This window comes from Pseudomonas sp. ANT_H12B (assembly GCF_008369325.1).
GTDB lineage: Bacteria > Pseudomonadota > Gammaproteobacteria > Pseudomonadales > Pseudomonadaceae > Aquipseudomonas.
This window is the reverse complement of sequence record NZ_VOBI01000018.1, coordinates 1-57,671: the sequence shown is the minus strand read 5'-3', so window position 1 is coordinate 57,671 and position 57,671 is coordinate 1. Positions and strand designations below refer to the sequence as shown.

Here is a 57,671-nt window from a genome sequence, read left to right as displayed (position 1 = left end):
GTCTGACAGGCGTCGAATCACTTGTCCGCGATTGACCACTGTCAGTTGCAGGTTCACTTCCGGGTGCTGGCGCTTGAACGCGGCAAACAGGTGCGGCACGAAATATTTGGCGCTGGATTCCACCGCCAGTTTCAGCTGGCCCTGCAACGATCCCTGCATGTCCGAGAGCTGCATGTCGAGGTTTTCCAGACGCCCGAATATGTCCCGGCTGGCGCGCTGGAGCGCTTCGGCCGCTTCAGTCAAATAGAGTTTTTTGCCGACGTAATCGAACAAAGGCTGACCAATCAGCTCCTCAAGTTGACGGATCTGTAGGCTGACGGCAGGTTGTGTGAGCGACATTTCTTCGGCCGCGCGGCTGTAGGACCTCAAATCACAGACTTCGTTGAAGATCTGCAATTGACGCAATGTCAAACGCATCAAGGACTTACGCATGTTCTAGGTGATCTCGCTGCAGGCTGAAGCGTCAACTATAAGTCTTTACTTATGCCTGACCCAATAATTAATCATTTTTGTTAATCCCTTGTGGAGGCTAGTGTGGAGCTGCGACCAAATTGAAACATTTGGTCACGCGTCGACCTGGTCTAGCAGGTCGTGGGTACCACCGGCTCAAGGGAACCTCCAAGTGATAAAAAAGATCCTGATCGCCAACCGTGGTGAGATTGCCGTACGAATCGTACGTGCCTGCGCCGAGATGGGCATTCGCTCGGTTGCGATCTATTCCGACGCCGATCGCCATGCGTTGCATGTGAAACGCGCGGACGAGGCTCACAGCATCGGTGCCGAGCCACTGGCCGGTTACCTGAACGCGCGCAAACTGGTGAATCTGGCGGTGGAAACCGGTTGTGATGCATTGCACCCCGGCTACGGCTTCCTCTCGGAAAACGCTGAACTGGCGGACATCTGCGTCGAGCGCGGCATCAAGTTCATCGGTCCATCGGCTGAAGTGATTCGCCGCATGGGCGACAAGACTGAAGCCCGTCGCAGCATGATCAAGGCAGGCGTGCCAGTCACCCCGGGGACCGAAGGCAACGTCGCGGACATCGCCGAAGCCTTGGTTGAAGGCGACCGCATCGGTTATCCGGTCATGCTCAAGGCAACTTCCGGTGGTGGCGGCCGTGGTATCCGTCGCTGCGACAGCCGAGAAGAGCTTGAACAAGCATTCCCTCGGGTCATTTCCGAAGCCACCAAGGCCTTTGGTTCGGCGGAAGTGTTCCTCGAAAAATGCATCGTCAATCCAAAACACATCGAAGCGCAGATCCTTGGCGACAGCTTTGGCAATGTGGTGCACCTGTTCGAGCGTGATTGCTCGATCCAGCGCCGTAACCAGAAGCTCATCGAGATCGCCCCGAGCCCGCAACTGACCCCTGAACAGCGCGCCTACATCGGCGACCTGTCGGTGCGCGCAGCCAAGGCCGTGGGTTACGAGAACGCTGGCACCGTGGAGTTCCTGCTCGCCGAGGGCGAGGTGTACTTCATGGAAATGAACACCCGGGTGCAGGTGGAACACACCATCACCGAAGAAATCACCGGCATCGACATCGTGCGTGAGCAGATTCGCATCGCCTCCGGACTGCCGCTTTCGGTGAAACAGGAAGACATCCAGCACCGCGGTTTCGCGCTGCAATTCCGGATCAACGCCGAAGACCCGAAAAACAACTTCCTGCCGAGCTTTGGCAAGATCACCCGTTATTACGCACCCGGCGGTCCCGGCGTGCGTACAGACACGGCGATCTACACCGGCTACACCATTCCGCCGTTCTACGACTCCATGTGCCTGAAACTGGTGGTGTGGGCGCTGACCTGGGAAGAGGCAATGGACCGTGGCTTGCGCGCCTTGGACGACATGCGTCTGCAAGGGGTCAAGACCACCGCCGCGTACTACCAGGAAATCCTGCGTAACCCGGAATTCCGTAGTGGCCAGTTCAACACCAGCTTCGTTGAAAGCCACCCTGAACTGACCAACTACTCGATCAAGCGCAAACCCGAAGAGCTGGCCCTGGCCATCGCCGCCGCCATCGCCGCCCACGCAGGCCTGTGAGGAATAGAACAATGAGCAAGCCCCCTGTTTCTAAAAAGATAAACGTTACCGACACAATCCTGCGCGACGCCCACCAATCGCTGCTCGCCACCCGCATGCGCACCGAAGACATGCTGCCGATCTGCGACAAGCTCGACAAAGTCGGCTACTGGTCGCTGGAATGCTGGGGCGGCGCGACCTTCGACGCCTGCGTACGCTTCCTCAAGGAAGACCCGTGGGAGCGCCTGCGCCAACTGCGCGCCGCGTTGCCTAACACGCGTCTGCAAATGCTTCTGCGTGGCCAAAACCTGCTGGGCTACCGCCACTACAGCGACGATGTGGTCAAAGCCTTCGTTGCCAAAGCCGCGGTCAACGGCATTGACGTGTTCCGCATCTTCGACGCGATGAACGACGTGCGTAACCTGCGCGTGGCCATCGAAGCGGTCAAAGCGGCCGGCAAACACGCCCAGGGCACCATCGCCTACACCACCAGCCCGGTGCACACCATCGACGCGTTCGTGGCGCAAGCCAGGCAAATGGAAGCGATGGGTTGCGACTCGGTGGCGATCAAGGACATGGCTGGCCTTCTGACTCCGTACGCCACCGGCGAACTGGTCAAGGCTTTGAAATCCGAGCAGTCCTTGCCCGTGTTCATTCACTCGCACGACACCGCTGGCATGGCCACCATGTGCCAACTCAAGGCCATCGAAAACGGCGCCGACCACATCGACACTGCGATCTCCAGCTTCGCTTCGGGTACCAGTCACCCAGGCACTGAGTCGATGGTCGCAGCCCTTAAAGGCAGCGAATTCGACACGGGTTTGAATCTGGAATTGTTGCAAGAGATCGGTCTGTACTTCTACGCCGTGCGCAAGAAGTACCACCAGTTCGAAAGCGAGTTCACCGCCGTCGACACCCGCGTTCAAGTCAACCAGGTACCGGGCGGGATGATTTCCAACCTGGCCAACCAGTTGAAAGAGCAGGGCGCGCTGAACCGCATGGGCGAAGTGCTGGCCGAAATCCCGCGCGTTCGTGAAGACCTTGGCTTCCCGCCGCTGGTGACCCCGACCTCGCAAATCGTCGGCACCCAGGCGTTCTTCAACGTGCTGGCCGGCGAGCGCTACAAGACCATCACCAACGAAGTGAAACTCTACCTGCAAGGCGGCTACGGCAAGGCGCCAGGCACCGTGAACGAAAAACTGCGTCGCCAGGCAATCGGTAGCGAAGAAGTGATCGACGTGCGTCCGGCTGATCTGCTCAAGCCGGAAATGACCAAGCTGCGTGCCGAAATCGGCGCCTTGGCCAAGTCTGAAGAAGATGTGCTGACCTACGCCATGTTCCCGGACATCGGCCGCAAGTTCCTCGAAGAACGCGCCGCCGGCACCCTGACTCCAGAAGTGCTGCTGCCGATTCCTGAAGCAGGCGGCGTGGCCTCGGCCGGTGGCGAAGGCGTGCCGACCGAGTTCGTCATCGACGTCCACGGCGAAACCTACCGCGTCGACATCACCGGTGTCGGCGTCAAGGCTGAAGGCAAGCGTCACTTCTACCTGTCCATCGACGGCATGCCGGAAGAAGTGGTGTTCGAACCGCTCAACGAATTCGTCAGCGGCGGCACCAGCAAGCGCAAGCAAGCCACTGCGCCGGGTCACGTCAGCACCACCATGCCGGGCAACATCGTGGACGTGCTGGTCAAGGAAGGCGACACCGTCAAAGCCGGTCAGGCCGTGCTGATCACCGAAGCGATGAAGATGGAAACCGAAGTGCAGTCAGCCATCGCCGGCAAAGTCACCGCCATTCACGTGGCCAAGGGCGACCGGGTGAACCCGGGCGAAATCCTGATCGAGATCGAAGGCTGAGTTAACAGCCTCGATATACCGCTTTAAACCTCGGGGGGGCATGTGCTCCCCTTTTTTTGCCCGGTGTTTGGGTGAATCGCTTTCCCGCAGACACCTTTACTCAACTGTGGGAATGGGCTTGCTCGCGAAGGTCGTGTGTCATGCAACATCGATGGCGACTGACACTGCGCATTCGCGAGCAAGTCGAATCGTCGCATCGCCGCTCCCACAGGTACTGTGTTGAGTCCGTGAGGGCAGCGAGGGTTCATCAGAACGCCATCCGCCACTGCCCCGTTACGCCATGGTTTCGGCTGTCAGTGCCGATCTCTGTTAAGGCTGACGGCAAGTGTATGTCTAGCTGACAAACCAAGATCCAGCCCTGCATCCAGCTTCAGGCTGTCGCGATCCAGTGACGCACCGGAAACGGTGTAGTTTTTTCCGCCCGTTGCCAGTCGTTGGCGGGTATCGCTATAGACGTCCCCGTAAGTGTGTTTCCAGGCGGCGCTCAATCGCGGCGTCAGTTGCATGCCATTATCCAGCGTGTTGAGCCTGGCCAGGCGCAGGCCAAATGTGCTGTTCATGTTGTTCTGGTTTTGGCCGTGGACTTTCAGCGCCGCGGCGCCACCTTTTTCCGTGTAGCCGTCGCGCTGATAGCGTTGGTAGCCAAGGCTGGCGAACGGTTCGATGCTGACGTTGGCGCGGCCCAGGTTGTAGCCAACTTCGGCGAAGGCTTGCTGGGTGCTGGCATCGTAACGACCTTCGGGGCGATCGCTGAAACCTTTGAAGGCAACTCGTCGTTTGGTGCTGCCGTCGTGATTGCTGTAGGTCGCGCCCAGGCGCAGCGACATGGGGCCACTTTGGCGCAGGGCATAGGCTCCCAGGTGCCAGCTGTCGAGATCTCCGTCGAGCCCGTGGCTGTCCAGTCGAGTTTCGGACTTGCCGCCCATCACACCGATGCGCCATTCGTCATCGATGCCCCAATCCGCGCCCAGGACTAGACCTTGGGTTGAGTATTTCAGAGCGTCATAGTCGCGATCCAGCGTCCCGCCATGACCCAGTGCTTGCAGCCAGACTCTGCCGTGGTCATCGCTGCCGGTGGCCAGGCGTGGTGCGCTGGTTCGGTTGCCCGGCCTGTTATAGCCGCTGGCGCTGTCCATCTGGCGCATGGCCGAGAGCATCGTTGCGCTGATTGGGCTGTCACTGTTCAGAGTCGCCTTCGCAAGGTTGGCGTTGCCGCCGCCGGCCAGTTGTTCGATAGCCCGGGAGGCGGTTTCCACGCTGGAACCGAGCAGGGTCGTGACGGCGGCATTTGCAGTAGTGGATGGAGCCTGCGCCGTTTGGCTGGCTTTGGGCTCTACGATACTGCGGGCGAGTTCCTTAGCATTTTTTTTGGTCGCAAGATTTTCGATAGGCACATCGTTACGAGCATAGGTCAGGCCGACTCTCGTTTCGTCACTGTAATCCAGGCTAGGGGTCATGAAGGCTAAATCATTGAGGACCTCTCCGAACTGGCCCTCGATCTTGCTGGCTTCGATGACGGTGTACTGACTGGTCTGCGGATAATCACCCTGAACCGCGACGATTTTCAGGGTCGCACCACCGAGATTGGCAGTGCCGCCGACTTTGATCGTTTCGCCTCGGCCATCGGTAGTGACCTCGTAAGCCAGTACGCCAGTTTTGGAAAAGCTCAAGTCGCCTTTGACTTTTGGGGCGCCGTGCAATCGATCAACGTTGACCTGGCCGGAAACCTCCAGCCCGCCGACTGTCCCTGAACCTGCAAATGTACCGCCGTCCGCGACTGCCACATCCCCCTTTATGTCGCCATTGTTGAAGAGCTTTCCAATCGTAATCGCCCCACCTTCGATTTTTCCGTCATTGGTCAGGATGCCGTCATTGAGCACCACCACACCCTCGCTGAAATCTCCGGTACTGGTTAGCGTCCACGATCCCTGCGAAACGTACAGGCCATTGAAGTTGCGAGTGTTCCCCAATTGGCCCCCGTCTGTGCCATCAAGCTGTATGACGTTAGTTCCTTTACCTCCATCAACCCGACCTTCGAAACTTCCACCATTCTTGACGATGATGAGGTCATTTGTGGCGTCCAGCTTCAGTGAAATACCTCGTTTGGCGGGTTGCAGCGAATCAATCTTCTTCGTAACAGTGCTGTCCGACTCGATAAACGCTATACGCCGGGTCAGCGGGTGCGGCTCGGCATCAGGCTGCCCGGTTTCTTCTGCGAGGTTTGTCGGGTCGGCTTGTGTTGATAGCTGCTGCGCGTTTGCAAATTCAGCGCAACCCAACGCAAGCGCAATGGCCAACGCCAAGTGTTGTGGGCGATATTTGTGTTGAACGGGCATCGAGTCTGACCTCTTTTGATGAGAGGCCAAACTCTAAAGAGAAGGCTATAGCGACCGATGTCGGTCGGTTCCGGCAGGCTTGCAGGCGGTGTCAGATAGTGATGTAGAAAATGGCCACTCGCTTGTGGGCGACGGTTTTTGGCCCTTCGAGCTGACGACCTTTCTTACAACCAATCGAGACGCAGCCGGCTATCGCAAACTCAAAAACTCATCTGCCACTGCCCAATCAACCCGTGATTGCGGCTGTTGCTACCGATCTCGCCACTGTAACCAACGCCCACCGAATGCCGTGCCGAGATGCCCAGATCCAGCCCGGCCTCCAGTACCAGACTGTCACGATCCAGTGAACTGCCGTCGACACTGAACGCAGTACCGCCGACCACAAACGCCTGACGAGTCGAGTTGCTGACATCACCATACGTGTGCTTCCAGCCAGCCGTCATACGCGGCGTCAGGCTCATGCCGTTCTCCAGAGAACTCAGGTGCGCCAGGCGCAGACCGAAAGTGCTGCTGAAGTTGTCTTGTGTTTGCTGGTCGACCTGAAGCGCTGCAGAACCTCCTTTCTCCTGGTAACTGTCGCGGTGATAGCGCTGGTAGCCAAGGCTGGCGAAGGGTTCGGCGCTGAGGCGGCCGCTGCCCATTGCGTAGCTCAGTTCGGCGAAGGCTTGTTGGCTGTCGGCGTCGTAATCGCCTGTTGGTCGATCATTGAAACCATTAAAGGCAACGGTGCGTTTGTTTTCACCTCGATGGCCGCTGTAGGCCGCGCCGAGACGCAAGGCGAAAGCACCGCTTTGACGCAGGGCATAGACGCCAGCGTGCCAGCTCTCGACGTTGCCATCGACCCCCTTGGCATCCAGATCGGTTTTCGAATAGCCACCGAGTACGCCCAGGCGCCATTGCGGATCGAGCGCCCAGTCGGCACCGAGTACGCTACCTTTGGTGCGTTGCTCCAGGCCGCTGCTGCCGTGTTCGCCGTCGAGTTTGCCGTAGCCGCCGATGGCCTGCAGCCAGAGCCGGCCTTGCGCATTCGGGTCGTTGAGATTGCGTGCTTCGGAAGGTACGCCCGTGGAGGCCAGAACCGGGGTGTCTCGCTGATTCAGTCCGACCAGCAAGCCTGAGCCGCCGCCCACTTGTTGCATCGCCGACAGCATGCTGCCACCGATCTGGCTGCTGGCGCCGAGGGTGGCGCTGGTCAGGTTGGCGTTGCTGGCGCCGGCCAGTTGTTCGATAGCCGCGCCAGCGGTGGCGTTGGTGGTGTTGAGCAACGCATTGTAGAGCGCGTTGTTTTTGCCGAGAGAGGCGAGGCTGTTGGCGGCGCTGCTGCCGTTGCCGGTGAGCGCGAATTCGTTGAAGGCGACATCGTTGCGGGTATAGGTCAGGTCAACCTGGGTCGGGGTGTAAGCGAGTGTCGGCGTGAGGAATGCGTAGTCGCTGGTGACCTTGCCGAAGGTGCCATTGATGCTCGCAGCTTGCAAAACGGTGTAATGACTCTGCCAGGGATAGGTGCCGCTGCCGGGGTTTACCGCCAGGGTTGCGTCATTCAGGTTGGCGCTGCCGCCGACTATCACAGGGGCGCTACTGCCGTCGGCGTTGACGCCATATGCCAGGGTCGAGCCGCTGCCCATCGTCAGGTCGTGGGTGATGGTCGCGGTGCCGAGTTGAGTGTTGGTCTGCAAGGTACCGTTGACCCACAAATTGCCCACTGAACCGCCGCCGGCATACACACCGCCCTGGTCGACTGTGAGGGTGCCGGCGATGCCACCCTGGTTGATCAATGTCGCGCCATTGCGCACCGCGCCGCCGTCGCTGAAATCACCGTTGCCGGTCAGTGTCCACGCACCTTGCCTGACCTCAAGCCATTCAACGTTGCGACTCGCGCCGAAGCTGCCGCCCGCCGCGTCGTCCATCACCACGCGGTCGTAACCGCTGCCGCCGTCGACCACGCCGACGAAGCGGCTGGCGTTGCGCAAGGTCAGGCGGTCATTGCCGCCTCCCAAGTCCAGTGCCAGGCCGTTGCTGCCGCTGATCGTGCCGCCGTTGATGACGCTGTCGGCGAACTCACCGACGAACTTCACGCCAAAACCATCGAGGCCCTCAATGGTGCCGAAGTTTTCCAGTGTGGTCGCTGCCACGCCCGAACCGCCGCTGCCATCGTCGACCAGAATTGCGCTGTTGGCGCCGCTGATCAGCGCGCCTTTGGCGTTCAGTACATAGCCGCCGCCCAGCGCGATGCCTTCGCTGCCGTTAGCGAAACCGCCCTTGTCCACGCCGCCCGCGCCGACACCCTGAACGGTGCCGAAGTTTTCGATGTGGGCGAGCTTGTCGATGTCCACGCCATCGCCGTCGCCATTAGGTTGCAGCCCGGAGTAAGCACCGGTGATGGTGCCATGGTTGATGACCGTGCCGTCGCCATCGGAACCGAAACCCGAACCGTTGCGACCGGTGATCTCCCCGTAGTTGACGAGCGTGGCACCGAGGTCGGTGGTGATGCCGTGACGGCCACCGGAAATGCTGCCGAAGTTGGTCACTGACACACCGGTCGCGCTGTCGATGTCGATACCGTCGAACTTGTCGTCAGCGATGCGAGAGTCGCCAGTAGAAATTTCGCCGTAGTTGGTGATCGTCGCGTTGGCGCCGGTCTTCATGCCGTCGCTGGCGTCCCCACGAATCAACCCACCCAGACGGTTGATGATCGTCGTTTTGACGCCTGCGCTACGCAATGCATCCAGGTCCAGACCTTGGCCGGTGGTTGAGCGGATGATGCCGCTGTTGTCGATCAGCAGGCTGCCGCTGGCGAAGTTACTGTCGATACGCAGGGCGTCGTTGAAACCAAGAATCTGCCCGCCAGCGCGGTTATAGAGGCTGTAGTTGCGCGCCTGGGTCAGGTCACCGCTGCTGTCGATGGCCCGGCCGCCAGTGGAAATAATCTTGCCCGAGTTATCGATCACCACTCCGGCGCCACTGGTGCTGTCCTTCAAACTGACGGTCTTGCTGGCGTTGGTGATGCTGCCCGGCGCCGAGATTGTCAGCGTGTCGCTACCGCCGAGGGTTTGCGCTGCTGCGGTGGTTGTGTCGATCTGCACGGTTTTGGCGTGGGCGGCAGTGGCGCTGATCAAGAGCGCGATGATGAGCGACGGACGCTGGGGCGAGAAGGGCATGACCGGACAGCCTTTTTGTTATAAGCGGGCCGTCTTGTATAGCGGAGGGTTTTTACAGAATGATGTAGGCGTTTCACTCGGATCTGCATTATTTTGCGCACTGGCTCAAGGCACTCTTGAAATAGGCGAAGCGGTCCGTCGATTACGGGTAGAGGTCACAGGTTTACACCAGACCCAGTTTGCGGAAATGTGCAAAATCTCGGTGCGCACGCTGGCCCATATCGAGCATGGAGAAGGGAGCCAGACGCTGAAATCGCTGAATGCAGTGTTCAGACCGTTTGGATTGAAGATGGGTGTGGTGCGGGTCGGCGCGACTTGGGCTGAGATAGCGTCCTTCGACAATCATCAAAAGCTTCGCGGGCAAGCCTCGCTTCTAGGGATCTGAATCGATGCACGCAAAGTGACCGACGATTAACCGTAGGAGGCGAGCTTAACCGCGAAGGCGTCCACCCAGTCGCCAATGAATTACCCGCGGCACTGCGCCAACGTTTTCACCTGCCCCGAATCCGTCTGGTTTTCATCGCTCAACCACCGCTCAAACCCCGCGCCAATCACCGGCCATTCCGAGTCCAGAATCGAATACCAGGCCGTATCCCGGTTCTGCCCCTTGACTACCATGTGCTGGCGAAACACCCCCTCAAAACTGAACCCCAACCGCTCGGCTGCATATTTGGAGCGGGCGTTGCCGTTGTTGCACTTCCACTCCAGGCGCCGGTAACCCAAGGCGAACGACTCCTTGGCCAGCAAATAAACCGCCTCGGTACTTTTCGGTGAGCGTTGCATAGATGCGCCGAAGGTCACGTGGCCGATCTCAATACGACCTTGTGCCGCAACGATCGACATCAGGCTGAGGATGCCTTGCACATCGCCGTTCGCACGATCAATCACGGTGAAGAAATACGGATCGCTGTTGGCCGCGTGGTTGTTCAGCCAATCGTTGAATGCACTGCGTTCCGGGAACGGCCCGTAAGGCAGATAATCCCAGAGTTTCGGATCGGCGCCCGGTCCTTGCAGAGCGTTCCACAACCCGTCGGCATGACGTGCCGGGTCGAGTTTTTCCAGGCGGATGAAACGCCCTTCGATGGTTTGGACCGAGGGAGCTGGTGCGCCTTTCCAGTCCGCAAGTGAAGTCGACATGCTGTTCTCCTTGAACCTTAAATGGCTTTGCGAAACTGAATGAAACCGGGGCGTTCGGCGACGCGCTCGTAGAGCTGGATCGCGGTGGCGTTGGTTTCGTGGGTCAGCCAGTGGACCTTGCAGCAACCGTCCTCTTTGGCAGTGGCGTAGACGAATTCGATCAGCTGCCGACCGACGCCCGTGCCGCGGGTTTCGGGCGTCACCAGCAAGTCTTGCAGGTAGCAGGCGTTTTCGATGCTCCAGTTCGAACGATGGTAGATGAAATGCACCATGCCCACCGCTTTGCCGTCGGCCCAGGCAAGGGCTGCGTGGGTCGGTTCGCTCGGGTCGAGCATGCGCTGCCAGGTGCTTTGGGTGACCGCCTCGGGCAGTTCGGTGTTGTAAAAGCGCAGGTAGGCTTGCCACAGCGGCAGCCACGCGGCGTGGTCGTCGGCGCTGACCTGGCGAATCTCGATCTGACTCATGTTCATTCCTTAACGCATCAAGTGGGCGAGGGCCTGGTCGTGGGCATCAGGGCTGGCGGCGAGCCCCTCGCGCACACCGGCGATGTCTGTTGAACTGCGGTTCTGGCTGAGCTTGCGTTTGCCCTCCAGACGCTGGATCGGCAACGCGAAACCGACGATGGCCTTGAGCATTCCATCAATGTAGTCGGCGGGGGCATCGGCGACTTTCCATGGACTGGCGCGACCCGCTTCATGACGATCAGTCAGGGCGCTGACCAGATTGCGCAGGCGATCGGCGTCAGTGAAAACCTCGGCCGTGCCATACGCGTGCACGGCGACGTAGTTCCAGGTCGGCACGACTTTGCCGTGCTCGGCTTTGCCCGGGTAGAACCCGGGGCTGACGTAAGCATCGGCCCCGACAAAAATCACCAGTGCTTCGGCGCCGTTCTGCAGCTCTTTCCACTGCGGATTGGCCTTGGCGAAGTGGCCGTAGAGGGTGCCATTCGGGCCTTGGTCGGTACTCAACAGCAACGGCAGATGACTGGCTTGCAGGCCTTGTTCGCCATGGGTGACCACCATGGCGAGGCGAGTGCCGAGCATCTGTTGCTGCAGCTCGTGCAAATCTTTGATGGCGAAGTTGCTTGGCGTGTACATGGAAATATTCCTTGGCGAATGCCTGCATCCTAGGCAGGCTATTGGTCTGTTGTAAGAGCCATTACCGGCCAATTTCATAGGTCCAATGTCATGAGCAGCGAGCCACTGTCCTTGTCGTTCAACCCTGCAGGTATCGAACTCGACCGCCGTCAGGGCTTGAGTCGTCAGCTGTATCAGGCATTACGTGTGCGCGTGTTGGACGGACGACTCGCCAGCGGTACGCGTTTGCCAGCCAGTCGGGATCTGGCGGCGGCATTGGCGATTTCACGCAACAGTGTGGTGCGTGCCTACGACCAGCTCTATGCCGAAGGCTTCATCGAGGGGCGAGTCGGCGACGGGACCTACGTTGCGCAACTGCCTCAAAGCGTATTACCGGTAAAAAAACTATCCACAAAAGTATCCACAGGGTTGTCAACAGGGTTACCCACAACCTTATCCACAAATTGGCTCGATTTACCTGTGGATTCATCCAGCAAAGTTATCCACAGCGGCGCTCTGGGGCGCGTTGAAAAGAACCATTTACCCACGCCGCCGAGTGGTCCGCCGCGCGCTTTTCGGGTCGGTGTTCCAGCGTTTGATTTGTTCCCCTTTGAGGTCTGGGCCAAGCTGAATGCGGCTTTCTGGCGCAAACCGGATTTGCAGCAACTGTGCTACGGCGACCCGGCAGGCGATGCGCGCTTGCGTGGGCTGATTGCGGCCTATTTACGCAGTTCGCGCGGCATGCAGTGCACGGCTGAACAAATTGTGATCACCAGTGGCGCGCAGCAAGGCATCAGCCTTTGTGCACAGCTGCTGGTGGAGCCGGGCGACGGGGTGGCGATTGAAAATCCGGGCTATCGTGCGGCGGGTCATGCGTTCGCCGTCGCCGGGGCAAAATTGCACGGGGTGGCGGTGGATAGCGAGGGCATTGATTGCAGCGAATTGGCGCAACTCAGTGATTGCCGTCTGACGTATGTCACGCCATCGCATCAATACCCCACCGGCGTGGTCATGAGCCTCGCTCGTCGTCTGGAGTTGCTGGCCTGGGCCGAGCGCACGCAAGGCTGGATCGTCGAGGACGATTACGATGGTGAGTACCGCTACAGCGGCGCGCCACTGGCGCCGTTGGCGGCACTCGATCGCCAGGGTCGCGTGTTGTACGTCGGCACGTTTGGCAAGGTCGCTTTTCCGGCGCTGCGTCTGGGCTATCTGGTACTGCCGCCGGGGCTGGTCGACGCGTTTTCGCAGCGGCGTGCTGTGGACGTGCGGCATTCGGAAGTCAGCACTCAGGCGGTGATGGCCGAGTTCATGGCTGCCGGACATTTTCAGCGGCACATCCGTCGCATGCGTCGCGCCGCGCTGAGTCGGCGCAATTGTTTGTTGGCGCAGTGGCCGAGCAACATTGCTGGCGTCGGCAACCTGCCCAACGTGATGGCTGGCTTGCACCTTGCCGTCCCGGTGAGCAGCGTGGCCCGCGAATGCGAGTTGATCGAAAAAGCTCAAAGCGTTGGTGTCGAGGTCAACGGTTTGAGCAGTTACTGGTTGCCCGATTCGCAGACCCCACTGGACCGGCGCGCCGGTCTGGTGCTGGGGTTTGCCGCCGTGCCAGAGCCGGCGATCAAAGCGGCTCTGACCCGGTTGCGCGAAGTCTGGGGCGACTGATCAATCTTGCGGTTCAGGTTTCACAAACAGGTCCCGCACCATCGGATTCAGGATTCGCCGCAACGCGTTGTCCACCGCATCGAAGTTATCCAGTTCCTGACGCGTCTTGACCGGCAGCTCTTGCAGAAAGCCGTCGGCGAACTTGAGGTGCGCGGCCGTGAATCGATCATCCGGATCGGTCAGGTTGTCGTAGTGGAAGTGCGCGACCCACAACGTTTTTTTCTGGTGTGTCTTGTCCAGGATTCTGTATTCCTGAAAGAAGTCTTTGCGTTGTTTGGTCTTGATGCGGCTGCGCGGGTCTTTGACGATCTCGACCTGGCCGTTGTCATGCAACCATTTCAGATAGGCCTCCCGGGGTTTGCGCGCCATAAGCATGGCGCCGTAGACGCTGATGCCTTCGCGGCGGGTTCTCGCGGCACCTTCACGCAAATCGGTGCCCAGGGTCCCCACGGGAAAGTCGGCGCTTCTGCGAGCCATTACCGCATTAACGTGAGTGGCGGCTTGATCAAGTTGTGTCGCCTGTTGATCGAACAGGTCTTTCATGTCCGCCGGAATGCGCCAGGGGCGCTGGGCGTCCTTGCGCAGACGCTTGATGAAGGCATCGAGATCAATGATCAGCAACTGCCCGTTAGCGATGACGCCTTCATCGTTCAGTGCCACCGACTGCACCGGCCGCGTGGTCGCTGTCTTGAGGATGGGGACGTCTTCGACAGCCTCCGGTTTTTCCGTAGATGGGGTCTTCTGCGTCTCAACGATTCGTGGTCGGGACTTGCTCACCTTGCCGATGGCGCGTGAGGTGGAGGGCACCGGTTCGAGTCTGGCCATCGCGGCTACCGGTACTTCTTCAGGTTCCGGTAGCAACTTGAGCAGGCGGTTGCGCGCCAGTTGATGAAATTCGCCAACCAAGGTCTGAACACGCTGGAATCGAACTGGCTCCAGCTGATCGGACGAGCTGGCAAACAGCTCCTGAAGGCGCCGTTCGGCATCGGCGAGGCGGTCAACTATGGCAGTGAGTTGGTCGACAGTCAGTGGCGAGGTCTGCGCAGCCCGAACGGTACTGCGTCGCTCAACCAGGGAGTGACCTGCGTCAGCGGCATTGTCAAAAATCTGGATGACGAGTTGACGCACCTCGGACAAATCGCTACCGGGCACTTCAATCAAGCTGAGCTCGGTCGACATGCCGATTTCATTGGCGTCAAGGTCGTAGCGAGAGAATGAAGGCAGTAACCTTTTCAGATCATCGGCGACCTTGCGGGTGGTGCCGGTATGGCTCATCAACCGGTTCAGCGATTTGTGCAGTTGACCGAGACGGTCGCTCATTTCATCGCTGACGGCGATGGCTTTTTGTGCAGCCTCCATTTGCGCGGCACGGGATCTCGTTTCCCCGGATTCCGACAGGTTGAGCTGGGGTGCAACGATTCTCGCGTATTCGCGCAACTTCATTCGCATCCAACCGCTGAGGAAGCGATGCTGTTCAACGGTGAGGCGCATCAGCTGAGACTGGTAAAACGGACCTGCGCCGCCCGCTTCGCGCCACTTTTCGAGGTCTTCGAGCGCCTGGCCATACCCGGTGGCCAACTCATCGGCCTTGGTGATGTAAGCGGTGATCTCTTCCTCGGACAGCGTGACGGATACGTCGTTGGAATCCAGGGATTTCAAGGTGTCGTCCAGGCTGGCTTTGCGAGTGGCTTCCTGCTCAATGAACTGGTGCAGTGCTGCCCACGCTTCATCCTGTCTTTTGGTTCTTTCACGCCGCAGGGCTGCGATCCGGCCGGTGGGCCCACCGCCGCGTAACCGCAGTTTCAGATCCCAGTGCCAGTAACCGGCCATTTCGTCGAACTTCAAGCCGAAGCTGGGGTAGGTGGGATCCTTCGGGTCGAGGACGAACGCCGGTTCGTCTGCTTCGGCACTGACCTCAAACCATCGCGCACCGACCTTGGCGTACTGCTTTCCCTCAAATTCGTAGACATGTTGGGCATTGGGCTGCGCACCGTCGGGCAGAGACGGTGCCGGTACCTTGAGTCGCTCGATGTTATTTAAAAACTGTGTTCCTGCACTGATTCGGGTCGGCCTGGCGGGCGCCAGGGCAGAGAGATGAGCCTCAGGCAGTCTGGCGTTCAGCGAAGTCGAGTCATGCGTGACGGTGGGAGCCTCTGCGGAGACGGGCACAATGAGTTGTGCCTCGTCCATGAGCACGTCTTTTGACCCAGCGCCTTCGCCGAAGGGACGGGAAAGCCGAATTCGCCGTGCCGCGAATCGTTGTGTGAGCAAAATGCCCAACGTCAGCAACACATCGCCGATCGAAGACCATTCCACAACCGTATCGCCGCGCTCATGGGCATCCAGAGCCTGTTGGATCTGGGTGATGCTTTGCCAGACCCAGACAGCGGTGCCCGCCGGACCGCTGAGGAAGTTGGCTGCCACACCGAAAAGCGCCCAGCCGCTGTCCGCCAGCAGTGCCCAGCGACGTTCGGCGTTCGAGGTCGATTGGCGGTCGGCCAGCTCGGCCATGGCCTGGCTATTTCGGGTGAACAAGGTGGAGAAAATATCGCCACTCAGAGGCGTATCTGCCAGATCGACGGATGCGGTCAGGTCGAGGCGGGCAAACGGTTCGAAGGCCAGTTCGGTAATCGTCCAGAGTGAAGGTATTCCGCTGGAAAACACGTATTGGGCGTAATCGAAACTCAGTGCACGGGTGGGCAGCCAGGCGAGTATCGAGTCGCGCAGTTCACCCGGCTGGTAAAACGCGTACAGCATGTTTTGCTCGGATGGAAACTGGCGCAGTGGTTGATCCAGCAAGGGCCGATACAGCAGGCAGGGCCCGTTGGAGCCCTTGCGCGGGCCAATGATGTACATGTTCGCGACGGTGTCCGGCGTGTTGCCGAGACGGTAGCGGGGCATGAACGCCAAGGGGCGAATCCGTATGGGCCATTCGGTGGATGGCGAGTTTTTTTCGATCGACTCCATCAGTTGGCAGACCTGACGATAACCCCGCTCATCGACGTCACCCTGACGCTTGAGTTTGCACTCCATCGCCAACATTCGCAGGAGAAACGGCAGCTGACGGCTGTAGCGGAGTTTGTGGCGCCGAGCCTGCTCTGAATCATCGATGAGCGTGCGCTTGATCAGTTGTGGATAGGTTTCGCCGATGTTGATCTCGTTGGCGATGCGCAGCAGGAACGTGACCGTTATCCAGTCTGGTGCAACTGCACCATCGGCATAGGCCACCGTCGCGCTGTAAGGGTTGGTGTTTTGCAGGGCGAATTCGCCGAGGGTTTCGACGCTGATGTTGCGTGGGTCGGGCAGGGTGAAACCGCCCGCTTCGAAGCTGTGGGTGACGGTGATTTGGAGGTCATCCAGACGCAATTCCACCGCGGTTTTGTCGGTTGTGTTGGCTGTGTCGGCGACGATGGCCTCTCGCATTTTTTGCTGGGCATAGGGTTGAATGAGCGGGATATCCTTGACGTCGAATGCGTCGCTGTCAGATGCACCTCTGAGGCTTCCCAGGTCGATCAGGCAGCTGCTATAGGCCTGGATATCGTCAAGTGAACCCGCCCATAGCCATTCGGGGATCGCATTTTCCAGTTGTTCAACACGCGCGTTGTCCCTGGCGCTGATCGTGCTGCTTTCGTCCCGCGGGGGAGCAAATCCGGCAATGGGCGAGCGACTGCCCGGATCGAGTGCATCGATGGACTCAATCTGGCACCCCACCAGTGCCCAGACCATGGCATCGAAAGCATTTTCCTCGGGTTCATAAAGTCGCCATTTAAGGCTCTGGCCCTTCAGTTCGATGCCGATTCGTACCGGAAGGATGGCGCCCAGTTGCGTCATCGAATTGAACGATTCATAACCATCGGCGATGGTGTACATCACGATCAATTCACGGCTGCCCAGCGTCGCGGTCAGCACCAGTGCGCCGGCCAGCATCAGGTGCTGGGTCTTGCTGCTCTCTGCCAGTTCAAAGACGAGATCGATATCAAGCAGGCAAGCGCGGACGTTCGACAGTTTGCTGCCGGAGGTTTGGCGTGATGCCTTGTCGGGGGACTGTGAAACGAGCCGCGCCAGAGCGCATTCATCCGCATCCCAGCCCGTGACTGACTGGACGTTCAGGGCTTCCTTCAGTGTGTCGGAGATCACCTGCCAGCGAGGTAGCTGTTCCGTGATTTGATTCCAGTAGTCCAGTTGGCTTCGTTGAAAGCCGATGAACAGCACCGGTGCGCATTCGTTCAGCAGGGTGGTGATCGCGTCCATGCTCACCGGTAGATGGATTGGCTCGACGGCACGGGGTGTGAGGGTCAGGAAGTGTTCGCCTTCGATATAGTTGGCCGAGGTTTGGTCGAAGGCCTGGCGTACCAGTGCGTCGGTCAACCTTTCGAAATGGCTGCTATCGGTCACGAGCTCCTCGCCCTGCTGGCGCCAGATCGGCGACATCAGCATGGCTTTGTCGGGGTCGATGTGTTGCTCGGGGAAGCTTTTTTTCAACGCCTTGCGCAATAGATGCGTAGCGGCGTCATGCAGGGTCGGACCGCCGCTGGTCTGTTCCACCAGACGGCTTTTGTTCAGCAGTAAGGACGCTGCGTTCGTTCGGGTTGTTTCGCTCATGGGATCGGAACCGGTTGGGATGGGTAGGGCGGCAATTGCCGTCTGCAACCGAAAGTACCCAGGCACCCACCGGGTCAGGTGGTAGATATGTATTGTGTGCAAAAGAAGCCCGCACTCGGCGGGCCTCCATGTCACAAGTGGGTCAAGAGAAGAACATCGCCGCGGCTTGCGCGCGGCTGATGGCGCTGCGGTGGATGGCGATCAACTCTTGATTACTGCTGCTTTCCCGCCAGTCATAGGCACCACCCAATCGTCGCTGTTCGACGGTTTTCAAGTGGGCGGCAGTGAATGATTCCAAGGCATCAGTGGGGCTGGCGTAGTGAAAGTGCGCGTACCACAGAACCTTCCTGGTCTGCTTGTCGAGGACTTCATACTCCGTCAGATAGTCTTTGCGTGGGCCTTTGAGCCGGCGGCGCTCGGTGGCTTTGCCGATCGTCACTTCACCTTTGCTGTTCAGCCATTCGACCCGCGCCGCAGTCGGGGCCTGCTGTTTGGTCATGTCGATACGGGTGGCGCGGCCCTTGGCGTACAACGCGGTGGCTTCGCTATCGAGTTGCTGACGCAGGGCCGTGGCCGAAGTGCCTTTACTTTCGGTGTGATTGCCAGCGGTCAGGGCCTGATCGATTTTGTCCATGGCCTCGCGCAGTCGCGCGGCATGGAGGTAGTAAATCTCCTCTATTTCCGTTGGATTGCGTTGCGCCCGTCCAATGTGTGACTGGGTGCGCTGCTTGAATGCCGGCAGTTCATCGAGCAACTTCTGGCCAGCCAGGAGACTTTTCGGCAGATCGGGTTTTGCTTTCGGTGGAGCAGGCGGTTTGGCCGGAACTCTTTCCACCCAGACGCCCGGCGATTTTTCGTGAAAGGTCGCGATCACCTTGCCCGTCAGCGGCGTCACCACATCGACCAGATCGCTTTCCTGCCCGCCTTCACTGCGACGCGGCTGACCAACGAGAGTGCCCTGATAGCGTGTCTTGATGATTTTCCTGGTCGGTGTGGCAGGTGTTTTTGACGGGCCGGCAACCGGTTCCACGAGGCGTTGTTCGCGCAGCAGAGTCGAGAGCTGTTGCACCGCGTCCTGATGGAATTGCGCGACGCGTTTTTTTATATGATCGAGGCGGTCGGTGATCAGGTGTTGCGGATACTCAGCAACCATGTCGACGAACCGCTGATCGATCACGTCGAACTGCTCCACCAGATTGTTCAGCGCCTCAACGCGTTCACCAAGCTGGTTGAAGCTGTCATCCGCGCTCAGATCCACCGCACTCTGAATGTTCAGTGCGGCATCTTCGATCAGGCTTTCCAGCGCCACTCGGGCTTCTTCCTGGGATTCTCCAGGCTCAGTCTTGAGGCAGAGTTCCTGGCCCAGCGTGATTTGCAGCATCTTCAGGTCGTGCAGCGAGAAAGGTGGGAGTTTGGCTTTGTACTCACGGGTGACCTCGGCGGCTTCTTTGCCCAGCAGGCTGAGTTCAGCGAAGCGGTTTTGCGCGAACTCGACTTTGTCGATGATGCCCTGAGCCAGGTCGGTCATATGTTCAAAGGGTTCGGAACGGTCGGTCGCGGCATCGCTCTGGGGCTCGTCGAGCAACTCCAGGGTGACACGCAGACTCTCGCGAAATGCGGGGTAACGTTCGTCGAGCCAGGCATGGTTGAGGAACAGTTGCAGGGAAATCCGGTCGAGCATCGCGATACGGTAGTTGGGTATCGCTTCAAGCAGATTCAGCGCCTTCAGGTTTTCGATGTGGGCGCTGTAGTCGGTCACTTGTGAATCGAGGGTGTCGAGAAATTCCTGGCGTGCACTCTCGGCAGTCTCTGGCGTGGCATCCAGCATCGCCCGACGGACATTGACCAGTTGCAGCCGCTTGCCCGCCAGACCGGCTTCGAATGCGGCGATGCTTTCTTTCTTCTGACGCAACTTTTCCTGGTTCTGCTTTTGCAATTGCTGGCGTCGACTTTTCAGGCCGCCACCGCGCAGGCGCAAACCAGGATTTACAAACCATTTGCCACGGGCAGTGCTGATCAGTAGCGGCCCAATGCGCGGCGGTTGCTGGCGCGAGTCGATGATCAGCACATCGTTTTCGGCATTGAGCTCCACCTCAAACCAGCGCGTATCAACCTGGGCGTACCAGGTTTTGCCGTCGCCGCTCAGGTGCTTGTGCAAGCCCTCGGTCTGCGCGGCGGCAAGTGCTTGCGGTGGGTTGATCTTGAAGCTTTCAAGTACGGTGAAAAGATCCGCCGGGGCTTGATTCAGTGCGCCGAAAGTATGCAGTGACAGCTCATGACCGGGCGGCAGTTCATGGCTGGCAATGTCGGGTAGACGGGTTGCGCGGATAATGCCCGGCGCGATTTTTTCCGCCTCTGGCAGCAGCGGTTTTTCGCTATGGGTAGCAGACGACTTCCGTTGCGGTTTTTGGCGCATGGCGGCTTTATGGGCGAGCACCATGCCGAGCGACAGCAAGATATCGGCCAGGGCCGTCCAGGCCAGTGGTGTTTGCTGTTGCTCCTGAGCATCGGCAACGTCTTGCAGGTCATCCATGATCTGCCAGATCCACGCTGCAGTACCGACACCGCGCCCCAGAAACGGCAGCGCCGCATTGAACAGCGCCCAGCCGCCACGCTTGAAAGTGGCCCAACGCGCCTCGGCGTTGGACACCGATTGGCGATCTGCCTGGGTGATCAGCGCCTGGGCGTTGGCGGTGTACAAGGTTTTCAGAACGTCGTCTTCGATCACTCGATTGCCCAGTGATACCGGCCCGGTCATGTCCGGAGACAGCGTGGGATCGACCAGTAATTGCGGCACGGTCCACACCGACGGCAGCGCGCCCGGAAACACATATTGCGAGTAATTGAAGCGCACGCTGTCGGGCAACCAGGCGAGCACCGACTGGCGCAATGTTCTCGAATGTTTGATCGCGTACAACAGATTGGCCGGCGACGGGTATTGCAACAGTGGCGGGTCGAGCAGTGGACGGTAGAGCAGGCACGGTCCCTTATCCTGATTTCCCGGGCCGATCACGAACATGTTGACCACCTCGTCGGCGGTGGTGTCTGTCTTGTTTCCTGTGATGAACGCGAGTGGGCGGATCACGATGTCCTGGCCGTCGACCTTCCGATCGACCTTTTCCACTGCCAGCGCTGCAACGACGTAGCGATAGCCCTGCTCATCAATCCCGGTTTCACCGCGGATTTTGTGTTGCAGCGCCAGCAAGGGCAGTTCGAGAGGCAACTGACGGTTGTAAAGCTGTTGCAGCTGCGAGGCTTTTGCGGTGTCGTCGATCAGTCGGCTTTTGAGCAGGGCCGGATAGGTTTCACCGATGTTGACAGAGGTGACCAGGTTTTCCAGGTAATCGAAGGTCATCCATTGCGGCACGGCAGCTCCGTTGCCGTAGCGCACTAATTTATTTCCCAGCGGTAGAGCCGCCAGATTTTGCAGCGCCAACTCCACGAGCGACAGGGTCAGCGTTTCTTCATGCTCCGGCGGGACAAACGTGCCCCAGACCACCACGCTGGTCACGGTGATTTCGACGTCTTGCAAATTGAAGTCACGGGTTGGCACCTGGCTGATCTTTTTCTGCAACTCGTCCAGGGTGAATGTCTTGATGCCTGGAATTTCGCTTTGAAAGGTTTTCCCGGCGTTTTGATACTGCACGGTGACCAGATCAAGCAGATGTCGGCTGTATCGAGTCTGGTCGGCGGGCGATGCGTGTTCCAGCCACTGCGGAAGCGAATGTTCCATGTGTGTGAACCGGGGCGCTCGTTGCTCGTCCTGCGGCTCCTGGCTATCGGCCGCAACCAGTCGTGACAGAAAAACCGAGTCGCCCGGATGCTGAAAATTATCGATCTGTCCGATCGCCTGGGCTTCCAGCGCGATCAGGGTGCAGGCCTGGTGATCGAAAAAGTTGCCTTCCGGTTCGAACAGGCGCCAGTGAACCTGAATGCCGGTGGCGTCATTTTCAACCGGCCATTGCATCGACTGACTCAGCGCATCGAACGAATCAAAGCGTTGAAAACCCTTGGTGATCGAGTGGGTGAGGATCAGTGTGCGTTCGCCCAGAGTGCCTACCAGCACCGCGGTTTCGAGGATGTTGAGATGTTTGCGAGCGGCATCGTCAACAATGTCGAGGTCGAGGTCGAGGTCGATCAGGCAGGCGCGGGTCTGGTATTTGTCGCCGGGTAATCGCGTGGTCTTGTCCGGGTTGTCGAACACCGCGTGCGCCATTGCCCGCTGGTCATCATCCCAGCCGTTGCTGACGCTGACGTTCCACAGTTGCTGCAAGGTTTTGGAGAGTTGGTGCCAGCGCGGCTGAGTGGAGTTGGTGGGTTCGCTCCAGTAGTCGAGCTGCTGTTGCTGATAGGCGGTGAACAATAACGGGGCGAGCTCATTGAGCAGGGCGCCGATCACCTCGATCGACACCGGGAGCTGGGTAGGGGGCTCGACACCGGGTTGTGCGGTGAGGAAATTTTCATCATCGATGCAGGTTATGGCCGTGCCGGACAAGGCGAGCCGAACCAGCACATCGGTTAGAGACTCGTAGCGACAAGGACCGGCCTCGATGCGTTCGCGTTCGATCAGCCAGGCCGGTGTCGCGACCATGGCCAGGCCCGGGTCGATATCCAGTTGTGGGTACAGCTGCGCGAGTGCAGCAAGCAAGGCATTCGAGGCGACTTCGGTGAGCGATGGGCCGCTCACGAGTTGGGTGAGTACATCGACAGCGCTGGGCGCGGAGGTTTCGGGCATGACCATATCCTTGTCTGATGGTTGAGGTCGCTGTGAGGTACAGCGCTGGATCAGGGCAAGGTAGTGGTCGGGCCAGGGCATTTGGCGGTAGATAAATATCGCAGGCAAAAAAAGACCCGCATCACGCGGGTCTTTGGTTCAGCGGTTTGATCACGTCCCTGATTTGATTTTGGTCCAGGCCCGGGTCCGCGCACGCTCGGCATCACGCGGCAGCGGTTGCAGGGTGTAGAGCGTGCTCATCGCGGTTTCGGTCGGGTACAGGTTCGGGTTGTTGCGGATCGCCGGGTCGACCAAATCCGTGGCGTCCTTGTTCGGGTTTGGGTAGCCGACGAAGTCGCTGACCGGCGCGATCACCTGCGGTTGCAGCAGGTAGTTGATGAAGGTGTAGGCGTCTTCCGGGTTTTTTGCGCCCTTGGGAATCGAGAGCATGTCGAACCAGATTGGCGCACCTTCTTTCGGCAGGCGCATGTCGACGATCACACCGTTCTTGGCTTCCTTGGCGCGGTTGGCCGCCTGGGAGAAGCTGCCGGAATAACCGACCGCCACGCAGATGTCACCGTTGGCAATGTCGGCCATGTACTTCGAGGAGTGAAAGTAGGTGACGTACGGGCGGATCTTCATCAGCAGCGCTTCAGCCTTGGCATAGTCCGCCGGCTTCTTGCTGTTGGGGTCCAGGCCCAGGTGTTGCAGGGCCAGCGGGAGGATCTCTGACGGTGAGTCGAGCAGGGCCACGCCGCACTGCTTGAGCTTGCTAATGTTCTCTTCCTTGAAGATCAGGTCCCAGCTGTCCACCGGTGCGTTGTCGCCCAAAGCCGCCTTGATCTTGTCCGGGTTGAAACCGATCAGAATGGTCCCGTACATGTAGGGCACGGCGAATTTATTGCCCGGGTCGTTGGCTTCGATCAGCTTCATCAGCTTGGGGTCGAGGTGGTTCCAGTTCGGCAGCTTGCTGCGGTCCAGCGGCTGGAACACGCCGGCTTCGATCTGCTTGGCGAGGAATACGTTGGACGGCACGACTACGTCATAGCCGGAGTTGCCGGTCAGCAGCTTGGCTTCCAGTGTTTCGTTAGTGTCGAAGATGTCGTAGACCAGTTTGGTCTGGGTGTTCTGCGCCTTGAAGTCTTCCAGGGCTTTGGGGGTGATGTAGTCGAACCAGTTGTAGACGCGCAACGTTCGTTCTTCAGCGTGTGCAGCGGCACTGAGCACCATGGCGCTCAGGGCTGGAACGATAAGACGCTTGAGCCTTTTCATTGTTCTATTTCCTCATTGAGCGCTTTCAAAACCTTCAAGAACGTTCACGGCATTGATGCCGATTTCTTCTACCGCGTAACCGCCTTCCATCACGAACAGCGTGGGTTTGCCGAGGGCCTCGATGCGCTTGCCCATGGCCAGGTAGTCCGGGCTGTCGAGTTTGAACTGGGAGATCGGATCGTCCTTGAACGTGTCGACACCCAGGGAGACGACGATGATCTCGGCGCCGTAGTGTTCGATCTCTTTACAGGCTTGTTCCAGCGCTGCGCTCCAAGTGTCCCAACCGCTGCCGGCGGGCAAAGGGTAGTTGAAGTTGAAGCCTTCGCCAGCACCTTCGCCCGGCTCGTCTTCATAGCCAAGGAAGAACGGGAACTCGGCTTCCGGATGGCCGTGAATCGAGGTGAACAGTACGTCGCTGCGCTCGTAGAAAATCGACTGGGTGCCGTTGCCATGGTGGTAATCGACGTCGAGGATCGCGACCTTTTTATGGCCCTGATCGAGGAACGCCTGAGCGGCGATTGCGGCGTTGTTGAGGTAGCAATAACCGCCCATCAAATCGCTGGCAGCATGGTGTCCCGGTGGGCGGCACAGGGCGAAGGCACTGCGGGCGCCGCGCTGGATTTCGGCCTGGGCAGTGAGGGCAACTTGCGCCGCGCTGTATGCCGCTTGCCAGGTGCCGGCGGTGATCGGTGCGCCACCGTCGAAGCTGTAATAGCCGAGCTCGCCGTGCAGGCTGGTGGGCTTGATGCGGCGCAGGGTGCGGGCCGGCCAGGTGTAGGGCAGCAAGTCGCCGTCGGTGTTGAACTCGGTCCACCGGGCCCAGGCGCCTTTGAAAAAGTCGAGGTAGGCGCGGCTGTGGATGCGCTCGATCGGACCGAGGCCGAAATTCTGTGGTGCTTCGACGGGGCCGAGGTTCTGGTGTTGCACCCGGGCCAGCACGTGGTCGGCGCGCGACGGCATTTCGAAGCAGGGCTTGAGTTGCCCGTCTATCAATTCACAACGGCCGTGGTGCAGGTGGTGATCGTCCGAGTAGATCGTCAGCATTTTGTTGTTCTCCGCAGGCTGATTCGGTTGCACACAGTCTTGCGGCGCGGATGATTTTGGAGAACGGCAGGAAAGGCCAAAAGGGGATCGATATGGCCAAAAGAACTGACCGAAATTCGCCCCTTCTTAGCGCGAGCATGCCCGATTGTGAGCATGGAATGCCGAAACTGTGGGAGCGGGCTTGCCCGCGAAGGCGGTGTTTCGGCCGCTGGAGATGTGTCGGATGTACCGGCCTCTTCGCGGGCAAGGCCGCTCCTACACGTGTTATCCATGTGGCCGGAACTGGCTGGGTGCCACACCGCTCCAGCGCACAAACGCATGGCGGAAACTTGCGGTCTCGCTGAAACCCAGCGCCTCGGCGATCCGATAGATCGGCAGTTGATCCTCGCAAAGCATTTGCTTGGCCTGTTCGAAGCGCAGTTCATCAAGCAATTCCTGATAACCGCACCCCAGGTCCTTGAGGTGTCGCCGCAACGTGCGCGCCGAACAGTTCATCTGCTCGGCCAGGCCTTCCAGCCCAGGTGCGGCGTTCAACTGCGCGCCGAGCAATTGCCGAATCCGCCCCAGCCACGCCTGACGCCCGGTGAACTCGGTGTTCTGCTTGCGGCAGCGTTCGGCCATAGCCTGATGGGTGATGACATCGGCCAGCGGCAGCGGCTGGTCGAGCCAGCGCCGGTCGAAAGCAAACGCGTTGTCCCGCCTCCCAAAGTGCAACGGGCAGTTGAAGTGTTGGGCGTAAGTCGCTTCATAGTCGGGTGCGGCGTGTTCGAAGCGTGTGGCCCGCAACGGCAGCGGATGCCCGAGCAGGTCGTTGCAGATGACTTTCAGCGACACCAGACAGAACTCGGCGTTGAACACCGCGAGCGCCGGGTTCTCCCGATAATCGGCGGCGACGAACCAGACACGCTCACCGTCGTCTTCCAGGCTCAATTCGAAAAGTGTTCCCAGCAGCGCCGGATATCGCATCGCCAGACGTAACGCGTCACCGAAGGTGGCACTGGTGAGCAACGCATAACCGAGCATGCCGTAGGACGAAACGTGCATGCGCCCGCCCAATTCCAGACCGATATCGCGTTTGAGCGCGACAGCGTTAGCGCAGACCTGCATTTCCTGGTTGGTGGTGATACGCGTGTCGGCCCGGTTCAGATCCGCCGCGTTGATACCACTGCCAGCCAACAGCGTTTCGCTGGACAAGCCTTCGGCCTTGAAGGTGTCGAGCACCAGGGAGACGGCGTTGAGGGTGGTGAGGTGGGAGTGGAGCATGGGGATGTTCCAGCCTTGGGATGGCTGAAACGCAGCAAGTTACATGCCTGATGAGATCCTGTGGGAGCGAGCCTGCTCGCGATGGCGGTGTGTCAGTCAGCATCAATGTTGGATGGACGGCCGCTATCGCGAGCAGGCTCGCTCCCACAGGGTTTTGCAGGGTGTCAGCTCAGTTCGCCGCAGAGGTCGAATTCTACTAGCTGTCGTACTTCAGAAGTTTCCAGCCCTGCACCCAACAGCGCGTGCAACTTGCCGAATGCCGCCTCGCGCGTCATGCCACCACCGGACAACACGCCGACACCACGCAGACGACTACCGGCCTCGTAAACGTCCAGCTCGACGCCACCTTCATGGCATTGGGTGACGGCTACCACCACAACACTCTTGTCCCGCGCCCGCTCCAGGCTGGCGAGAAACTCCGGGTTATCGCTCGGCCCGGTGCCGCTGCCGTAGCACTCCAGCACCAGGCCTTGAATGCCGCTGTCGAGCAGGCCGTCGAGTATCGCGGCGCCGATGCCGGGGAACAGCGGCAGCACAGCGACTGTCGTCAATTGTTTGATCTTGCGGTAATGCAACTCCACTGGCAGCGCTGGCGCCTTCACGCCTGCGCCCTGACGCTCCAGGCGTTTGAACGGATGACGCCCGAAACTGCGCACCTTCGCGCAACGGGTCGGGTCCAGCAGTTCTCCGTGGAAATACAGATGAACGCCCGGTGCCAGACCTTGGCCCAAGGCAACCAGCGCGCCGCTGAGGTTTTCCCAGGCATCGCTGTCAGTTACGCCGGCCGGCAGCATGGAACCGGTGAACACCACGCGGGCCTGCAGGCCGAGCAATTGAAAGCTCATGGCTGCGGCGCTGTAGGCCAAGGTGTCGGTGCCGTGCAGGATCAGCACGCTGTCGCAGCCCTGCACATCAACAGCATCGACCACCGCTTCACGCAGTTGCTGCCAGTAAACCGGGGTCATGTTGGCGCTGTCGATCAGCGGCGACATCTCGCGAAAGCGCCATTGCGGCACCACGAGTTCAGGTTGGCTGTGCAGATACTCGCGCATCCGCGCTTCAAAACCGGACGCCGGAGCCAGGCCATTGGCGCTGGCTTGCATACCGATGGTGCCGCCGGTGTAGAGCACCATGACGTGCTGTGCGGCAGGGTAGGTCGAGGAATTCATGGAGACTCTCCGAGAACAATGAGTTCCATTGTGGGAGCGAGCCTGCTCGCGAAAGGGTCGGAACATTCAACATCAATGTTGACTGTCAAACCGCCTTCGCGAGCAGGCTCGCTCCCACATGGGATTGCGCACTTTAACCGATCAGCGTTGCGCTGCGGGTACGCCTTGTGGCTCAGCTTCAGCCTTTGGGGCCGCGGCTGGAGGATTGGCTGGCCAGGCGTTCAAGTCCAGGTCCAGATCCGGGAATTTGCTCGAATCGAACACCGGCGTCTTGATCCCGGCCGCACGCTGGTCGTCGTAGTCACGCAGGATGCGCATGCCGACCTTGAACAGCAGGAACAACGCGATCAGGTTCACGAACGCGAGCATGGTCATGGTGATGTCGGCGAAGGCGAATACGGTGCCGAGGTTTTCGATCGCACCCCAGAAGATCAGCACCAATACCAGCGCGCGGTAGCCGATCAGCGCCTTGCGGTTTTCACCGATCAAAAAGCGCAGGTTGCTCTCGCCCAGGTAGTAGTTGTAGAGGATCGAGGTGAACACGAACAACGACAGGGCTACGGAGATGAAACTCCGGCCCCAGTTACCGACCACGGCAGCCAGCGAGTTTTGGGTCAGGGCAATGCCGTCGCCTTCGAAGCCCGGGGTGTAGAAACCCGACAGCAGGATCAGCAATGCGGTGCAGGTGCAGATCACGAAGGTGTCGAGGAACACGCTGAATGCCTGGACCACACCTTGTGCCACCGGGTGCTCGACCGACGCGACGGCGGCCACGTTAGGTGCACTGCCCAGGCCCGCTTCGTTGGCGAATACGCCACGTTTCACGCCCATGACGATGGCACTGCCAATCAGGCCGCCGAACGCCTGGTCGAGACCGAAGGCACTTTTGACGATGGTCATCAGCATGGCTGGAACGTGGTCGAACTGAAGCACGATCACGTAGAGGGTCACGCCGATGTACACCAGGGTTTTCACCGGCACCAGCAGGTCGGCGACCTTGGCGATCCGCTTGATCCCGCCGATGAACACCAGCCCCAGCAATACCGCCAGGGCCAAGCCTGTGTAGGTGGTGTCGAGGCCGAACGCGTTGTTCAGGGAGTGGGTCACGGCGTGGGATTGCAGGCCGTTGAAGGCAAACCCGAAGGTCACCAGCAACAGGAACGCCATGATCATGCCCAGCCAGCGTTTTTGCAGGCCGTGCTGGATGTAATAGGACGGGCCGCCACGGTACGTGCCGTCGGAGTCGCAGCGCTTGTAGAGCTGGCCGAGGGAGCATTCGAAGAAGCTGCTGGACATGCCGACCAGCGCGGTCACCCACATCCAGAACACCGCACCCGGGCCACCCAGGGTGACGGCGATACCGACACCGGCGATGTTGCCCGCACCGACGCGGCCGGCGAGGCTGAGCATCAGGGCCTGGAACGAACTGAGTTGACCGGCGCTGCTTTTGAGGCTGTCGCGGAACACCGCAAACATATGGAAGAAGTGACGCAATTGAACGAAACGCGAGCGGATCGTGAAGTAGCTACCGAGCCCGACAATGAGCACGATCAGTACTTTCCCTGAGAGGAAGTCGTTAATGACTTCGAGCATGGAGTATTCCTCGCTGTTTTTGTGTAGGCAAATGCTGGGCGAGCCGAAACATCGCGTTACACCGAGTTGCGCATGGCAAAACAGGTGAGGCGAAAGTTCGTCCCGATTTCATATTGCGGGTTTGTTATTAGTTCGGGTTTCGCATGGGTTTGGGCCTCGTTACCGACGACCGCTCACGCGAAGAGGGGCGGCACTATACCTATGAGTGTGCCGTCCGTCTGCACGGTTGTGGTGCAAGCGATGTAACGAGGCTTTGAAACACCTGACCCTTTGGAGGTCCGGTTCTTGTGGGAGCGGGCTTGCCCGCGATGCTGGCGCCGCGGTTTTTCAGGTACACCGCGTTATCGTTCATCGCGGGCAAGCCCGCTCCCACAGGTTCTGTTTTGCTGCCAAAGAGTTAAAAAAAAGGGCCTGGGGAATAAATCCCCAAGCCCTCAAAAGGTGAGAGGTGTCTAGTCCCTCGACCTGGTGAGCGTGGCTCTTGGTGCGCTTGGTTAAAAGAGCAAGAGCCGGCGTTGCGTTCGGTTAAGCCTTCAGAGGCACCAGACGCGGAGCAATCATGTTTTCCGGGCGCAGTATGTCGGCGAGCATTTCGTCGTCGAGCAGGCCTTCTTCGCGCACCAGTTCCAGCACACCGCGGCCGCTTTCGAGGGCGATACGGGCGATGCGGGTGGCGTTTTCATAGCCGATGTACGGGTTCAGCGCGGTGACCAGACCGATCGAGTGTTCGACCAGTTCGCGGCAGCGCTCTTCGTTGGCGGTGATGCCGACGATGCAATGCTCGCGCAGCATGTCCATGGCGCGTTGCAGCAGGCGGATCGAGTCGAAGATCTTGAACGCGATCAGCGGCTCCATCACGTTCAGTTGCAGTTGGCCGCCTTCGGCCGCGATGGTCAGGGCCAGGTCGTTGCCGATGATCTGGAAAGCCACCTGATTGACGGCTTCCGGGATAACCGGGTTGACCTTGCCGGGCATGATTGAGCTGCCTGGCTGACGCGCTGGCAGGTTGATTTCGTTGATGCCGGTGCGTGGGCCGCTGGACAGCAGGCGCAGGTCGTTGCAGATCTTCGAGAGCTTGACCGCGGTGCGCTTGAGCATGCCGGAGAACAGCACGAAGGCGCCCATGTCGGAGGTGGCTTCGATCAGGTCAGCGGCTGGAACCAGCGGTTGACCGCTGATCAGTGCCAGGCGCTGAACGGCCAGGTGCTGGTAACGCGGGTCGGCGTTGATGCCGGTGCCGATCGCGGTGCCGCCCAGGTTCACTTCGGTCAGCAGTTCCGGTGCCAGCGTTTTGAGACGCGCCAAGTCTTCGCCCAGCGTAGTAGCGAAAGCGCGGAATTCTTGACCCAGGGTCATCGGCACGGCGTCTTGCAGTTGTGTACGGCCCATTTTCAATACGTGGCTGAATTCCTGGCCCTTGGCAGCGAATGCCTGGATCAGGCTGTCGAGGCTGGCCAGCAACGCATCGTGACCCAACAGCAAGCCTAGACGGATCGCGGTCGGGTAGGCGTCGTTGGTAGACTGCGCCATGTTCACGTCGTTGTTCGGGTGCAGGTATTGGTATTCGCCCTTCTGGTGACCCATGGCCTCCAGCGCGATGTTGGCGATGACTTCGTTGGCATTCATGTTGGTTGAAGTGCCCGCGCCGCCTTGAATCATGTCTACCACGAACTCTTCGTGGAAATCGCCGCGGATCAAACGTGCACAGGCTTCGCTGATGGCAGCGTGCTTGGCTTCGCTCAGGTGGCCCAGCTCGCGGTTGGCGTCAGCGGCGGCCTGTTTGACCATGGCCAGGCCGACAACCAGCTTCGGGTAATGCGAAATCGGAACGCCGGAGAGACGGAAGTTGTTCACCGCTCGCAGGGTCTGGATGCCGTAATACGCTTGAGCAGGTACTTCGAGTACGCCAAGCAGGTCTTTTTCTGTGCGGAAAGATGCAGCGGAGGACATGATAGAAATCATCTCGATAGGGACCCGGTCGGTGCCGGAACACTGCAAATGCTAGGCTTGTGGAGAATTTTGGGCCAATGCTGTTAAACACTAGCCTATGCACATTCGGCATAATGCCCATGTGACGCCGTATCTGCGGCGAGCGTGTGACCTAAATTGGTGCGTGTCCGGGAGGCCGTGATGAACCTTGAAAGTAAATGGCTTGAGGACTTTAGCGCCTTGGCCGCCACCCGCAGCTTCTCTCAGGCAGCGGAACGACGCTTCGTGACTCAGCCGGCGTTCAGTCGGCGGATCCGCAGCCTCGAAGCCGCGCTGGGGCTGACGTTGGTCAATCGCTCGCGCACGCCAGTCGAGCTGACGGCAGCGGGGCAATTGTTCCTCGTCACCGCGCGGACCGTGGTGGAGCAACTCGGCGAAGTGCTCCGCCATCTCCATCATTTGGAGGGTGGGCAGGGGGAGGTGATGCAGGTTGCCGCCGCTCACTCGCTGGCCTTGGGATTCTTTCCGCGCTGGATCGCCCAGCTACGCAACGAAGGTTTGAACATCGCCACACGGTTGGTGGCGACCAACGTTGGCGATGCGGTGCATGCGTTGCGCGAAGGCGGTTGCGATTTGATGCTGGCTTTCTATGACCCGGACGCAGCGATGCAGATGGACCCGGAAATTTTCCCGTCGCTGCACCTTGGGCAGACCGAGATGCTCCCGGTCTGCGCCGCGGACGCCGACGGCAAGCCATTGTTCGATCTGGAAGGCGAGGCCAGCGTGCCGCTGTTGGCCTACAGCGCCGGTGCGTTTCTCGGGCGTTCGGTGAACATGTTGCTGCGCCAACGGGCGCTGCGCTTCACCACCATTTATGAGACCGCCATGGCCGACAGCCTTAAAAGTATGGCGCTGGAAGGTTTGGGCATTGCCTGGGTTCCCCAGCTGAGCGTGCGCGCCGAACTGGCTCGTGGCGAACTGGTGGTCTGCGGCGGCCCGCAATGGCATGTGCCGTTGGAGATTCGTCTGTACCGCTGCGCGCTGGTGCGCAAGGCTAATGTGCGGTTGTTGTGGCGCAAACTGGAGGGTGGTGCGGCTGGTGGTGGTTCGTAATGGTGCGCCGTTTGGAGCCGATACTGACGACTCCAGACGTTGTTTATTTATGGAACATTCTTCAAAAAGGCATTGATTCTTTCCCGGTTTGCATCGGTGTAAATATTGCAGTTGCTGGTCAAGATATTTGGACTCGGAACCATGTAACTGTCACACCACCAAGCACTCCGAAAGAGCACTTCACCGTTCTCGTGCGAGGCATCCAGCATGTGCCCAACTTCATGACCTACAATGATTGTGCTCTTGAGTGAGGCAATACCTACTTGCTCACCAACGCCCGCTATGCCGCCTACGCGACTGTTTAATGAATTACGGGTCAGCAGTAGAAATTTTGTAGTTTGCTGATAAGGCAGGTTTTGTTTGTTTCTATATTGGATTGCCAGTTTACTCCAGCTTTGGTAAGTAGCCTGTTCGTCAGAATTTTCATAAGCGAAATCAGTATAGGTGGGCTGGTGTCGAATAAATTGAACCGACACGCGCCGTCCAGTGGTCCCTTCAATCTCTTTAACCATGGGCAGGAAGTGTTTCGCATAAATTTCTGATTGTGACTCTGCTATGTCGTCGTGAATGAACGTATGGATGAAAATCGGCATTTTATCCACGGGTAGTGCTTTGAACGATCGTATTTGAATCTGAGGCTTTACAGGTGCCCAGGAAGTATCATCAATGGCGATGGTTGCCTGGGCAGTAAAGGCAATGAATACACTGCCAAATAATGCAAGTGTCAACTTTAATAATGCTGGCATAAAAAACTCTTTGTAAGGGATGGTTGTTGGTCATTAAGTTATATGTGGCCTGTCATGGAGAAAGTCACATACATCGTGGTTCTTGATTATTAATGGATTCGCACTTGGTTTCGTAGTCTGGTTGTGTATCAGAGAGTGTTAGGGGGCATTCTCTTTGTTGTTTTTCAATAAAAGAGTTTGATTGTGGAGAACTTCGTCTAGGGCTGATGTGAGTATCATCATTAAAGCGAAGTGCTCGCTGACTTTAGAGTCAATAAATTCTGATGGGCGGGTAAAGAGACCCGTCATGACAGATGGTCGTAGAAGGGGCTGTTTATCTGCCTCATTACGGTATACTGCGCGGCCTTCGGCCGGTTCGCCCGGCCTTAATTCGTACACTCAAGCCACGCCGGATATCCCGCGTGGCTTGTTGTTTTTTGACGCGCCTGCGGGCGCCCAGAGAGAAGAGGCACGACGATGAGCGCACTGGTTGGCGTGATCATGGGCTCCAAGTCCGATTGGTCCACCCTTAGCCACACCGCCGATATGCTGGAAAAGCTCGGCATCCCTTACGAGGTGAAAGTGGTCTCCGCCCACCGCACCCCGGACCTGCTGTTCCAGTACGCTGAAGAAGCCGAGGCGCGTGGCATCGAGGTGATCATCGCCGGTGCCGGTGGCGCGGCCCACTTGCCAGGCATGTGTGCGGCCAAGACTCACCTGCCGGTGCTGGGTGTGCCGGTGCAGTCGTCGATGCTCTCGGGCGTCGATTCGCTGCTTTCCATAGTGCAGATGCCTGCGGGCATTCCGGTCGCCACCCTGGCCATCGGCAAGGCCGGCGCGATCAACGCAGCGCTGCTCTCGGCGAGCATCCTGGGCGCCAAGCACCCGCAGTTCCACGCGGTGCTGAAAAAATTCCGCACTGAGCAGACAGACAGCGTCCTGGAAAATCCAGACCCACGCATCGCCTGAGGTTGTTGACGATGAAGATCGGTGTAATCGGTGGCGGCCAGTTGGGCCGCATGTTGGCGTTGGCGGGTACTCCGCTGGGCATGAACTTCGCTTTCCTGGACCCGGCGCCGGATGCTTGCGCAGCTGCGTTGGGCGAACACCTGCGGGCCGATTACGGCGATCAGGACCACCTGCGCCAGTTGGCCGATGAAGTCGATCTGGTGACTTTCGAGTTTGAAAGCGTCCCGGCCGAAACCGTGGCGTTCCTCTCGCAATTCGTCCCGGTGTACCCGAGTGCCGAAGCCCTGCGCATCGCCCGTGATCGCTGGTTCGAGAAGAGCATGTTCAAGGACCTGGGGATTCCCACCCCGGCGTTCGCCGACATCCAGTCGCAAGCGGATCTGGACGCCGCCGTGGCTTCCATCGGTCTGCCGGCCGTGTTGAAAACCCGCACCCTGGGTTATGACGGCAAGGGCCAGAAGGTTCTGCGCAAACCTGAAGACGTGGTGGGTACGTTCGCTGAGCTGGGCAGCGTGGCTTGTCTACTGGAAGGCTTCGTGCCGTTCACGGGCGAAGTTTCGCTGATCGCCGTACGTGCTCGTGATGGTGAAACCAGGTTCTATCCGCTGGTTCACAACACCCACGACAGCGGCATCCTCAAGCTGTCCGTGGCCAGCACCGATCACCCGCTGCAAGCCTTGGCCGAAGATTATTCCAGCCGTGTGCTCAAGCAGCTGAATTACGTTGGCGTGATGGCGTTCGAGTTCTTCGAAGTCGACGGTGGCCTCAAGGCCAACGAGATCGCCCCGCGTGTGCATAACTCGGGTCACTGGACCACGGAAGGCGCCGAGTGCAGCCAGTTCGAAAACCACCTTCGGGCCGTTGCCGGTCTGCCGCTGGGTTCGACGGCCAAGGTCGGCGAGAGCGCGATGCTCAACTTCATCGGCAAAGTGCCGGAGACCGAGCAAGTCCTGGCCATTGCCGATTGCCATCTGCATCACTATGGCAAGGCGTTCAAGGTCGGTCGCAAGGTCGGTCACGCCAACCTGCGTTGTGCGGACCGCGAGACGCTGGCGGCACAGATCCTCAAGGTCGAAGCGCTCATCGCCGAATAAACAGTTTCATGTGGCAGCGGCGGAACCATTTCGGGGCCGCCGTTCTCTCATGGCAGGATGCCAAAGTCTGACTAGGCTTTGGCAAGGACACAGCCATTCAATCAGAGGGAAATGCCATGGGAATTATCGGAACCATCTTTATCGGCTTGATCGTCGGCCTGCTGGCTCGCTTCCTGAAACCGGGTGATGACAGCATGGGCTGGATCATGACCATCCTGCTCGGTATCGGCGGTTCGCTGGCGGCCACATACGGCGGCCAGGCCCTGGGCTTCTATCAGGCCGGCCAAGGCGCAGGCTTCCTTGGTGCGCTGGTGGGTGCCGTGATCTTGCTGGTGATCTACGGCTTGATCAAAAAGAACTGATTCAGGCGACAAAGCCCTCTCTGCCGAGCAGCCGGAGAGGGCTAGAATGTTCGGCGTTGCACCGTCCTTTCCTTTGCCGAGCACCTCCATGCGCCGTTTGATGTTCACTCTTCTTTTACTGGGTACAGGCCTTGCCCACGCCGGCGAACTGCCGGAAACCGACTGGCTCGACCTGATGCCCAAGTCGGACCAGAAAGCCCTCGAGGCCATGCCCGAAATCGACCACAACTCCCCCGAAGCCAATGGCACCTTTACCGAAAAGGGTGGCATGAAACAGAGCAAAGGCTTGCCGGCGGTGATGTATTCGACCAAAACCGTGCCGTCGATGAACGACAAGAACATCCGCATCGGCGGTTACCCGGTACCGCTGGAATCCGACGCCAAGGGCCGCAGCACGCTGTTCTTCCTCGTGCCATACCCGGGCGCCTGCATCCACGTGCCGCCACCGCCGCCTAACCAGTTGGTGCTGGTGCGTTATCCGAAAGGCTTGCAGCTGGATGACATCTACACACCGCTGTGGGTGACCGGCACGCTGAAGATCGAGAAGGTCAACAACGACCTGGCCGATGCGGCGTATGCGCTGGATGCGGCGAAGGTGCGGGTAGTGCAGGAATCAGATTTGTAGGTGATCCAAATGTGGGAGCGAGCCTGCTCGCGATGGCGGTTTAACAGTCAACATAGATGTTGGATGTTATGGCCCTATCGCGAGCAGGCTCGCTCCCACATTGGGTATCTGGTGTTAGAGAGATTTGCTGGCGATGCTCACACCGAGGGTATGGCTTGCGCCCGGCGCTAGGCTCACCACATCATCCATCACATTCGCCGTTTCAATGCACAGCATGCGCTGCCAGCCATCATCGGCCATGTCGCTGAATGCGGCAGCGCGGTCGATCCACGGGTTCCAGATCACCGCCGAGCGTGAGCCGCTGCTGGTCAGCTCGATGCGCCGTTCCCACGCCGGATCGACAATGCTCAGCTTCGCCGGGGTATTGAGGTAGATGCGGTCGGTCTCGCCGGCAAAACCCAGCTCGCCGGTCTGGGTAGCGGTTTTCCAGTCGTTCAGCGTGTCGATGTAGCTCAAGTCATCCAGCCCTTCGATATGCACCTTTCGCACATCGCTGACCGCGAAGTAGCTGTGCAGCGCCTGGCTGATGGTCACTTTCTCAGTGCCCTGGTTAAGGCTGGTCAGGCTGATATGCAGTTGTTCATCCAGACGGATGCTCAGCTTCAAATCCACCTGATGCGGCCAGCCCGGCAGGCCGCCTTCGGGGTAGGGCAGCAAGAACTCCACTTTCAGGCTTTCGCCCTCCGCTTCAATGCCGCCCAGTTCCCAGTCCATCGCCCGAACCAGGCCATGTGCTGTCGGCGGTTCGTTGCTGACGCGCATCGCTTGAACACTTTGCGGGTTGCGCCCGAAGTTGCCGAACCAAGGCCAGCACACCGGCACACCCGCGCGGATGCTCTTGCCGGTCTTGAACACGGCCTCGTCGTTGAGCCAGATCAGCGGCGGTTGCCCGGCCAACTGATAACTGAGGATGTGCGCGCCTTGCTGGGCCACCAGCAATTCGGCCTGACCATGGCGGATGCGCCAGCAGTTCAGTTCATTCAGTTTCACGGCTTCAACGTTGGGTGTGCTCATGGGACAGCTCTCGATCAGGAACAATGACTGCAATGGACCGCGAAACGGTCGCCGGGTTTAACGCTTCCTGTTTTAACGAGCCCTGGGCGGAACCGAACGGGTGCGACCGCTGCCGTCGATGGCGACGAACACGAATACCGCTTCGGTCACCTTACGCCATTCGCTGGACAGCGGATCGTCGCTCCACACTTCAACCATCATCTGGATCGAGCTGCGGCCGATTTCCAGCGCCTGGGTATAGAAGGAGAGCTGAGCGCCCACCGCGACCGGAACCAGGAACGCCATGCGGTCGATCGCAACCGTGGCCACACGACCACCCGCGACTTTGCTGGCCATTGCTGTGCCGGCCAAATCCATCTGCGCTACCAGCCAACCGCCGAAAATATCGCCAAAGCCGTTGGTTTCGCGCGGAAGCGCGGTAATTTGCAGGGCAAGGTCGCCTTGCGGGATCGGATCTTCTTGTTCGAGCTCTATCATGCCGGGGGTGCCTCTGACCCGTGACTCTTTATTGGTACTTCAGGTGAATAGCCGTCTTCGGGAAAAACGATTCAGCCCGAACATACTACGTTCGTCACGTTTTTCGTAAGGCGCCTAAAGGGAATCTCTGCGAAACCGACTGAGCCAAGCAATTATCTTGCCTGGCATCCAGCGCGTTTTCGCACAGCAACCCCTTAAAAATGCTGCATGGCCGCGAGTATATCGATCGGTAGACTCCGAGACGACCGTCCGGTTCTCAATTTGACTGTCGAATACGCACCTCTATGTGCTTTTTCGAACAATTTGTTATCGTGCCGGACCTGCCCAAGCCTCAGCCAGCGTTGTTGGGGTTGCAGATCCGACTATAAGAGAAGCCTTGCCATGACCACAGCGCCCTCGAGCATCGCGCAGCCCACTCAATCCGCACGTCCGCTGACCCGCAGCGATTACAAGACTTTGTCGCTGTCTGCGCTGGGCGGTGCGCTGGAGTTTTACGACTTCATCATCTTCGTGTTCTTCGCCACGGTGGTCGGCAAGCTGTTCTTCCCGGCCGACATGCCCGAGTGGCTGCGCTTGATGCAGACCTTCGGGATCTTTGCCGCCGGCTATTTGGCTCGGCCACTGGGTGGCATCGTCATGGCGCACTTCGGCGACCTGCTGGGGCGCAAGAAGATGTTCACCCTGAGCATTTTCATGATGGCGGTGCCGACCCTGATCATGGGCCTGCTGCCGACTTACGCGCAGATCGGCATGTGGGCGCCGATCCTGTTGCTGCTGATGCGGGTGATTCAAGGCGCTGCGATTGGCGGTGAAGTGCCGGGAGCGTGGGTATTCGTTTCCGAACACGTGCCGCAGCGGCATATCGGCTACGCCTGCGGCACCCTGACCAGCGGTCTGACGGCTGGCATCTTGCTGGGCTCGCTGGTCGCCACCGCGATCAACAGCTTTTACACGCCGGTAGAAGTTGCCGATTACGCTTGGCGGATTCCGTTCCTGTTGGGCGGTGTATTCGGTTTGTTCTCGGTTTATCTGCGCCGCTGGTTGCACGAAACCCCGGTGTTCGCCGAGCTGCAATTGCGTAAAGCCCTGGCCGAAGAGGTGCCGCTGCGCGCGGTGTTGCGTGACCATCGCGGTGCGATTCTGATTTCCATGCTGCTGACCTGGTTGCTGTCCGCTGCCATTGTGGTGCTGATCCTGATGACCCCGACCGTATTGCAGACGGTCTATCACTTCTCGCCAACCACTGCCCTGCAGTCCAACAGCGTAGCGATCGTATTCCTGAGCTTTGGCTGCATCATCGCCGGGGCTCTGGCGGATCGATTCGGTGCGGGACGAGTCTTCGTGTTCGGTTGCGCCGCATTGCTGGCCAGCTCATGGACCTTCTACCACAGCCTGGCTGACCATCCCGACTGGCTGTTCCCGATGTACGCCCTGACCGGCCTGCTGGTGGGCACCATCGGTGCGGTGCCATACGTGATGGTCAAAGCGTTCCCGCCGGTGGTGCGTTTCAGCGGCCTGTCGTTCTCCTACAACGTCGCCTATGCCATTTTTGGTGGCCTGACGCCGATGATCGTCAGCCTGCTGCTCAAGGAAAGTCCGATGGGGCCTGCGTACTATGTGGCAATCCTGTGCGGAGTCGGGATTTTGGTGGGTGCGTATCTTTGGAGGAAGGGGCGCTAAACCATAAACGGACAAGGCTTTCGCCAGTGCGAAAGCCTTGTCTCACATTCGCCTGACGGCAAACGTGCTCCGCGTAAAAGCATATCCTGTAAAGCGTCTGCTGCCTGTAGCGGCGCAATTACTTGATGCTCAATCATCAAGTCCAGTGACCAGAGCGCGCCATGCACCTGCAATCCATCTTTTTGTGCCTGACGCCTCAGTTTTCCGTCACCCGTCAGTAACGGGCGGCCTGTTTCCTGAGCAAGCAGGTAACACGAGACGTCCGCCAGAGAACTGTTGTTGTGCTCGACTTTGAGGCTGAAGAGTCGAAGCACTTCTGGTCCATCGAAAGATTCAACAATCAACCCATGGGCGAGCAATTCGTCATGGGGGAAATCTTCGAGTTCATGCAACACGAAATCCGTACAACAAAGTTTGAACGGCAGTCTGAACATCTGTTTCAGCAGTCCGGCGTTCCTGAAGTCGATCCAGATATTCGTGTCGCTAATGTAGATCAGACTCATGCACTCTCCAGTGAGCCCAAGAAATTGGGATCAAGAGCGCTCACTGGTTTGCGTAGAAGTTCAGCTGCACGAGATTTGGTGATCAATCCTTCAGCCAGTCCCCAGAACACCAACGATTCAAAACGTTGCGGCGGTTTGCATGGCATCGGCTCCGGTTCGGCCTTGCGCCAGCCATTTGCACTGAATTGAATTGTGAGGGATTTGTAGCCCCCATCGCTCAATAAATGCAGATCCTTGAGGCGCCGCAAAGCGGCGTGCATCGAAATTCCGTATTGGCGTTTAGCGATAAGCAGTTCGCGCGGATGAACCCGCGAACGAGGATGGTTGCCGAAGTCGCTGGTGACGCCTTTTGCCGGATAGAGAAAAGCGCCTGCAAAACGATGGCAGCAGTTTTCTTTATCTCGCTCTGGCATGTCCTCAGGCAACTTCATGACCCAATGCCCGAGTTCGTGGGCAGCGGTGAAGCGTATGCGTTCGCCTGGGCGCTCTGCATTAAGGGCGATCAAGACGTGGCGACCATCACCGGTAGCGGCGCAGGCGCCGTCGAAGTCGTCCGGCCCTATGAGCATCGCTACCTTGATGCTGTGCTCTTCCAGTTGCTCGGTCAGGTTGGAAATTGGATCGCTACCAATTCTCCAGTATTCGCGCAGGGCTTCGGCGGCGTGTTCAGCCTCCTCGATAGAGGTAACGGGCAACATTTGCGCTGGGGTGGAGGGAGTCTGGATGTCTGCCGGGTCAAAGCATTCTTCCAGAGCAATGTAGCGCTCAAGGTGTTCTCGAATCTGTTCTTCGACTTGAACCTGGCGATACTTCGGCATTTTCGCGAGTTTACGAAACTCCAACGGTGCCAGCGGCACGGCGTCCGCACGAAAGAAGTATTCGGGGCTGACCTGAAGGACCTTGGCCATTTGCAGCAGGCGAGACGAATTAGGGGTGCTTAACCCCTTCTCGTACTTACTCAGGCCTTGCTTGGTGATGTCGCCAAGCTTGAGCGCTAGAGCATCAAGGGACATGCCTCGCAGCAAACGGGCACGGCGAATTCGGTCGTTGATCATGAGTTCCTCTCTTGGTTGACAAGGCTATATTTTAGTTTCGATTTGTCAACCTCGCTTCGGTGTCTCGGTGCTTCTGCATTTTGAATGGTGGCCTTTCATCCAATTGTCATATTTCAGCCATAGAGTGTTCACACGGCCTGCTGATACTAGGCCCCGACTTAACACACCTATCTGCTAGGAGTAAGGCATGAAACTGAAGCGTTTGATGGCGGCAATGACTTTTGTCGCTGCTGGCGTTGCGACCGCCAACGCGGTTGCCGCTGTTGACCCTGCTATCCCGAGCTACACCAAGACCACTGGTGTGTCGGGCAACCTGTCCAGCGTCGGCTCCGATACCCTGGCCAACCTCATGACCCTGTGGGCTGAAAACTACAAAAAAGAATACCCGAACGTAAACATCCAGATTCAGGCTGCCGGTTCTTCTACCGCGCCACCTGCGCTGACTGAAGGCACCGCTAACCTGGGCCCGATGAGCCGCAAGATGAAGGACAACGAGCTGCAGGCCTTCGAAACCAAATACGGCTACAAGCCAACCGCAATCCCGGTTGCCGTGGATGCCCTGGCTGTCTTCGTTCATAAAGACAACCCGATCCAGCACATGACCATGGAGCAAGTCGACGCGATTTTCTCCTCGACTCGTCTGTGTGGCGCCAAAGCCGACGTGAAAACCTGGGGTGATCTGGGTGTGACCGGCGACCTGGCCAACAAGCCGGTTCAACTGTTTGGTCGTAACTCGGTATCCGGCACTTATGGCTACTTCAAAGAAGAAGCCCTGTGCAAAGGCGACTACAAGCCAAACGTCAACGAACAACCTGGCTCGGCTTCGGTCGTGCAGTCGATCAGCTCCTCGCTGAACGGCGTGGGTTACTCGGGCATCGGCTACAAGACCGCTAGCGTGAAGACAGTGGCTCTGGCCAAGAAAGGCAGCACTGAATTCATCGAAGACACCGAAGAAAACACCCTGAACGGCAAGTACCCGCTGTCGCGTTTCCTCTACGTTTACGTCAACAAAGCCCCGAACAAGCCTCTGGCCCCGCTGGAAGCCGAGTTCGTGAAGCTGATTCTGTCTAAACAGGGTCAGGAAGTTGTGGTGAAAGACGGCTACATCCCGCTGCCAGCCAAGGTTGCTGCAAAAGCACTGGCTGACCTGGGTCTGCAAGAAGGCAACAACGTAGCAAAAAAGTAAAACCCTGATCCGAGGCTAACCTCGGATCTTTGTGGGAGCGTGGCTTGCCCGCGATGGCCGTAACCCGGTCCTCCGGCAAGCCAGGGCTCTTGCTCCCACACCTCTAATTTTTCACTCCGCTGCCAGTTCCCACGGGCGGCGGATTTGTTGCGTCACTGCATTGTCATCTTTCTGTCATACAGGATCGCTAGGGTGTGCGAATGAATGATCTGGCCAATTCCACCATGACTACAAATCCCCCCAAGCGAATTGACTTCAATACGCCTGAGCTACAACGCAAGCGCCGTATTCGTGCGCTCAAAGATCGCCTGACCCGCTGGTACGTCCTCGTGGGCGGCCTCGCCGTTCTCGGCGCGATCACGCTGATCTTTTTCTTCCTGGCTTACGTTGTCGCGCCGCTGTTTCAGGGTGCCGACCTGACCGCCAAGGACGCCATCACGCCTGCCTGGATGCACGACGCTGGCAAGCCGCTGATGATCTCCCTGGAAGAACAGAACCAGGTCGCCATGCGGGTTTCCGACAAGGGCCAGGCGTTGTTCTTCGATATCGACAGTGGCGCTGAACTCAAGCGTGTCGATCTGTCGATTCCGGCCGGCACTACCGTGACCTCCATCGGCGAAGACCAACCGGGCCATCCCTTGGTGGCGGTCGGCTTGTCCAACGGCCAGGCGCTGGTGTTCCGTCACACTTATAAAGTCAGCTACCCGGACGGCAAGAAAACCATCTCGCCGGCCATCGAATACCCGTACGGCGAAACGCCGATCGCGCTGAACGAGGCGGGCGGAGCCCTGGAGCATGTCAGCCTCAACGCGACCGATACGACACTGATGCTGGTCGGCTCCACCGGTGCGCAGCTCAATGTTTTGTCGCTGACCAGCGAAGAAAACATGATGACCGGCGAAGTCACCAACGAGCAGAAGCGTATTGATCTGCCGCAAATGACCGAGCCGGTGAAGAACATCTTCGTCGACCCGCGTCAGCAGTGGCTGTACGTGATCAACGGTCGTGCTCAGGCCGACGTGTTCAGCCTGCGCGACAAGAGCCTCAACGGTCGCTACAAACTGCTGGATAACGGTGAAACCGAAATCACTGCCGCCACCCAACTGGTCGGTGGTATCTCGCTGATCCTCGGCGATTCCAAAGGTGGTTTGGCCCAGTGGTTCATGGCCCGCGATCCGGATGGCGAGCTGCGACTGAAGCAGATCCGCACCTTCCAGATGGGCACCACGCCAATCGTTGAAATCACTGCTGAAGAACGTCGCAAAGGCTTCATCGCCCTCGACGCTTCCGGCAAGCTCGGCGTGTTCCACAGCACCGCGCACCGCACGTTGCTGGTGGATCAGGTGGTCGACGGCCAAGGTGTCTTTGGTCTTTCGCCACGGGCCAACCGGGTGATCGTGGAGGCGGGCGGCAAGCTTCAACCGCTGCTGCTCGACAACCCGCACCCAGAGGTTTCCTGGAGCGCGTTGTGGAGCAAGGTCTGGTACGAGAACTACGACGAGCCTAAATACGTCTGGCAATCGACCGCCGCCAACACTGACTTCGAACCCAAGCTGAGCTTGTCCCCGCTGACTTTCGGTACTTTGAAAGCCGCGTTCTACGCGATGCTGCTGGCCGCACCACTGGCCGTCGCCGCTGCTATCTACACCGCGTACTTCATGGCCCCGGGCATGCGCCGCAAGGTCAAACCGGTGATCGAACTGATGGAAGCGATGCCGACGGTGATCCTCGGCTTCTTCGCCGGCCTGTTCCTCGCTCCGTATGTAGAAGGACATTTGCCGGGCATTTTCAGCCTGCTGCTGTTGATGCCGATCGGCATCCTGGTCGCCGGTTTCACCTTCAGTCGCCTGCCTGAATCGCTGCGCCTGCGGGTGCCAGACGGCTGGGAAAGCGCGATCCTGATCCCGGTGATTCTGTTTGTAGGCTGGCTCTCGCTGTACATGAGCCCGTACATGGAAACCTGGTTCTTCGGCGGCGACATGCGCATGTGGATCTCCCACGACCTGGGCATCACCTACGACCAGCGCAACGCTCTGGTGGTCGGTCTGGCCATGGGTTTCGCGGTGATCCCGAACATCTACTCCATCGCCGAAGACGCCGTGTTCAGCGTGCCTCGCGGTTTGACCCTCGGCTCCCTGGCCCTCGGTGCCACGCCGTGGCAGACCATGACTCGCGTGGTGATCCTCACTGCCAGCCCGGGCATTTTCTCGGCGCTGATGATCGGCATGGGCCGTGCGGTCGGTGAAACCATGATCGTGCTGATGGCCACCGGTAACACCCCGGTCATGGAAATGAACCTGTTCGAAGGCCTGCGCACCCTGGCGGCCAACGTTGCGGTGGAAATGCCCGAGTCGGAGGTCGGCGGCAGCCACTACCGCGTGCTGTTCCTCTCGGCGCTGGTGCTGCTGATGTTCACCTTCGTCATGAACACCCTCGCGGAACTGATTCGTCAGCGTCTGCGCAAGAAATACTCGTCGCTTTAAGAAAGGTAGAAGTCTGTGAAACAGAACTCCCTGAAAGGATGGTTCAAGAGCGGCGCCCCCGGCGTCTGGATCAGCGGTGGCGCGGTGTCCATCGCGGTCATCATGACCATTGGCTTGCTGGCAGTGATTGCCGTGCGCGGTCTGGGCCATTTCTGGCCGGCGGACCTGGTGCACGCCAGTTACGACGTACCGGGCCAGGCCAATCACCTCGTCATCGGCGAAGTGGTGCAGAAAGAACAAGTGCCGCGCGAGCGCCTGAAAAGCGCTGGCCTGCCGGTGCCCGATGTTGGCCCGGAATTCATGACCCGCGAGCTGATCAAGGTCGGCAACCGTGACCTGAACGGCAACGACTTCACCTGGATCGTCGGCGAGTGGCTGACCAATCAGAAGACTCCCCCCGAGTTGATGACCATCGAGCGTCGTGAGTGGGGCAACTTCTACGGTTACCTGGTCAACGTCAAACAGGACGGCAAGGTCATCGCTGAAGGCGAAGCGGCATGGCCTGAGCTGCAGGCCCGCGTCGATCGCGTCAACAAACTCGCCGCAGAGCTCAAGAGCCTGGAAAAATCCGACATTGGCGCGATCAACGCCGGCCTTGAGCGAGTCCGCCTGCACGGTCGCAAACTGGAACTGGCCGGGACGATGGACGCTACCGCGCAAGCGGACATGGAGTCCGAGCGTGCCGAACTGAACGCGCGTTATCAGGACATCGAAGCCCGCCTGAACGACCTGCACGCCCAGTTCAACCGCGACAGCCTGACGGCCCGTGACGCGAACGGCAAAGAGGTCGAAATCGGTATCGGCAAAGTGGTTCACGCCTATCAGCCGAACGCCATGAACACCTTCACCAAGATCGGCTTCTACTTCAGCAAGGTCTGGGAGTTCTTGAGCGACGACCCGCGTGAAGCGAACACCGAAGGCGGGATCTTCCCGGCGATTTTCGGCACCGTGATGATGACGTTGATCATGGCGATGATCGTGACCCCGTTTGGCGTACTGGCAGCGGTTTACCTGCGTGAATATGCGAAACAGAACACCATGACGCGTTTGATCCGCATCGCGGTGAACAACCTGGCGGGCGTTCCAGCCATCGTTTACGGTGTGTTTGGTCTGGGCTTCTTCGTCTATGTGCTGGGCGGTTCGGTCGACCGGTTGTTCTTCCCTGAAGCGCTGCCGGCGCCGACCTTTGGTACGCCGGGCCTGCTCTGGGCGTCCCTGACCCTGGCGCTGCTGGCGGTGCCGGTGGTGATCGTGGCCACGGAAGAAGGCCTGGCGCGGATTCCTCGCACGGTGCGCGAAGGCTCGTTGGCCCTCGGCGCAACCAAGGCTGAAACCTTGTGGAAGATCGTGCTGCCGATGGCCAGCCCGGCGATGATGACCGGCATGATTCTCGCCGTGGCACGCGCCGCCGGTGAGGTGGCGCCGCTGATGCTGGTGGGTGTGGTGAAACTGGCGCCATCGCTGCCGCTGGATGGCAACTACCCGTACTTGCACCTGGACCAGAAGATCATGCACTTGGGCTTCCACATTTATGACGTCGGCTTCCAGAGCCCGAACGTCGAGGCCGCACGGCCGCTGGTGTACGCCACGGCGCTGCTGCTGGTGCTGGTGATCGCCACGTTGAACCTGTCGGCCGTTTATATCCGTAACCACCTGCGCGAAAAATACAAAGCGCTGGATAGCTGATTCATGCAGCACTGATTTCTATGTGGGAGCCAGCCTGCTGGCGATGGCATCACCGCGGTTTACAGATTGACCGCGTCGCCTGAATCGCCAGCAGGCTGGCTCCCACAAAAACCGAACCGAATTTGTTAGCACAGGGAGCCTCCCATGCAGCACGAAACACATACCCACGGCATCAACATGTCTGCCCTGGGCCGCGACAAACAGAGCTTGAGCCTTGAACAGGAAACCGTCGCGATTGAAGTGCCGGGCCTGAGCCTGTTTTACGGCGACAAACAAGCGCTGTACGACGTCAGCATGAACATCCCGAAACAGCGTGTGACTGCCTTCATCGGCCCGTCTGGCTGCGGCAAGTCCACACTGCTGCGTACGTTCAACCGCATGAACGACCTGGTGGATGGCTGCCGCGTTGAAGGTGCGATCAACCTCTACGGCAACAACATCTACCGCAAGGGCGAAGACGTGGCCGAGCTGCGTCGTCGTGTTGGCATGGTGTTCCAGAAGCCGAACCCGTTCCCGAAAACCATCTATGAAAACGTGGTTTACGGCCTGCGCATCCAGGGCATCAACAAGAAGCGCATCCTCGACGAAGCCGTCGAGTGGGCGCTGAAAGGCGCGGCGCTGTGGGACGAAGTCAAAGACCGTCTGCACGAGTCGGCACTCGGCCTGTCGGGTGGTCAGCAACAACGTCTGGTGATCGCTCGTACCATCGCCGTGGAGCCGGAAGTGCTGCTGCTCGACGAACCGTGCTCGGCACTCGACCCGATCTCCACGCTGAAAGTCGAAGAGCTGATCTACGAACTGAAATCCAAGTTCACCATCGTCATCGTGACCCACAACATGCAACAGGCCGCCCGGGTTTCCGACTACACGGCGTTCATGTACATGGGCAAACTGGTGGAATTCGGCGACACCGACACCCTGTTCACTAATCCGGCGAAGAAGCAGACCGAAGACTACATCACGGGTCGCTACGGCTAGGAAGCTGTTGTTGCTCACTGAACTGACGCTGCGGTCCACCGCACCTTACCGGACGCTCCAAGGACGCCAACATGATTAGTAAAGAAGGCCTTACCCATCACATCTCTGCGCAGTTCAACGCTGAGCTCGAGGAAGTGCGCAGCCACCTCCTGGCCATGGGCGGGCTGGTGGAAAAGCAGGTCAACGACGCGGTGACCGCGTTGATCGAGGCCGACTCCGGCCTGGCCCAGCAGGTTCGTGAGATCGACGACCAGATCAACCAGATGGAACGCAACATCGACGAAGAATGCCTGCGCATTCTGGCCCGTCGTCAGCCGGCAGCGTCTGACTTGCGTTTGATCATCAGCATTTCCAAGTCGGTGATCGACCTGGAGCGCATCGGCGACGAAGCGACCAAGATCGCCCGCCGCGCCATCCAGTTGTGCGAAGAAGGCGAAGCGCCGCGCGGTTACGTCGAAGTTCGCCACATCGGCGACCAGGTGCGCAACATGGTTCGCGATGCGCTGGACGCGTTTGCCCGTTTCGACGCCGACCTGGCGTTGTCGGTGGCGCAGTACGACAAGATCATCGACCGCGAATACAAAACTGCGTTGCGTGAACTGGCGACCTACATGATGGAAGACCCGCGCTCTATCTCGCGTGTCTTGAGCATCATTTGGGTGCTGCGTTCCCTGGAGCGGATCGGCGATCACGCGCGCAATATCTCGGAACTGGTGATTTACCTGGTGCGCGGCACCGACGTGCGTCACCTGGGCCTCAAGCGCATGAAAGAAGAAGTTGAAGGCACAAGCGGCGAAACCGTTAATGTTCCGGGCAAAGTTGACGATAAGTAAGATTGCCCAAGTAAAAGCGCCCGGCCTTTTGGCCGGGCGTTTTTGTTTGTGGTTTTTGAATTCGAACGCAGCACCCGCGAACGAAAAGTCCCGGCGTGACTGAAGGTTTTTGGCAATGTGCCATCAGCAAAGCGGTATGCTTGCCGGGATTTTTTAAAGGGGTTGTGGATGAGTAAGGTCAGTGTGTTGGTCGTGGACGATGCGTCGTTCATTCGTGACCTGGTGAAGAAGTGCCTGCGCAACTACTTCCCGGGCATCCGGATCGAAGACGCAGTCAACGGCAAGAAGGCTCAGTCCTTGCTGACGCGGGAAGCGTTCGACCTGGTCCTGTGCGACTGGGAGATGCCGGAAATGTCCGGCCTGGAACTGCTGACCTGGTGCCGCGAGCAGGACAATCTCAAGACCATGCCCTTCGTGATGGTGACCAGCCGTGGCGATAAAGAGAATGTCGTGCAAGCCATTCAGGCCGGCGTTTCCGGCTACGTCAGCAAACCGTTCACCAACGAGCAGCTGCTGACCAAGGTCAAGCAGGCGCTGAACAAGGTGGGCAAGCTCGATACCTTGATGAACAGCGCGCCGACCAAAATGAACTCGGCGTTCGGCAACGATTCCCTGAGCGCATTGACCGGCGGCAAAGCTGCCGTGGCTGCACCAGCAGCGGCGCCAGTCAACCCGTTCGCCAAACCTGCCGCCGCCGCACCGGCCCCGGCGGCCGCTGCGTCTCGCGGTCTGCTCAACAGCCCGCCGATCAAGCCTGCAGCGTCCTCCGCCGCGCCAACGGGTGGTCGTGGTCAGGGCCAACTGCGTCTGCCGAACGGCATTGCGCAATGCGTGATCAAGGCCTTGAGCCTCAAGGAAGCGCTGCTGGTAGTGAAACGCACCGACACCCTGCCGCAAGTACTCGACAGCGCCGTGCTCGACCTGGAGCAGGGCGATAACGCCGAAACGGCCCGTCTGAACGGCTACCTGCACGCCATCGTCGCCCACGAGCAGAAGCCCGACAGCGAGTGGCTGCAGCTGACCTTCCGCTTCGTCGACCAGGACGCGCAGAAGCTCGACTACATCTCCCGCCTGATTGCCCGCGGCACGGCGCAGAAGCACTTCATTCCTGGCGCGTAAGATCAGCGTCGTCTGACGCTAAGGCATCGCGGGCTAGCCCGCTCCCACAGGTACAGCGAAAACCTTGTGGGAGTGGGCTCGCCCGCGATGGGGCCAGAACAATCACCGCCCATCTCCCGCACACCCCATTTTGAAACATCTGCCAACTACCCGGGTCCATTGCAGCTGCTAGGCTCCTTCCCAGGCCTTACTCGACAGAATCCTGCCCATGCTCGCGCGCCTGCTGTTTCTCTGTGGTCTCTTCATGGCCTCCACCTCGGCTGTGGCCATGACTATCTACAAGTCCACCGACGCCAATGGCGTGGTCTCCTATAGCGACCGTCCCACGAAGGGCTCCAAGGTGTTCGTTTTTCGCGATCGCATGGAAGAGCACCTTGAGCGTCAGGTGTACCTCGACATCAAGAAGCAGAAGGGCATGGACGGTGTGTACGTGCGCAATGACCTGTATGCGCCAGTAGAGATCGAACTGAGTTTCACCGGGTTGAAGAACGTCAGTGGCGCGCCGAGCCGACCGATTCGCCGGGTGATGCCGGCGCGCAGCAACATTCGTCTGGCGCTGCTCACGGCTACCCAGGCCGGAAGGCCGCTGGCGTATACCCCGAAGTTCGAATATTCCCTGGGCGACCCCTCAGGCACCGCCATGGCCTACCGATACCCGCTGCCCTGGCGTGGCGGGCCGTTTCGGCTGAGTCAGGGTGCCAATGGTCAATACAGCCACTTCGGCCCCAAAAGCCGTTACGCCATGGACATCGCCATGCCTGAGGGCACCCCGATCATTGCGGCGCGGGGCGGGGTAGTGGTGAAAACCGAGAATAAGCAGACCGGGCGCGGCAACGATCCGTCGGGCAACTTCGTGCGGGTGCTGCACGACGACGGGACCATGGGTGTTTATCTGCACTTGCAGCGAGGCTCGGTGAGCGTTCGCGAAGGGCAGCGGGTGGCGGTGGGCAGTGCGCTGGCGCTGTCGGGCAATACCGGCAACAGCAGCGGGCCGCACCTGCATTTTGTGGTGCAGCGCAATACCGGGTTGGGGCTGGTGTCGATTCCGTACCAGTTCAGTCAACCGGTGGGGGCGTTGCCCAACTTTGCGTTGGGCAAGCAGTGAGGTGTTGCCTGTTCTGACGCCATCGCGGGCAAGTCGACTTGGATTAGCCGATCAATCGAGCATCAACACCTTGGCCAAAATAATCTTCGGCCCTTTCATCTTCTTGATGATGATCCGCAGACCTTCGACTTCCAGCACTTCTTCCTCTTCCGGCACCCGCTTCAAGGTTTCGTAGATCAGCCCGGCGAGGGTTTCAGCCTCGATGTGGTCCAGGTCGATCCCCAGCAGCCGTTCGACCTTGAACAGCGGTGTGTCGCCCCGCACCAGCAGCTTGCCCGGCTGATAGGCGAGGATCCCGCGTTCAGCCTTGCGGTGTTCGTCCTGAATGTCGCCAACCAATACTTCCAGCACGTCTTCCATGGTCAGGTAGCCGATGATGTTGCCATCGGCCTCCTCGACCAGCGCGAAGTGCGAGCCGCCCTTGCGGAACTGTTCCAGCAACTGCGACAGCGGCATATGCCGCGACACGCGCTCCAGCGGACGGGTCAATTCGGCAAGGTTGAACGATTCGGGAATGTGGTCCAGGGCCGCCAGTTCCAGCAGCAGATCCTTGATGTGCAGCAGGCCGACAAACTCTTGGCTATCGCTGTCGTACACCGGATAACGGCTGAATTTGTGGCGACGGAACATCGCCAGGATTTCCTTGAGCGGCGCGTTGAACTCCAGCGTCACCAGGTCTTCCCGGGAATTGGCCCAGTCGACCACTTCCAGCTCGCCCATTTCCACCGCGGAGGCCAAAACGCGCATGCCTTGGTCGCTCGGGTCCTGGCCACGGCTGGAGTGCAGGATCAGTTTGAGTTCTTCACGGCTGTAATGGTGCTCGTGATGAGGGCCGGGCTCACCCTGGCCAGCGATCCGCAGGATCGTGTTGGCGCTGGCGTTGAGCAGGTAGATGGCCGGGTACATGGCCCAGTAGAACAGGTACAGCGGCACGGCCGTCCAGAGCGACAGCAACTCGGGTTTGCGGATGGCCCAGGATTTCGGCGCCAGTTCGCCGACCACGATATGCAGGTACGAGATGACGAAGAACGCGGCGAAGAACGACACGCCTTTGATCACTTCGGCCGACTGCACGCCGACGGCTTCAAGCAGCGGTTCGAGGATGTGCGCGAACGCCGGCTCACCGACCCAGCCAAGGCCCAGGGAGGCGAGGGTGATACCCAATTGGCACGCCGACAGGTAAGCATCGAGCTGACTGTGAACGGTGCGCAGGATGTGTCCGCGCCAGCCGTTTTTTTCAGCGATGGCTTCGACCCGGGTCGAGCGCAATTTGACCATGGCAAATTCCGCCGCAACGAAAAAGCCGTTGAGCAAAACCAAGATCAGAGCAAAAAGAATCATGCCGAAATCGGCGAAGAGTGTCGCGAGGGTCAAGCCAGGGGATGGGTCCATGATGGGGTTTTGCGGGTTCCGTGTATTCAAAAAAAGAGGAAATGCGGTGCCTGAAGGGCAGGCACAAGTCAGCCAATGTAGCGGCTGACTGGGCGATTGCCTAGTGGCGAGTGCTGGCCGGTATCAGTCGGCGGCGCTGATGACCTGCGATTTGGTCACTTGGGCCGGGGCGAAATGGCAGGTGAACGTGCTGCCGTGGCCCGGCACACTGCTGATTTCCATCCGCGCACGATGACGCAGCAGCACGTGTTTGACGATGGCCAGTCCCAGGCCTGTGCCACCGGTGTTGGAGTTGCGGCTGGAGTCGACGCGGTAGAAACGCTCGGTCAGGCGCGGCAGGTGTTTGCTGTCGATACCGATTCCGGAGTCCTGCACGCTCAGGTGCGCACCTTGCTCGTCACCCCACCAGCGAATGCGGATATTGCCTTCGGCCGGCGTGTACTTCACCGCGTTGAACACAAGGTTGGAAAACGCGCTGCGCAACTCGGCTTCGCTGCCCTTGAGCAGAATCGTCGGATCGGCTTCCAGGGTGATTTTCTGATTGCGCTGAGCAGACAACTGCTGAGCGTCGCACTTGATCGATTGCAGCAATCCGTCAATGGCCACCGGCTGATTGTCGGACGGGTAATCAGTGGCTTCCAGTTTGGCCAGCAGCAGAAGGTCGTTGAGCAAGGTCTGCATGCGTCCACCTTGCTGCTGCATCTGCTGCAAGGCACGGGACCAGCGCGGGTTCACTTCTTCAACGTTGTCGAGCAGGGTTTCCAGGTAGCCGCAGATCACCGTCAACGGCGTGCGCAATTCATGGGAGACGTTGGCGATGAAGTCTTTGCGCATCTGTTCCAGCTGATGGATGCGCGTGACGTCGCGCACCAGCATCAAGTGTTCGTTGTTGCCGTAGCGGGTGATGTACAGCTGAATACGCAGGCGATCGTTGATCGGTGAAGGGATTTCCAATGGCTCGGCGTAGCTGTCCTGCTCGAAGTATTCCTTGAAGCGCGGATGGCGCACCAGGTTGGTCACCGGCTGGCCGCTGTCTTGCGGCGTCTTGAAGCCGAGCAGGGTTTCGGCGGCGCGGTTCCACCATTCGAGGTTGCCGTCGCTGTCGAGCATGATCACCGCATCTTTGAGCGCGGCGGTGGATTCCTGGACCCGGTCGATCACCGCTTGCAGCCGCCCGCGCACCCGTTGGTCGCGGCGTTGCAGGTGGTAGATGCTGTCGAACACCTCGCCCCACAGGCCATAGCCATCGGGCGGTGCTTCATCGGGTTTGTGCAGGCGCAGCCATTCGTGCAGACGCAGCAGTTGCTTGAGCGTCCAGGCCAGGTAAAGTCCCAGGCCCGCGGCGAGGCTCCAGCCGTAATAGCCGGAAATCAGGCCGATCACCAGGCAACCGGTCACCAGCAAAAGCATGTGGCGGATCAGGGTGCCATGCCAGTTTTGGTTCACTTGAACGCGCGTCCTTGTCAGCTTGTCGGGCGGGAAAGGTCCGGGTCAGGCCTTGGTGGAAAACCGGTAACCGGTGCCGCGCACGGTTTGTACCAGATTTTCGTAAGCCTCACCGAGGGCTTTGCGCAGGCGCCGGATGTGCACGTCGACGGTGCGTTCTTCGACATAAACATTTCCGCCCCAGACCTGATCCAGCAACTGGCCACGGGTGTAGGCGCGTTCCTGGTGGGTCATGAAAAATTGCAGCAGACGGTACTCAGTCGGGCCCATCTCGGCGGGTTTGCCGTCGATGGTCACGCGATGGCTGATCGGGTCCAGCAGCAAACCGCCGACTTCGATCGGCGTTTCGCCATCGGTCGGGCCGGCGCGGCGCAGTACGGCTTTCAGACGCGCAACCAGTTCTCGGGGGGAAAAGGGTTTGGTGATGTAATCGTCGGCACCGACTTCCAGACCCTGGATCTTGTTGTCCTCTTCGCCCTTGGCGGTGAGCATGATGATCGGGATGTCCCCGGTCAGCTCATCGCGCTTGAGGCGTCGGGCCAGCTCGATGCCGGAGGTGCCGGGCAGCATCCAGTCCAGCAGGATCAGGTCCGGCTTGCGGTCGACAATGATGGCATGGGCCTGTTGGGAGTTCTCAGCCTCCAGGCAGTCATAGCCGGCCATTTCCAACGCAACGGCGATCATTTCGCGAATGGGCGCTTCGTCGTCGACGATCAGAATGCTCCTGCCAACCATGCGTTAATCCTCTTGTCATTTAACTGTCTTGCGCCGCATTAGATAACGGAATTATTGCAGTCGTGTGACAGTATTTTAGTCGACCGGCGATTGTCATGAACCTGGGCTAAGCTCTAAGTCCGAATCCTGACAACCACAAAAGGAAGGTTTCCATGAAGCACATCGCTCAATCCTGGAAGGCGCTGCTGATCACTGCTGCGCTAACGTTGCCGACAATGGCCTTCGCCGCAGAACCGGGCATGGTTAAAGACGGCATGTTGGTCGACCACAAAGGCATGACGTTGTACACCTTCGACAACGACACCGGCGGCAAGTCGGCGTGCACCGGCAAGTGCGCAGAAAACTGGCCACCGCTGAAAGCCACCGCCGCCGACAAGGATGAAGGCAAGTGGACCATCATCACGCGTGACGATGGCACGAAGCAGTGGGCGTTCGACGGCAAGCCGCTGTACTACTTCGTGCAGGACAAGAAGCCTGGAGACATGACCGGCGACAAGAAAATGGACAAGTGGCACATCCTCCAAGGGCCGAAAATGTAAGCGTATTCAGAAGCGGCAAGCCTCGCTCCTGTAGGAGCAAGGCTTGGTCTGGGCGGCAATCCGACGATGGCCGCAGTCGTCTCAACGCAATCCATAATCCAGCACAATCCCGACAAAAATCGCCAACCCGGCCCAATGGTTGTGCAGAAACGCCTTGAAGCAACGCATCCGGTCCTTGCCACGGGTGTACCAGAACTCCCACGCAAAACAGCCCGCCGCCGCCAGCAATCCGAGGTGGAACCAGCCGCCGAGCTCGAATTTCGCCCCGGCCAGCACCAGGCAACCTAGCGCCAGCCCCTGCAGAATCAGGATGATCACCCGGTCCGCCTCGCCAAACAGAATCGCCGTGGATTTAACGCCGATTCTCAGATCGTCGTCGCGGTCAGTCATCGCGTAATAGGTGTCGTAGCCCACCGTCCACAGCAGGTTAGCGATCCACAGCAACCACGCGGCCGCAGGAAGCCCACCGGTTTCGGCGGTGAACGCCATCGGCATGCCCCAGGAGAACGCCGCGCCCAGCACCACTTGTGGGTAATAGGTGTAGCGCTTCATGAACGGATAAGTGAAAGCCAGTGCCAAGCCACCGAACGACAGCCAGACGGTTTTCGCGTTGGTGCACAACACCAGCAGGAAACTCACGCCCATCAGCAGCGCAAAGAACACCAGCGCTTCTCTGGAACTGATCTTGCCGCTTACCAAGGGCCGCTGTTCGGTGCGTTTCACGTAGCCGTCGACCTTGCGATCCGCCCAATCATTGATCACGCAGCCGCCAGCCCGGGTCAGCACCACGCCCAGGACGAAAATCACGATATTGGCCAGCGACGGCGAACCTTTACCAGCGATCCACAGCGCCCACAGTGTCGGCCACAGCAGCAGATAAATGCCGATCGGTTTGTCCATGCGGGTCAGCTGAATGAAATCCCAGGCCCGTGGATTCAAGCGATTCAGGGACTTGAGCAGGCTCTGGTACATCAGCAATTCTCCGGATGGGCGCGGGTGGCGTTCCACAGGGTCGGCAAGAAAATTTCGGCCACCAGCACGCTCAAGGCCCCACGGTCGAAACGCGAACGGCGGCCCCACAATTCAGGTGCCCGGGACTCCACCGGCAGCCACTCCTGAGGATAGTGACAAACCTCAATGGCGCGCCGTTGAAATGCCTGATCGCAAAACAGCAATTCGCCCAGAGAGCGGCTGCCCAACTCGTCCATGTGCAGGCCGTCGCCCTGCAATGCACTGCGCGCCGCCACGCTGCGGGCAAACACCCAGGCTTCGCCGTGGCCGCGCAGGTACACCTCCCGCACCCAGCCCTCGCTGCCTTCGGCCAGGTCCAGTGCGGCGCATTCGTCGGAGCGCAGTGATTGCCAGCCTTCGAAGAGTGGCGTGACGCTGAAGCCGTCATTCGACAGGCGGATCAGCCGTCGGGTCAAAGAGCCTTCGTCGAACAGCCAGTCGAGGGTAGACGTGTCGGGGAGGGGCGCGAGTTGGCTTTGGGGAAGCCAGAATGGAGGTTTTGAGTGCGGCACAGTGAGTCATTATTGGCAGCAAATGAGGCGGCGAGCTTACCATGTCAGTCGGTGATTTTGATTGATCCGCCCCCTCGTTGCGCCGAACAGGCTTGCATCTGCCGGGCCCGATCAGTACAAAACGCCCCTGAGCCGGACGGCAACATTCCAACCATCGACCGTTCGCGCCGGCAAAAGTCTGAATCCTGAGGATGTACCTGAATGAAAAAGTGGCAATGTGTGGTCTGCGGCCTGATCTATAACGAAGCCGACGGCTGGCCGGATGACGGCATTGCGCCGGGCACCCTGTGGCAGGACGTGCCGGAAGACTGGCTGTGCCCGGATTGCGGCGTGGGCAAGATGGATTTCGAAATGATCGAAATCAACTAAGACTTTAGAGGAGTAAGGAATGAACGCACCTGTCGTGATCGTCGGCACCGGGCTGGCTGGCTACAACCTGGCCCGGGAGTTTCGCAAACTCGATGGCGAAACCCCGCTGCTGCTGATTACCGCAGATGACGGACGCTCCTACTCCAAGCCGATGCTCTCCACCGGTTTTGGCAAGAACAAGGACGCCGATGGCTTGAGCATGGCCGAACCCGGCGCCATGGCCGAGCAATTGAAGGCCGAAGTACGCACCCACACCCGTATCAGCGGCATCGACCCGGGCCACAAGCGCCTGTGGATTGGCGAAGAGTCGGTAATCTACCGCGACCTGATCCTGGCCTGGGGCGCGGAAACCGTACGGGTGCCCATCGAAGGTGATGCGGCTGACGCAGTGTTCCCGATCAACGATCTCGAAGACTACGCACGCTTTCGCGCGGCAGCGGCCGGCAAGCGTCGGGTATTACTGCTCGGCGCCGGCCTGATCGGCTGCGAGTTCGCCAACGACCTGATTGTCGGTGGCTACGAGGTGCAACTGGTTGCACCGTGCGAACAGGTCATGCCGACCCTGCTGCACCCCGCGGCAGCCGCTGCGGTCCAGGCCGGTCTGGAAAGCCTGGGCGCACGCTTCCACCTCGGGCCGGTGCTCAATCGCTTGCAGCGCGTCGCTGACGGGTTGCAAGCGCATCTGTCCGACGGCCAGGTGATCCCTTGCGATGTGGTGGTGTCGGCCATTGGTCTGCGTCCGCGTATCGACCTGGCGGCGGCTGCCGGCCTGCAGGTCAATCGCGGCGTGGTGGTCGACCGTCATTTGAAAACCTCCCACGCCAATATCTACGCCTTGGGCGATTGCGCCGAGGTCGATGGGCTGAATCTTTTGTACGTCATGCCCCTGATGAGCTGTGCGAGAGCGCTGGCACAAACCCTCGCCGCAAACCCTGTGGCGGTCAGTTATGGCCCGATGCCCATCACCGTCAAAACGCCGGTCTGCCCATTGGTGGTTTCCCCTCCACCACGGGGTTTCGAGGGTGTTTGGACCGTCGAAGGGCAGGGCGCAGACATCAAGGTGCTATGCCGCGATGCCAGCGGCAAACTGCTGGGTTATGCCCTGACAGGCGCGGCGGTGATGGAAAAACTGGCCCTGAACAAAGAGCTTCCGGCACTGCTGGCGTAAATGCCGGTCGTTCTGTCGGAATCACCCCGCTTTTGCCCCTACAAAGGTCGCGCCGAGACTGGCGCGGCTCTTCTGTGCGTGCCATTCTCACTCCCGTCTGCCGCAGAGTAGAGCATCTGCGGCGCTTTGGGCGCTGTTCCAACGAGAACAGCACGGACATAACAACAAAAAACCGTCAAGGGGCTTCACTAATGCGTAAACCAGAACTCGCCGCAGCAATTGCTGAAAAAGCAGACCTCACCAAAGAGCAGGCCAACCGCGTTCTCAACGCCGTTCTCGAAGAAATCACCGGCGCTTTGCACCGCAAGGACAGCGTCACGCTGGTGGGCTTCGGTACCTTCCTGCAACGCCACCGCGGTGCCCGCACGGGCAAAAACCCGCAAACCGGTGAGCCTGTGAAAATCAAGGCAAGCAACACCGTTGCCTTCAAACCAGGCAAGTCGTTGAAAGACAGCGTCAATCCGTAACACGCGCCGACTGCCCGCCTGGCGGGTGAGCGGAGTAAAAAATGGGCACGCCAATCAGGTTGGGTGCCCATTTTTTTGGTTCTTCACGGAATCCCGGGAAACACAGAAACAAGAACGCCGATTTGATTGATGATGTTCGTGCGAGCAAACACATCTAACAAACCGGCGTTCTTATGCGCGATATTAATACTTTCCTT

43 protein-coding genes and 2 pseudogenes (1 of these 45 running past the window's edge) are annotated in these 57,671 nt (G+C 59.3%); 21 read left to right on the top strand and 24 right to left on the bottom strand.

All coding sequences use genetic code 11. The annotated features are described in order from the left end of the window. On the bottom strand, positions 1-432 hold the 5' portion of the coding sequence (locus FQ185_RS23635; protein WP_149419541.1) for a LysR family transcriptional regulator. 531 nt of this gene lie to the left of the window's left edge; 432 of the gene's 963 nt are visible here — the first part of the coding sequence; its start codon is at positions 430-432; its stop codon lies beyond the left edge, outside the window. 190 nt (positions 433-622) lie between these two features. Here FQ185_RS23635 and FQ185_RS23630 point away from each other — a divergent pair, with 190 nt between their 5' ends. Next, entirely contained in the window at positions 623-2,038 is a 1,416-nt protein-coding gene (locus FQ185_RS23630) for an acetyl-CoA carboxylase biotin carboxylase subunit (RefSeq protein WP_149419540.1), read from the top strand. 11 nt (positions 2,039-2,049) lie between these two features. Then, entirely contained in the window at positions 2,050-3,873 is a 1,824-nt protein-coding gene (gene oadA, locus FQ185_RS23625; RefSeq protein ID WP_149419539.1) for a sodium-extruding oxaloacetate decarboxylase subunit alpha, read from the top strand. A 247-nt stretch (positions 3,874-4,120) separates the two neighbouring features. Here oadA and FQ185_RS23620 read toward each other — a convergent pair. Together FQ185_RS23620 and FQ185_RS23615 are read right to left on the bottom strand one after the other, a co-directional pair. Further along, a pseudogene (locus FQ185_RS23620) lies at positions 4,121-6,209 on the bottom strand (autotransporter domain-containing protein). Positions 6,210-6,409: 200 nt separating this feature from the next. Further along, a complete protein-coding gene (locus FQ185_RS23615) occupies positions 6,410-9,367 on the bottom strand; it encodes an autotransporter domain-containing protein (RefSeq protein WP_149419538.1) in 2,958 nt (985 codons plus the stop codon). A gap of 100 nt (positions 9,368-9,467) precedes the next feature. Here FQ185_RS23615 and FQ185_RS23610 point away from each other — a divergent pair. Beyond that, a pseudogene (locus FQ185_RS23610) lies at positions 9,468-9,674 on the top strand (helix-turn-helix domain-containing protein); the annotation flags it as partial. 158 nt (positions 9,675-9,832) lie between these two features. On the opposite strand, the gene FQ185_RS23605 reads toward FQ185_RS23610, so the two are convergent. The 3 genes from FQ185_RS23605 to FQ185_RS23595 are packed head-to-tail and all read right to left on the bottom strand — an operon-like array spanning position 9,833 to position 11,601. Then, the gene (locus FQ185_RS23605; protein WP_149419537.1) at positions 9,833-10,504 is read right to left on the bottom strand and encodes a GNAT family N-acetyltransferase; all 672 of its coding nucleotides are present in this window, start codon (positions 10,502-10,504) and stop codon (positions 9,833-9,835) included. 17 nt (positions 10,505-10,521) lie between these two features. Next, positions 10,522-10,968, bottom strand: coding sequence for a GNAT family N-acetyltransferase (locus FQ185_RS23600; protein ID WP_149419536.1), 447 nt, complete (start codon positions 10,966-10,968; stop codon positions 10,522-10,524). Positions 10,969-10,977: 9 nt separating this feature from the next. Then, positions 10,978-11,601, bottom strand: a complete 624-nt coding sequence (locus tag FQ185_RS23595) for an FMN-binding negative transcriptional regulator (RefSeq protein WP_149419535.1) — start codon at positions 11,599-11,601, stop codon at positions 10,978-10,980. Positions 11,602-11,691: 90 nt separating this feature from the next. On the opposite strand from FQ185_RS23595, the gene FQ185_RS23590 reads away from it, so the two are divergent. Further along, entirely contained in the window at positions 11,692-13,242 is a 1,551-nt protein-coding gene (locus FQ185_RS23590) for a PLP-dependent aminotransferase family protein (RefSeq protein WP_149419534.1), read from the top strand. On the opposite strand, the gene FQ185_RS23585 is transcribed toward FQ185_RS23590, so the two are convergent. The 8 genes from FQ185_RS23585 to aspA all read right to left on the bottom strand — a co-directional run bounded on the left by FQ185_RS23585 (position 13,243) and on the right by aspA (position 30,849). Further along, positions 13,243-17,844, bottom strand: coding sequence for a dermonecrotic toxin domain-containing protein (locus tag FQ185_RS23585; protein WP_149419533.1), 4,602 nt, complete (start codon positions 17,842-17,844; stop codon positions 13,243-13,245). A gap of 142 nt (positions 17,845-17,986) precedes the next feature. Further along, a complete protein-coding gene (locus tag FQ185_RS23580; protein ID WP_149419532.1) occupies positions 17,987-22,579 on the bottom strand; it encodes a dermonecrotic toxin domain-containing protein in 4,593 nt (1,530 codons plus the stop codon). Between the two features lie 150 nt (positions 22,580-22,729). Further along, positions 22,730-23,830 carry a polyamine ABC transporter substrate-binding protein gene (locus FQ185_RS23575; RefSeq protein WP_149419531.1) on the bottom strand — a complete coding sequence of 367 codons (1,101 nt, stop codon included), beginning with the start codon at positions 23,828-23,830 and terminating at the stop codon, positions 22,730-22,732. A gap of 12 nt (positions 23,831-23,842) precedes the next feature. Further along, positions 23,843-24,874 (bottom strand): histone deacetylase family protein, encoded by a 1,032-nt coding sequence (locus FQ185_RS23570; protein ID WP_149419530.1) that lies wholly within the window; start codon positions 24,872-24,874, stop codon positions 23,843-23,845. 264 nt (positions 24,875-25,138) lie between these two features. After that, a complete protein-coding gene (locus tag FQ185_RS23565) occupies positions 25,139-26,137 on the bottom strand; it encodes an AraC family transcriptional regulator (protein ID WP_149419529.1) in 999 nt (332 codons plus the stop codon). A 164-nt stretch (positions 26,138-26,301) separates the two neighbouring features. Then, on the bottom strand, positions 26,302-27,306 hold the full coding sequence (locus FQ185_RS23560; RefSeq protein WP_149419528.1) for an asparaginase: 1,005 nt from the start codon (positions 27,304-27,306) through the stop codon (positions 26,302-26,304). Positions 27,307-27,447: 141 nt separating this feature from the next. Beyond that, positions 27,448-28,899: a sodium:alanine symporter family protein gene (locus tag FQ185_RS23555; RefSeq protein WP_149419527.1), complete on the bottom strand. Its 1,452-nt coding sequence runs from the start codon at positions 28,897-28,899 to the stop codon at positions 27,448-27,450. A gap of 525 nt (positions 28,900-29,424) precedes the next feature. After that, complete coding sequence (gene aspA, locus FQ185_RS23550; RefSeq protein ID WP_128874529.1) at positions 29,425-30,849, bottom strand: aspartate ammonia-lyase; 1,425 nt, start codon at positions 30,847-30,849, stop codon at positions 29,425-29,427. 180 nt (positions 30,850-31,029) lie between these two features. Between aspA and FQ185_RS23545 the strand changes: the two genes are divergently transcribed. After that, positions 31,030-31,941 carry a LysR substrate-binding domain-containing protein gene (locus FQ185_RS23545; RefSeq protein WP_149419526.1) on the top strand — a complete coding sequence of 304 codons (912 nt, stop codon included), beginning with the start codon at positions 31,030-31,032 and terminating at the stop codon, positions 31,939-31,941. A 47-nt stretch (positions 31,942-31,988) separates the two neighbouring features. On the opposite strand, the gene FQ185_RS23540 is transcribed toward FQ185_RS23545, so the two are convergent. Next, entirely contained in the window at positions 31,989-32,687 is a 699-nt protein-coding gene (locus tag FQ185_RS23540) for a hypothetical protein (RefSeq protein ID WP_149419525.1), read from the bottom strand. 456 nt (positions 32,688-33,143) lie between these two features. On the opposite strand from FQ185_RS23540, the gene purE reads away from it, so the two are divergent. The 4 genes from purE (at position 33,144) to FQ185_RS23520 (ending at position 35,716) form a co-directional block, all read left to right on the top strand. Further along, on the top strand, positions 33,144-33,635 hold the full coding sequence (purE, locus tag FQ185_RS23535; protein WP_149419524.1) for a 5-(carboxyamino)imidazole ribonucleotide mutase: 492 nt from the start codon (positions 33,144-33,146) through the stop codon (positions 33,633-33,635). 11 nt (positions 33,636-33,646) lie between these two features. Continuing rightward, on the top strand, positions 33,647-34,729 hold the full coding sequence (locus FQ185_RS23530; protein WP_149419523.1) for a 5-(carboxyamino)imidazole ribonucleotide synthase: 1,083 nt from the start codon (positions 33,647-33,649) through the stop codon (positions 34,727-34,729). Positions 34,730-34,845: 116 nt separating this feature from the next. Continuing rightward, entirely contained in the window at positions 34,846-35,091 is a 246-nt protein-coding gene (locus FQ185_RS23525) for a GlsB/YeaQ/YmgE family stress response membrane protein (RefSeq protein WP_033059272.1), read from the top strand. Between the two features lie 88 nt (positions 35,092-35,179). After that, complete coding sequence (locus FQ185_RS23520; protein WP_149419522.1) at positions 35,180-35,716, top strand: DUF3299 domain-containing protein; 537 nt, start codon at positions 35,180-35,182, stop codon at positions 35,714-35,716. A 114-nt stretch (positions 35,717-35,830) separates the two neighbouring features. Here the strand turns inward: FQ185_RS23520 and FQ185_RS23515 are convergent, their stop codons facing one another. Continuing rightward, the gene (locus tag FQ185_RS23515) at positions 35,831-36,730 is read right to left on the bottom strand and encodes a D-hexose-6-phosphate mutarotase (RefSeq protein WP_149419521.1); all 900 of its coding nucleotides are present in this window, start codon (positions 36,728-36,730) and stop codon (positions 35,831-35,833) included. Between the two features lie 72 nt (positions 36,731-36,802). After that, positions 36,803-37,207, bottom strand: coding sequence for an acyl-CoA thioesterase (locus FQ185_RS23510; RefSeq protein ID WP_007896491.1), 405 nt, complete (start codon positions 37,205-37,207; stop codon positions 36,803-36,805). A gap of 381 nt (positions 37,208-37,588) precedes the next feature. Here FQ185_RS23510 and FQ185_RS23505 point away from each other — a divergent pair, with 381 nt between their 5' ends. Then, positions 37,589-38,887 (top strand): MFS transporter, encoded by a 1,299-nt coding sequence (locus FQ185_RS23505; protein WP_149419520.1) that lies wholly within the window; start codon positions 37,589-37,591, stop codon positions 38,885-38,887. Here the strand turns inward: FQ185_RS23505 and FQ185_RS23500 are convergent. Then, positions 38,884-39,390: a type II toxin-antitoxin system VapC family toxin gene (locus tag FQ185_RS23500; protein ID WP_149419519.1), complete on the bottom strand. Its 507-nt coding sequence runs from the start codon at positions 39,388-39,390 to the stop codon at positions 38,884-38,886. The two genes, FQ185_RS23505 and FQ185_RS23500, sit on opposite strands and share 4 nt — an antisense overlap. Continuing rightward, complete coding sequence (locus FQ185_RS23495; RefSeq protein ID WP_149419518.1) at positions 39,387-40,445, bottom strand: helix-turn-helix domain-containing protein; 1,059 nt, start codon at positions 40,443-40,445, stop codon at positions 39,387-39,389. Before FQ185_RS23495 ends, FQ185_RS23500 begins: the two co-directional genes overlap by 4 nt. 187 nt (positions 40,446-40,632) lie before the next feature. On the opposite strand from FQ185_RS23495, the gene FQ185_RS23490 reads away from it, so the two are divergent. The 7 genes from FQ185_RS23490 (at position 40,633) to FQ185_RS23455 (ending at position 49,835) form a co-directional block, all read left to right on the top strand. Continuing rightward, positions 40,633-41,631: a phosphate ABC transporter substrate-binding protein PstS family protein gene (locus tag FQ185_RS23490; RefSeq protein ID WP_149419517.1), complete on the top strand. Its 999-nt coding sequence runs from the start codon at positions 40,633-40,635 to the stop codon at positions 41,629-41,631. A gap of 200 nt (positions 41,632-41,831) precedes the next feature. Then, a complete protein-coding gene (locus FQ185_RS23485) occupies positions 41,832-44,114 on the top strand; it encodes an ABC transporter permease subunit (RefSeq protein ID WP_149419516.1) in 2,283 nt (760 codons plus the stop codon). Between the two features lie 15 nt (positions 44,115-44,129). Further along, entirely contained in the window at positions 44,130-45,800 is a 1,671-nt protein-coding gene (gene pstA / locus FQ185_RS23480) for a phosphate ABC transporter permease PstA (RefSeq protein ID WP_149419515.1), read from the top strand. A gap of 144 nt (positions 45,801-45,944) precedes the next feature. Then, a complete protein-coding gene (pstB, locus tag FQ185_RS23475) occupies positions 45,945-46,778 on the top strand; it encodes a phosphate ABC transporter ATP-binding protein PstB (protein WP_007942698.1) in 834 nt (277 codons plus the stop codon). Positions 46,779-46,849: 71 nt separating this feature from the next. Next, positions 46,850-47,611, top strand: coding sequence for a phosphate signaling complex protein PhoU (phoU, locus tag FQ185_RS23470; RefSeq protein WP_149419514.1), 762 nt, complete (start codon positions 46,850-46,852; stop codon positions 47,609-47,611). Positions 47,612-47,779: 168 nt separating this feature from the next. Further along, complete coding sequence (locus tag FQ185_RS23465) at positions 47,780-48,730, top strand: response regulator (protein ID WP_149419513.1); 951 nt, start codon at positions 47,780-47,782, stop codon at positions 48,728-48,730. A gap of 208 nt (positions 48,731-48,938) precedes the next feature. Further along, positions 48,939-49,835: a M23 family metallopeptidase gene (locus FQ185_RS23455; RefSeq protein WP_149419511.1), complete on the top strand. Its 897-nt coding sequence runs from the start codon at positions 48,939-48,941 to the stop codon at positions 49,833-49,835. A 51-nt stretch (positions 49,836-49,886) separates the two neighbouring features. Here FQ185_RS23455 and FQ185_RS23450 read toward each other — a convergent pair whose 3' ends face one another. The 3 genes from FQ185_RS23450 to phoB all read right to left on the bottom strand — a co-directional run bounded on the left by FQ185_RS23450 (position 49,887) and on the right by phoB (position 53,408). Further along, positions 49,887-51,227, bottom strand: a complete 1,341-nt coding sequence (locus tag FQ185_RS23450) for a hemolysin family protein (RefSeq protein ID WP_149419510.1) — start codon at positions 51,225-51,227, stop codon at positions 49,887-49,889. Between the two features lie 123 nt (positions 51,228-51,350). Further along, positions 51,351-52,673 carry a phosphate regulon sensor histidine kinase PhoR gene (phoR, locus tag FQ185_RS23445; RefSeq protein WP_149419509.1) on the bottom strand — a complete coding sequence of 441 codons (1,323 nt, stop codon included), beginning with the start codon at positions 52,671-52,673 and terminating at the stop codon, positions 51,351-51,353. A gap of 45 nt (positions 52,674-52,718) precedes the next feature. Next, positions 52,719-53,408 (bottom strand): phosphate regulon transcriptional regulator PhoB, encoded by a 690-nt coding sequence (phoB, locus tag FQ185_RS23440; protein WP_149419508.1) that lies wholly within the window; start codon positions 53,406-53,408, stop codon positions 52,719-52,721. Between the two features lie 152 nt (positions 53,409-53,560). On the opposite strand from phoB, the gene FQ185_RS23435 reads away from it, so the two are divergent. Beyond that, positions 53,561-53,947, top strand: coding sequence for a hypothetical protein (locus FQ185_RS23435; RefSeq protein WP_149419507.1), 387 nt, complete (start codon positions 53,561-53,563; stop codon positions 53,945-53,947). Positions 53,948-54,028: 81 nt separating this feature from the next. Here the strand turns inward: FQ185_RS23435 and ubiA are convergent, their stop codons facing one another. Together ubiA and FQ185_RS23425 are read right to left on the bottom strand one after the other, a co-directional pair. Further along, positions 54,029-54,919: a 4-hydroxybenzoate octaprenyltransferase gene (ubiA, locus tag FQ185_RS23430; protein ID WP_149419506.1), complete on the bottom strand. Its 891-nt coding sequence runs from the start codon at positions 54,917-54,919 to the stop codon at positions 54,029-54,031. Further along, a complete protein-coding gene (locus tag FQ185_RS23425) occupies positions 54,919-55,470 on the bottom strand; it encodes a chorismate lyase (protein ID WP_149419505.1) in 552 nt (183 codons plus the stop codon). The genes ubiA and FQ185_RS23425 overlap by 1 nt, the downstream gene beginning before the upstream one ends. 201 nt (positions 55,471-55,671) lie before the next feature. Between FQ185_RS23425 and FQ185_RS23420 the strand changes: the two genes are divergently transcribed. The 3 genes from FQ185_RS23420 (at position 55,672) to FQ185_RS23410 (ending at position 57,474) form a co-directional block, all read left to right on the top strand. Next, a complete protein-coding gene (locus FQ185_RS23420; protein WP_007954349.1) occupies positions 55,672-55,839 on the top strand; it encodes a rubredoxin in 168 nt (55 codons plus the stop codon). A gap of 19 nt (positions 55,840-55,858) precedes the next feature. Then, a complete protein-coding gene (locus tag FQ185_RS23415; RefSeq protein WP_149419504.1) occupies positions 55,859-57,007 on the top strand; it encodes an NAD(P)/FAD-dependent oxidoreductase in 1,149 nt (382 codons plus the stop codon). Between the two features lie 191 nt (positions 57,008-57,198). Continuing rightward, positions 57,199-57,474 carry an HU family DNA-binding protein gene (locus FQ185_RS23410; protein ID WP_003213368.1) on the top strand — a complete coding sequence of 92 codons (276 nt, stop codon included), beginning with the start codon at positions 57,199-57,201 and terminating at the stop codon, positions 57,472-57,474. The last annotated feature ends 197 nt before the right edge of the window (positions 57,475-57,671 follow it).

Bases quoted from the DNA above. Each gene is read 5' to 3' on its own strand.
- oadA (WP_149419539.1), top strand. From the start codon at position 2,050: ATGAGCAAGCCCCCTGTTTCTAAAAAGATAAACGTTACCGACACAATC.
- FQ185_RS23615 (WP_149419538.1), bottom strand. From the start codon at position 9,367: ATGCCCTTCTCGCCCCAGCGTCCGTCGCTCATCATCGCGCTCTTGATC.
- FQ185_RS23605 (WP_149419537.1), bottom strand. From the start codon at position 10,504: ATGTCGACTTCACTTGCGGACTGGAAAGGCGCACCAGCTCCCTCGGTC.
- FQ185_RS23600 (WP_149419536.1), bottom strand. From the start codon at position 10,968: ATGAGTCAGATCGAGATTCGCCAGGTCAGCGCCGACGACCACGCCGCG.
- FQ185_RS23595 (WP_149419535.1), bottom strand. From the start codon at position 11,601: ATGTACACGCCAAGCAACTTCGCCATCAAAGATTTGCACGAGCTGCAG.
- FQ185_RS23590 (WP_149419534.1), top strand. From the start codon at position 11,692: ATGAGCAGCGAGCCACTGTCCTTGTCGTTCAACCCTGCAGGTATCGAA.
- FQ185_RS23585 (WP_149419533.1), bottom strand. From the start codon at position 17,844: ATGAGCGAAACAACCCGAACGAACGCAGCGTCCTTACTGCTGAACAAA.
- FQ185_RS23580 (WP_149419532.1), bottom strand. From the start codon at position 22,579: ATGCCCGAAACCTCCGCGCCCAGCGCTGTCGATGTACTCACCCAACTC.
- FQ185_RS23575 (WP_149419531.1), bottom strand. From the start codon at position 23,830: ATGAAAAGGCTCAAGCGTCTTATCGTTCCAGCCCTGAGCGCCATGGTG.
- FQ185_RS23570 (WP_149419530.1), bottom strand. From the start codon at position 24,874: ATGCTGACGATCTACTCGGACGATCACCACCTGCACCACGGCCGTTGT.
- FQ185_RS23565 (WP_149419529.1), bottom strand. From the start codon at position 26,137: ATGCTCCACTCCCACCTCACCACCCTCAACGCCGTCTCCCTGGTGCTC.
- FQ185_RS23560 (WP_149419528.1), bottom strand. From the start codon at position 27,306: ATGAATTCCTCGACCTACCCTGCCGCACAGCACGTCATGGTGCTCTAC.
- FQ185_RS23555 (WP_149419527.1), bottom strand. From the start codon at position 28,899: ATGCTCGAAGTCATTAACGACTTCCTCTCAGGGAAAGTACTGATCGTG.
- aspA (WP_128874529.1), bottom strand. From the start codon at position 30,849: ATGTCCTCCGCTGCATCTTTCCGCACAGAAAAAGACCTGCTTGGCGTA.
- FQ185_RS23545 (WP_149419526.1), top strand. From the start codon at position 31,030: ATGAACCTTGAAAGTAAATGGCTTGAGGACTTTAGCGCCTTGGCCGCC.
- FQ185_RS23540 (WP_149419525.1), bottom strand. From the start codon at position 32,687: ATGCCAGCATTATTAAAGTTGACACTTGCATTATTTGGCAGTGTATTC.
- purE (WP_149419524.1), top strand. From the start codon at position 33,144: ATGAGCGCACTGGTTGGCGTGATCATGGGCTCCAAGTCCGATTGGTCC.
- FQ185_RS23530 (WP_149419523.1), top strand. From the start codon at position 33,647: ATGAAGATCGGTGTAATCGGTGGCGGCCAGTTGGGCCGCATGTTGGCG.
- FQ185_RS23525 (WP_033059272.1), top strand. From the start codon at position 34,846: ATGGGAATTATCGGAACCATCTTTATCGGCTTGATCGTCGGCCTGCTG.
- FQ185_RS23520 (WP_149419522.1), top strand. From the start codon at position 35,180: ATGCGCCGTTTGATGTTCACTCTTCTTTTACTGGGTACAGGCCTTGCC.
- FQ185_RS23515 (WP_149419521.1), bottom strand. From the start codon at position 36,730: ATGAGCACACCCAACGTTGAAGCCGTGAAACTGAATGAACTGAACTGC.
- FQ185_RS23510 (WP_007896491.1), bottom strand. From the start codon at position 37,207: ATGATAGAGCTCGAACAAGAAGATCCGATCCCGCAAGGCGACCTTGCC.
- FQ185_RS23505 (WP_149419520.1), top strand. From the start codon at position 37,589: ATGACCACAGCGCCCTCGAGCATCGCGCAGCCCACTCAATCCGCACGT.
- FQ185_RS23500 (WP_149419519.1), bottom strand. From the start codon at position 39,390: ATGAGTCTGATCTACATTAGCGACACGAATATCTGGATCGACTTCAGG.
- FQ185_RS23495 (WP_149419518.1), bottom strand. From the start codon at position 40,445: ATGATCAACGACCGAATTCGCCGTGCCCGTTTGCTGCGAGGCATGTCC.
- FQ185_RS23490 (WP_149419517.1), top strand. From the start codon at position 40,633: ATGAAACTGAAGCGTTTGATGGCGGCAATGACTTTTGTCGCTGCTGGC.
- FQ185_RS23485 (WP_149419516.1), top strand. From the start codon at position 41,832: ATGAATGATCTGGCCAATTCCACCATGACTACAAATCCCCCCAAGCGA.
- pstB (WP_007942698.1), top strand. From the start codon at position 45,945: ATGCAGCACGAAACACATACCCACGGCATCAACATGTCTGCCCTGGGC.
- phoU (WP_149419514.1), top strand. From the start codon at position 46,850: ATGATTAGTAAAGAAGGCCTTACCCATCACATCTCTGCGCAGTTCAAC.
- FQ185_RS23465 (WP_149419513.1), top strand. From the start codon at position 47,780: ATGAGTAAGGTCAGTGTGTTGGTCGTGGACGATGCGTCGTTCATTCGT.
- FQ185_RS23455 (WP_149419511.1), top strand. From the start codon at position 48,939: ATGCTCGCGCGCCTGCTGTTTCTCTGTGGTCTCTTCATGGCCTCCACC.
- FQ185_RS23450 (WP_149419510.1), bottom strand. From the start codon at position 51,227: ATGGACCCATCCCCTGGCTTGACCCTCGCGACACTCTTCGCCGATTTC.
- phoB (WP_149419508.1), bottom strand. From the start codon at position 53,408: ATGGTTGGCAGGAGCATTCTGATCGTCGACGACGAAGCGCCCATTCGC.
- FQ185_RS23435 (WP_149419507.1), top strand. From the start codon at position 53,561: ATGAAGCACATCGCTCAATCCTGGAAGGCGCTGCTGATCACTGCTGCG.
- ubiA (WP_149419506.1), bottom strand. From the start codon at position 54,919: ATGTACCAGAGCCTGCTCAAGTCCCTGAATCGCTTGAATCCACGGGCC.
- FQ185_RS23420 (WP_007954349.1), top strand. From the start codon at position 55,672: ATGAAAAAGTGGCAATGTGTGGTCTGCGGCCTGATCTATAACGAAGCC.
- FQ185_RS23415 (WP_149419504.1), top strand. From the start codon at position 55,859: ATGAACGCACCTGTCGTGATCGTCGGCACCGGGCTGGCTGGCTACAAC.
- FQ185_RS23410 (WP_003213368.1), top strand. From the start codon at position 57,199: ATGCGTAAACCAGAACTCGCCGCAGCAATTGCTGAAAAAGCAGACCTC.